Source organism: Enterobacter sp. RCC_40, from assembly GCF_041360735.1.
Classification (GTDB): domain Bacteria; phylum Pseudomonadota; class Gammaproteobacteria; order Enterobacterales; family Enterobacteriaceae; genus Enterobacter; species Enterobacter ludwigii.
The window spans coordinates 452,584-509,060 of sequence record NZ_JBFUPR010000002.1; the positions used below are offsets into that span (position 1 = coordinate 452,584).

At 56.2% G+C, this 56,477-nt stretch carries 59 protein-coding genes (2 of these 59 only partly in view); 25 read left to right on the top strand and 34 right to left on the bottom strand.

Annotation, left to right across the window (positions count from 1 at the left end; genetic code table 11):
* On the top strand, positions 1–121 hold the end of the coding sequence (gene entF / locus AB6731_RS10255; RefSeq protein ID WP_371006327.1) for an enterobactin non-ribosomal peptide synthetase EntF. The gene continues 3,737 nt to the left of window position 1, outside the view; 121 of the gene's 3,858 nt are visible here — the last part of the coding sequence; the start codon falls outside the window, past its left edge; the stop codon is at positions 119–121.
* 47 nt (positions 122–168) lie between these two features.
* Here the strand turns inward: entF and fepC are convergent, their stop codons facing one another.
* The 3 genes from fepC to fepD are packed head-to-tail and all read right to left on the bottom strand — an operon-like array spanning position 169 to position 2,959.
* A complete protein-coding gene (gene fepC, locus AB6731_RS10260; RefSeq protein ID WP_014169065.1) occupies positions 169–969 on the bottom strand; it encodes an iron-enterobactin ABC transporter ATP-binding protein in 801 nt (266 codons plus the stop codon).
* Complete coding sequence (gene fepG, locus AB6731_RS10265; protein WP_025204701.1) at positions 966–1,955, bottom strand: iron-enterobactin ABC transporter permease; 990 nt, start codon at positions 1,953–1,955, stop codon at positions 966–968. Before fepG ends, fepC begins: the two co-directional genes overlap by 4 nt.
* Entirely contained in the window at positions 1,955–2,959 is a 1,005-nt protein-coding gene (gene fepD, locus AB6731_RS10270; protein WP_371006328.1) for a Fe(3+)-siderophore ABC transporter permease, read from the bottom strand. Before fepD ends, fepG begins: the two co-directional genes overlap by 1 nt.
* Before the next feature lie 108 nt (positions 2,960–3,067).
* Here fepD and entS point away from each other — a divergent pair, with 108 nt between their 5' ends.
* Positions 3,068–4,315, top strand: coding sequence for an enterobactin transporter EntS (gene entS, locus AB6731_RS10275; RefSeq protein ID WP_014169068.1), 1,248 nt, complete (start codon positions 3,068–3,070; stop codon positions 4,313–4,315).
* 44 nt (positions 4,316–4,359) lie between these two features.
* On the opposite strand, the gene fepB is transcribed toward entS, so the two are convergent.
* Entirely contained in the window at positions 4,360–5,319 is a 960-nt protein-coding gene (gene fepB, locus AB6731_RS10280) for a Fe2+-enterobactin ABC transporter substrate-binding protein (RefSeq protein ID WP_181239701.1), read from the bottom strand.
* 187 nt (positions 5,320–5,506) lie between these two features.
* Between fepB and entC the strand changes: the two genes are divergently transcribed.
* From entC to entH, 5 genes are read left to right on the top strand one after another with little or no spacing between them, the layout of a single operon-like run.
* Positions 5,507–6,682, top strand: coding sequence for an isochorismate synthase EntC (entC, locus tag AB6731_RS10285; RefSeq protein ID WP_181239700.1), 1,176 nt, complete (start codon positions 5,507–5,509; stop codon positions 6,680–6,682).
* Between the two features lie 9 nt (positions 6,683–6,691).
* The gene (gene entE / locus AB6731_RS10290) at positions 6,692–8,302 is read left to right on the top strand and encodes a (2,3-dihydroxybenzoyl)adenylate synthase EntE (protein WP_181239699.1); all 1,611 of its coding nucleotides are present in this window, start codon (positions 6,692–6,694) and stop codon (positions 8,300–8,302) included.
* Between the two features lie 10 nt (positions 8,303–8,312).
* Entirely contained in the window at positions 8,313–9,167 is an 855-nt protein-coding gene (locus AB6731_RS10295; protein WP_014169072.1) for an isochorismatase, read from the top strand.
* Entirely contained in the window at positions 9,167–9,922 is a 756-nt protein-coding gene (gene entA / locus AB6731_RS10300) for a 2,3-dihydro-2,3-dihydroxybenzoate dehydrogenase EntA (protein WP_181239698.1), read from the top strand. The genes AB6731_RS10295 and entA overlap by 1 nt, the downstream gene beginning before the upstream one ends.
* On the top strand, positions 9,923–10,336 hold the full coding sequence (gene entH / locus AB6731_RS10305) for a proofreading thioesterase EntH (RefSeq protein ID WP_014169074.1): 414 nt from the start codon (positions 9,923–9,925) through the stop codon (positions 10,334–10,336).
* Positions 10,337–10,383: 47 nt separating this feature from the next.
* Here entH and AB6731_RS10310 read toward each other — a convergent pair whose 3' ends face one another.
* The 3 genes from AB6731_RS10310 to AB6731_RS10320 are packed head-to-tail and all read right to left on the bottom strand — an operon-like array spanning position 10,384 to position 12,693.
* Complete coding sequence (locus AB6731_RS10310) at positions 10,384–11,496, bottom strand: M20 family metallopeptidase (RefSeq protein WP_047357089.1); 1,113 nt, start codon at positions 11,494–11,496, stop codon at positions 10,384–10,386.
* Between the two features lie 13 nt (positions 11,497–11,509).
* Entirely contained in the window at positions 11,510–11,974 is a 465-nt protein-coding gene (locus AB6731_RS10315) for a YjiG family protein (protein WP_014169076.1), read from the bottom strand.
* Entirely contained in the window at positions 11,971–12,693 is a 723-nt protein-coding gene (locus tag AB6731_RS10320; protein WP_020885022.1) for a nucleoside recognition domain-containing protein, read from the bottom strand. Before AB6731_RS10320 ends, AB6731_RS10315 begins: the two co-directional genes overlap by 4 nt.
* A gap of 281 nt (positions 12,694–12,974) precedes the next feature.
* Between AB6731_RS10320 and cstA the strand changes: the two genes are divergently transcribed.
* Together cstA and AB6731_RS10330 are read left to right on the top strand one after the other, a co-directional pair.
* Positions 12,975–15,080 (top strand): pyruvate/proton symporter CstA, encoded by a 2,106-nt coding sequence (cstA, locus tag AB6731_RS10325; RefSeq protein WP_014169078.1) that lies wholly within the window; start codon positions 12,975–12,977, stop codon positions 15,078–15,080.
* Between the two features lie 58 nt (positions 15,081–15,138).
* Positions 15,139–15,336, top strand: a complete 198-nt coding sequence (locus tag AB6731_RS10330) for a YbdD/YjiX family protein (RefSeq protein ID WP_014169079.1) — start codon at positions 15,139–15,141, stop codon at positions 15,334–15,336.
* Positions 15,337–15,389: 53 nt separating this feature from the next.
* Here the strand turns inward: AB6731_RS10330 and AB6731_RS10335 are convergent, their stop codons facing one another.
* Together AB6731_RS10335 and AB6731_RS10340 are read right to left on the bottom strand one after the other, a co-directional pair.
* Entirely contained in the window at positions 15,390–16,133 is a 744-nt protein-coding gene (locus AB6731_RS10335) for an SDR family NAD(P)-dependent oxidoreductase (RefSeq protein WP_032681438.1), read from the bottom strand.
* 57 nt (positions 16,134–16,190) lie between these two features.
* Positions 16,191–17,279: an oxidoreductase gene (locus AB6731_RS10340; RefSeq protein ID WP_371006329.1), complete on the bottom strand. Its 1,089-nt coding sequence runs from the start codon at positions 17,277–17,279 to the stop codon at positions 16,191–16,193.
* A gap of 160 nt (positions 17,280–17,439) precedes the next feature.
* On the opposite strand from AB6731_RS10340, the gene AB6731_RS10345 reads away from it, so the two are divergent.
* Genes AB6731_RS10345 through AB6731_RS10360 form a run of 4 tightly spaced genes read left to right on the top strand, consistent with a single transcriptional unit; the run spans position 17,440 to position 22,267 of the window.
* On the top strand, positions 17,440–18,942 hold the full coding sequence (locus tag AB6731_RS10345; protein WP_371006331.1) for a sugar ABC transporter ATP-binding protein: 1,503 nt from the start codon (positions 17,440–17,442) through the stop codon (positions 18,940–18,942).
* On the top strand, positions 18,939–19,934 hold the full coding sequence (locus AB6731_RS10350; protein WP_063925316.1) for an ABC transporter permease: 996 nt from the start codon (positions 18,939–18,941) through the stop codon (positions 19,932–19,934). Before AB6731_RS10345 ends, AB6731_RS10350 begins: the two co-directional genes overlap by 4 nt.
* A gap of 30 nt (positions 19,935–19,964) precedes the next feature.
* Entirely contained in the window at positions 19,965–21,029 is a 1,065-nt protein-coding gene (locus tag AB6731_RS10355; protein ID WP_163304600.1) for a sugar ABC transporter substrate-binding protein, read from the top strand.
* Positions 21,026–22,267, top strand: coding sequence for an LVIVD repeat-containing protein (locus tag AB6731_RS10360; RefSeq protein WP_014169085.1), 1,242 nt, complete (start codon positions 21,026–21,028; stop codon positions 22,265–22,267). Before AB6731_RS10355 ends, AB6731_RS10360 begins: the two co-directional genes overlap by 4 nt.
* Positions 22,268–22,321: 54 nt before the next feature.
* Here the strand turns inward: AB6731_RS10360 and mtnK are convergent, their stop codons facing one another.
* Entirely contained in the window at positions 22,322–23,521 is a 1,200-nt protein-coding gene (mtnK, locus tag AB6731_RS10365) for an S-methyl-5-thioribose kinase (RefSeq protein WP_371006332.1), read from the bottom strand.
* Between the two features lie 105 nt (positions 23,522–23,626).
* Here mtnK and mtnA point away from each other — a divergent pair, with 105 nt between their 5' ends.
* The gene (gene mtnA, locus AB6731_RS10370; protein ID WP_221716558.1) at positions 23,627–24,643 is read left to right on the top strand and encodes an S-methyl-5-thioribose-1-phosphate isomerase; all 1,017 of its coding nucleotides are present in this window, start codon (positions 23,627–23,629) and stop codon (positions 24,641–24,643) included.
* Between the two features lie 43 nt (positions 24,644–24,686).
* The gene (locus tag AB6731_RS10375; RefSeq protein ID WP_014169088.1) at positions 24,687–25,157 is read left to right on the top strand and encodes an SRPBCC family protein; all 471 of its coding nucleotides are present in this window, start codon (positions 24,687–24,689) and stop codon (positions 25,155–25,157) included.
* 41 nt (positions 25,158–25,198) lie between these two features.
* On the opposite strand, the gene AB6731_RS10380 is transcribed toward AB6731_RS10375, so the two are convergent.
* From AB6731_RS10380 to AB6731_RS10390, 3 genes are read right to left on the bottom strand one after another with little or no spacing between them, the layout of a single operon-like run.
* Positions 25,199–25,741, bottom strand: a complete 543-nt coding sequence (locus AB6731_RS10380; protein WP_014169089.1) for an acireductone dioxygenase — start codon at positions 25,739–25,741, stop codon at positions 25,199–25,201.
* A complete protein-coding gene (gene mtnC, locus AB6731_RS10385) occupies positions 25,738–26,427 on the bottom strand; it encodes an acireductone synthase (protein WP_032677670.1) in 690 nt (229 codons plus the stop codon). Before mtnC ends, AB6731_RS10380 begins: the two co-directional genes overlap by 4 nt.
* The gene (locus tag AB6731_RS10390) at positions 26,424–27,038 is read right to left on the bottom strand and encodes a methylthioribulose 1-phosphate dehydratase (RefSeq protein WP_020885012.1); all 615 of its coding nucleotides are present in this window, start codon (positions 27,036–27,038) and stop codon (positions 26,424–26,426) included. The genes mtnC and AB6731_RS10390 overlap by 4 nt, the downstream gene beginning before the upstream one ends.
* A gap of 123 nt (positions 27,039–27,161) precedes the next feature.
* Between AB6731_RS10390 and AB6731_RS10395 the strand changes: the two genes are divergently transcribed.
* Positions 27,162–28,322 (top strand): pyridoxal phosphate-dependent aminotransferase, encoded by a 1,161-nt coding sequence (locus AB6731_RS10395; protein ID WP_025204683.1) that lies wholly within the window; start codon positions 27,162–27,164, stop codon positions 28,320–28,322.
* Positions 28,323–28,476: 154 nt separating this feature from the next.
* Here AB6731_RS10395 and AB6731_RS10400 read toward each other — a convergent pair whose 3' ends face one another.
* Positions 28,477–29,376 (bottom strand): LysR family transcriptional regulator, encoded by a 900-nt coding sequence (locus AB6731_RS10400; RefSeq protein WP_032677673.1) that lies wholly within the window; start codon positions 29,374–29,376, stop codon positions 28,477–28,479.
* Between the two features lie 639 nt (positions 29,377–30,015).
* On the opposite strand from AB6731_RS10400, the gene ahpC reads away from it, so the two are divergent.
* Together ahpC and ahpF are read left to right on the top strand one after the other, a co-directional pair.
* The gene (gene ahpC, locus AB6731_RS10405) at positions 30,016–30,579 is read left to right on the top strand and encodes an alkyl hydroperoxide reductase subunit C (RefSeq protein WP_008501015.1); all 564 of its coding nucleotides are present in this window, start codon (positions 30,016–30,018) and stop codon (positions 30,577–30,579) included.
* A gap of 175 nt (positions 30,580–30,754) precedes the next feature.
* On the top strand, positions 30,755–32,320 hold the full coding sequence (gene ahpF, locus AB6731_RS10410) for an alkyl hydroperoxide reductase subunit F (RefSeq protein ID WP_371006333.1): 1,566 nt from the start codon (positions 30,755–30,757) through the stop codon (positions 32,318–32,320).
* 59 nt (positions 32,321–32,379) lie between these two features.
* On the opposite strand, the gene uspG is transcribed toward ahpF, so the two are convergent.
* Complete coding sequence (gene uspG / locus AB6731_RS10415) at positions 32,380–32,808, bottom strand: universal stress protein UspG (protein WP_020885008.1); 429 nt, start codon at positions 32,806–32,808, stop codon at positions 32,380–32,382.
* Positions 32,809–32,988: 180 nt separating this feature from the next.
* On the opposite strand from uspG, the gene AB6731_RS10420 reads away from it, so the two are divergent.
* Complete coding sequence (locus AB6731_RS10420; protein WP_086532802.1) at positions 32,989–34,227, top strand: zinc-dependent alcohol dehydrogenase; 1,239 nt, start codon at positions 32,989–32,991, stop codon at positions 34,225–34,227.
* Positions 34,228–34,236: 9 nt separating this feature from the next.
* Here the strand turns inward: AB6731_RS10420 and yldA are convergent, their stop codons facing one another.
* Together yldA and rnk are read right to left on the bottom strand one after the other, a co-directional pair.
* Positions 34,237–34,326, bottom strand: a complete 90-nt coding sequence (gene yldA, locus AB6731_RS10425) for a small membrane protein YldA (RefSeq protein WP_271661446.1) — start codon at positions 34,324–34,326, stop codon at positions 34,237–34,239.
* Between the two features lie 137 nt (positions 34,327–34,463).
* On the bottom strand, positions 34,464–34,874 hold the full coding sequence (gene rnk / locus AB6731_RS10430) for a nucleoside diphosphate kinase regulator (protein WP_014169101.1): 411 nt from the start codon (positions 34,872–34,874) through the stop codon (positions 34,464–34,466).
* Between the two features lie 254 nt (positions 34,875–35,128).
* On the opposite strand from rnk, the gene AB6731_RS10435 reads away from it, so the two are divergent.
* Together AB6731_RS10435 and AB6731_RS10440 are read left to right on the top strand one after the other, a co-directional pair.
* Positions 35,129–35,959 (top strand): alpha/beta fold hydrolase, encoded by an 831-nt coding sequence (locus AB6731_RS10435; protein WP_020885006.1) that lies wholly within the window; start codon positions 35,129–35,131, stop codon positions 35,957–35,959.
* 89 nt (positions 35,960–36,048) lie between these two features.
* Positions 36,049–36,666 (top strand): flavin reductase family protein, encoded by a 618-nt coding sequence (locus AB6731_RS10440; RefSeq protein WP_371006334.1) that lies wholly within the window; start codon positions 36,049–36,051, stop codon positions 36,664–36,666.
* Here AB6731_RS10440 and rna read toward each other — a convergent pair.
* Together rna and dcuC are read right to left on the bottom strand one after the other, a co-directional pair.
* Positions 36,660–37,469, bottom strand: a complete 810-nt coding sequence (gene rna / locus AB6731_RS10445; RefSeq protein ID WP_020885004.1) for a ribonuclease I — start codon at positions 37,467–37,469, stop codon at positions 36,660–36,662. The genes AB6731_RS10440 and rna overlap by 7 nt on opposite strands.
* A 94-nt stretch (positions 37,470–37,563) precedes the next feature.
* On the bottom strand, positions 37,564–38,931 hold the full coding sequence (gene dcuC, locus AB6731_RS10450; RefSeq protein WP_020885003.1) for an anaerobic C4-dicarboxylate transporter DcuC: 1,368 nt from the start codon (positions 38,929–38,931) through the stop codon (positions 37,564–37,566).
* 495 nt (positions 38,932–39,426) lie between these two features.
* Here dcuC and pagP point away from each other — a divergent pair, with 495 nt between their 5' ends.
* Both pagP and cspE read left to right on the top strand, forming a co-directional pair.
* Complete coding sequence (pagP, locus tag AB6731_RS10455; protein WP_155964414.1) at positions 39,427–40,044, top strand: lipid IV(A) palmitoyltransferase PagP; 618 nt, start codon at positions 39,427–39,429, stop codon at positions 40,042–40,044.
* A 191-nt stretch (positions 40,045–40,235) separates the two neighbouring features.
* Positions 40,236–40,445, top strand: coding sequence for a transcription antiterminator/RNA stability regulator CspE (gene cspE, locus AB6731_RS10460; protein WP_002439184.1), 210 nt, complete (start codon positions 40,236–40,238; stop codon positions 40,443–40,445).
* A 220-nt stretch (positions 40,446–40,665) separates the two neighbouring features.
* Here the strand turns inward: cspE and crcB are convergent, their stop codons facing one another.
* Positions 40,666–41,049, bottom strand: coding sequence for a fluoride efflux transporter CrcB (crcB, locus tag AB6731_RS10465; RefSeq protein ID WP_151712014.1), 384 nt, complete (start codon positions 41,047–41,049; stop codon positions 40,666–40,668).
* A 67-nt stretch (positions 41,050–41,116) separates the two neighbouring features.
* On the opposite strand from crcB, the gene AB6731_RS10470 reads away from it, so the two are divergent.
* Positions 41,117–41,905 carry a deaminated glutathione amidase gene (locus tag AB6731_RS10470; protein ID WP_371006337.1) on the top strand — a complete coding sequence of 263 codons (789 nt, stop codon included), beginning with the start codon at positions 41,117–41,119 and terminating at the stop codon, positions 41,903–41,905.
* Positions 41,906–42,031: 126 nt separating this feature from the next.
* Positions 42,032–42,235: a twin-arginine translocase subunit TatE gene (tatE, locus tag AB6731_RS10475; protein WP_014169112.1), complete on the top strand. Its 204-nt coding sequence runs from the start codon at positions 42,032–42,034 to the stop codon at positions 42,233–42,235.
* A gap of 81 nt (positions 42,236–42,316) precedes the next feature.
* On the opposite strand, the gene lipA is transcribed toward tatE, so the two are convergent.
* From lipA to leuS, 14 genes are all read right to left on the bottom strand, one after another.
* Entirely contained in the window at positions 42,317–43,282 is a 966-nt protein-coding gene (gene lipA / locus AB6731_RS10480; protein WP_025204675.1) for a lipoyl synthase, read from the bottom strand.
* A gap of 207 nt (positions 43,283–43,489) precedes the next feature.
* Positions 43,490–44,443, bottom strand: coding sequence for a YbeF family transcriptional regulator (locus AB6731_RS10485; protein WP_020885001.1), 954 nt, complete (start codon positions 44,441–44,443; stop codon positions 43,490–43,492).
* Positions 44,444–44,734: 291 nt separating this feature from the next.
* Positions 44,735–45,376 (bottom strand): lipoyl(octanoyl) transferase LipB, encoded by a 642-nt coding sequence (gene lipB, locus AB6731_RS10490; RefSeq protein ID WP_020885000.1) that lies wholly within the window; start codon positions 45,374–45,376, stop codon positions 44,735–44,737.
* A 95-nt stretch (positions 45,377–45,471) separates the two neighbouring features.
* Positions 45,472–45,735, bottom strand: a complete 264-nt coding sequence (ybeD, locus tag AB6731_RS10495) for a DUF493 family protein YbeD (RefSeq protein WP_003858718.1) — start codon at positions 45,733–45,735, stop codon at positions 45,472–45,474.
* 105 nt (positions 45,736–45,840) lie between these two features.
* Positions 45,841–47,052 (bottom strand): D-alanyl-D-alanine carboxypeptidase DacA, encoded by a 1,212-nt coding sequence (dacA, locus tag AB6731_RS10500; protein ID WP_014169116.1) that lies wholly within the window; start codon positions 47,050–47,052, stop codon positions 45,841–45,843.
* 139 nt (positions 47,053–47,191) lie between these two features.
* The gene (gene rlpA / locus AB6731_RS10505; protein WP_250368697.1) at positions 47,192–48,304 is read right to left on the bottom strand and encodes an endolytic peptidoglycan transglycosylase RlpA; all 1,113 of its coding nucleotides are present in this window, start codon (positions 48,302–48,304) and stop codon (positions 47,192–47,194) included.
* Between the two features lie 16 nt (positions 48,305–48,320).
* Complete coding sequence (gene mrdB, locus AB6731_RS10510; RefSeq protein ID WP_014169118.1) at positions 48,321–49,433, bottom strand: peptidoglycan glycosyltransferase MrdB; 1,113 nt, start codon at positions 49,431–49,433, stop codon at positions 48,321–48,323.
* A 2-nt stretch (positions 49,434–49,435) separates the two neighbouring features.
* Entirely contained in the window at positions 49,436–51,337 is a 1,902-nt protein-coding gene (mrdA, locus tag AB6731_RS10515) for a peptidoglycan DD-transpeptidase MrdA (protein ID WP_014169119.1), read from the bottom strand.
* Between the two features lie 28 nt (positions 51,338–51,365).
* Positions 51,366–51,833, bottom strand: coding sequence for a 23S rRNA (pseudouridine(1915)-N(3))-methyltransferase RlmH (gene rlmH / locus AB6731_RS10520; RefSeq protein ID WP_003858701.1), 468 nt, complete (start codon positions 51,831–51,833; stop codon positions 51,366–51,368).
* 3 nt (positions 51,834–51,836) lie between these two features.
* Positions 51,837–52,154 carry a ribosome silencing factor gene (gene rsfS, locus AB6731_RS10525; protein ID WP_047743933.1) on the bottom strand — a complete coding sequence of 106 codons (318 nt, stop codon included), beginning with the start codon at positions 52,152–52,154 and terminating at the stop codon, positions 51,837–51,839.
* Positions 52,155–52,424: 270 nt separating this feature from the next.
* Positions 52,425–53,090: a nicotinate-nucleotide adenylyltransferase gene (nadD, locus tag AB6731_RS10530; protein WP_272755998.1), complete on the bottom strand. Its 666-nt coding sequence runs from the start codon at positions 53,088–53,090 to the stop codon at positions 52,425–52,427.
* Complete coding sequence (holA, locus tag AB6731_RS10535; protein ID WP_040016926.1) at positions 53,083–54,114, bottom strand: DNA polymerase III subunit delta; 1,032 nt, start codon at positions 54,112–54,114, stop codon at positions 53,083–53,085. The genes nadD and holA overlap by 8 nt, the downstream gene beginning before the upstream one ends.
* A complete protein-coding gene (gene lptE / locus AB6731_RS10540) occupies positions 54,114–54,683 on the bottom strand; it encodes an LPS assembly lipoprotein LptE (protein ID WP_121340095.1) in 570 nt (189 codons plus the stop codon). Before lptE ends, holA begins: the two co-directional genes overlap by 1 nt.
* A gap of 14 nt (positions 54,684–54,697) precedes the next feature.
* Positions 54,698–56,477, bottom strand: partial view of a leucine--tRNA ligase gene (gene leuS, locus AB6731_RS10545; RefSeq protein WP_020884994.1) — the 3' portion only. 803 nt of this gene lie beyond the right edge of the window; only the last 1,780 of its 2,583 coding nucleotides appear in the window; its start codon lies beyond the right edge, outside the window — the gene reads right to left on this strand; the stop codon is at positions 54,698–54,700.

Sequence of the window (56,477 nt, forward strand, 5' to 3'; positions counted from 1 at the left end):
GGCCTGGGCGCCGTGGGTGGGGGAACTGGAGGTTTACAGCCAGGATTGCGCCCACGTGGATATCATTTCACCGCAGGCGTTTGAGACGATAGGACCGGTGCTGAAGGCGATATTGGGGTAGCGGTTTCCCCTCACTCTCACCCTCTTTTCCAGGAGAGGGTGAGGGCATCAGACTGCACGCTTGCCCAACGGCACCACCAGCGGCGTACCGGCCACGGGATCGTCGATAATCATGCAGCGCATGCCGTAGATCTGCGCGATCAGATCCGGCGTCACAATCTCTTTTGGCGCACCCTGCGCCACAATTTCGCCGTCGCGCAACGCAATCAAATGTGTGGCATAGCGGCATGCCTGATTTAAATCATGCAGCACGGCCGCCAGCGTATAGCCCTGCGTGCGGTTCAACTCGCTCAACAACTCCAGCAGATCGATCTGATGGCTGATATCCAGCCACGTGGTTGGCTCGTCCAGCAGCATGATGGCGGTTTCCTGCGCCAGCACCATCGCAATCCACGCCCGCTGGCGCTGCCCGCCGGAGAGCGTATCCACGCTTTGCCGGGCCAGATCGGTAATGCCCGTCGCCTGCATCGCCCGCTTCACCGCCTCATCATCCTCTTTACGCCAGCGAGTAAACAGCGGCTGATGCGGATAGCGCCCGCGTGAGACCAGTTCCTGCACCGTGATATCCCCAGGCGTGGTGGCGTTTTGCGCCAGCAGGCCGATACGGCGCGCCACCTCTTTGCTGGCAAAGCGCTGGATCTGCTCGCCGTCGAGATACACGCAGCCCTCAACCGGCGTCATCAGGCGGCTGAGGGTGCGCAGCAGGGTCGATTTACCGCAGCCGTTCGGGCCGATAATCGCCGTAAAATGGCCGTCCGGGATAGCCACCGTCAGGTCACGGGCAATGATTTTTTTGCCATAGCCGAGGGTTAAGTGTTCGCCGCGTAAGCGGGTTGTGCTGTTTGTCATTTCTTGCGTGACTCCTGAACTAACAAGACGATGAGGTAAATCCCGCCGAGGCTGACGGTCACGACGCCTACCGGAAGTTGATAAGGCATAAATAACCGCTGGGCGCAGAGGTCGGCGGCCAGCAGTAACGCTGCGCCACACAGCGCCGCCTGGGTTAATCCCCAGCGCGCCGTGCCGCTGATGCGCCGGGCAATGTGCGGTGCAACCAGCGCGATAAACGAGATCGGCCCGGCGATGGCGGTGGCGGCAGCGGTCAGTAACACTGCCACCAGCATCAGCATCAGGCGCGAGCGCTCAACGCCCACACCCAGCGCGCAGGCGCTGTCATCACCCATCTCCAGCAGGCGCATCCGGCGTACCAGCAACACCGCGCCAATAAACATCACCAGGATCAGCGGGGCAGCGGGCCAGGTTTTGCCCCACGTCAGGCCATTGAGTGAACCGGCATACCACAACCCGGCAGAGAGCGCGGTGTCGAGCGAAGCCTGCAGCAATAGCCAGGTGTTGAAAGCCATTAACATGGCGCGAATGCCGATACCGATAATGATCAGGCGGAAGGTGTCGATACCGTTGCGCCAGGCCAGCGCCCAGATAATGAGCGCGGTGACTATCCCGCCGGTCATCGCGGTGAACGTGATGGCCGTCAGGTGCTGACCAAACAGCACCATCGCCACCAGCACGCCGCTCCAGGCGCCGGTGTTCAGCCCCATTACGTCCGGACTGCCAAGCGGGTTGCGCATCAACGACTGAAAAATGGCACCGCTGACGCCGAGCGCCGCGCCCACCAGAATCGCCATCGCCACGCGCGGCAGTCGCCACTCGGTGACCACCAGGGTGACATTGCGCGGCGCACTGCCAAGCAGCGCGTTAAAAACCTGCGCGAAATCGAGCGTGACCGCGCCGCTGCGCAGGCTCCAGACCGCCAGCATCAGAATGACGACGGCCAGCAACGACACGCTGGTGACTAAACGTCGGGACGGGGCCATCATGCGCCACCTCCGCGTTTACGTCGCACGAGGAAGATCAGCACCGGTGCACCGATAAACGCGCTTACCACCGAGACGCGCAGTTCACCAGGCACCAGCAGGCGACCCACAACATCCGCCAACAGCAGCAGGGCAGGGGTAGCAAGCAGCGTGACCGGCAGCGACCAACGGTGATCGGCACCCACCAGCCAGCGTGCCATGTGGGGCATCATCAGGCCGATAAACGCTATTGGGCCGACTACCGCAGTTGCGCTGCCGCACAGTACGGTGATCGCGATAAGACCCGTTAGCTGCGTGCGCGCCACGCGGTTGCCGAGCGCGGTTGCGGTATCGCTCCCGAGGCTCAGGCTGTTGAGCGCCCGGCTTAAACACAGCGCGACGGCGGCGGCGATGACGACCGGGATCACCACCACTTTTAAGGTTGCCAGGGTGCGGATATCCAGCGAACCGGCCTGCCAGAAGCGCAGCTGGTCGTAAACATCCGGGTTAAGCAGGGCGATGCCGTTGGATAACCCTTCCAGCACGGCGGCGAGCGCCACGCCCGCCAGCGTCAGGCGTACCGGACTCAGCTGTCCGCCACCCTGGCTACCGGTAAACGCCACCACCAGCGACGCCGCCAGCGCGCCGCAGAAGGCCATCACCAGTTGTTCAGACGGAGAGGTAAAACCGAAGAGCGCCGCGCCAAGCACAATCGCAAAGCTGGCACCGCTGTTTACCCCAAGAATGCCGGGGTCGGCCAGCGGGTTACGGGTGAGCGTTTGCATTAAGGCACCGGCAAGACCCAGCGCCCCCCCGGCCAGCAGTCCGGCAAGGGTACGGGGAAGGCGGGCATCGAGCACGATGGTGCAGTCGGCGCTCTGACAGCTGCCAGTGAGCGCATCGACAATAACGGACGCGGGCAGCGGCTTCGCGCCGACCAGCAAACTGAGTGCAATCGCAAGGATTAACAGTAGCAATAACACGGGCACGGCAACGGCGCGCACCGCGGAAGAGGAAAACGACATAGCAACATCCATGATTTGATAATGATAGTGATTATCGTTATCTATCTTATTTGGCTATGTTAGCATGTGCGCCAATGGAATTGGTAGAAATACACTCAAGGCCTTGTCATGAATCAAAAATCCTGGCTGCTCAACCTCAGCCTGCTGAAGACGCACCCCGCATACCGCGCTGTCTTTATCGCCCGTTTTATCTCCATCCTCTCCCTCGGCCTGCTTGGCGTTGCCGTGCCGGTGCAGATCCAGTCCATGACCCACTCCAGCTGGCTGGTGGGGCTTTCGGTCACCTTAACCGGTGGGGCAATGTTTATCGGCCTGATGGTGGGCGGCGTGCTAGCGGACCGGTATGAGCGTAAAAAACTGATCCTGCTGGCACGCGGCACGTGCGGCGTAGGCTTTATCGGGCTGTGCCTGAACGCCATGTTGCCGGAGCCGTCACTGATTGCCATTTACGCCCTCGGTCTGTGGGACGGTTTTTTTGCGTCACTCGGCGTCACGGCGCTGCTGGCAGCCACGCCCGCGCTGGTCGGGCGCGAAAACCTGATGCAGGCGGGGGCAATCACCATGCTGACCGTGCGCCTCGGGTCGGTAATTTCACCGATGGTCGGTGGCCTGCTGCTGGCGACCGGCAACGTGGCGTGGAACTATGGGCTGGCGGCAGCGGGCACCTTTATCACTACGCTCACGCTCCTGCGTTTGCCGCGCCTGCCGCCTCCGCCACAGCCGCGCGAACATCCGCTGACATCACTGATGGCCGCGATCCGTTTTCTGTTCAGCAATCCGTTGATAGGTGGCATTGCGCTGCTCGGCGGTCTGCTGACGATGGCCAGCGCCGTACGCGTGCTTTACCCGGCGCTGGCGGGCGTGTGGCAGATGAGCGCGTCGGAAATCGGCGTGCTGTACGCGGCTATTCCGCTCGGCGCGGCATGCGGCGCGTTGACCAGCGGTAACCTGGCGCAGAGTGCGCGTCCCGGGCTGATCATGCTGTTGGCTACCCTGGCGTCGTTTATTGCGATTGGTTTCTTCAGCCTGATGCCGGTATGGGCGCTGGGCGTAATGTGCCTGGTGATTTTTGGCTGGTTAAGCGCCATCAGTTCATTGCTGCAGTACACCCTGATCCAGACCCAGACGCCGGAAGGGATGCTGGGGCGTATCAACGGTTTGTGGACCGCACAGAACGTGACGGGCGATGCCATTGGCGCGGCTATCCTCGGCGGGCTGGGGGCGATAATGACCCCGGTGGCTTCAGCGAGCAGCAGCGGCTTTGTCCTGGCTATGCTGGGGGTGATATTGCTGGTGGTCCTGGTTGAGCTGCGTCGGTTCAGGCAGGAGGTTGTGTTGAACGACAGTGCGGCCTGACGCGTTCACACCGGCCCTCTCACCGAGAGGGCCGGGTTAGCCTCTTACCTGAACTGTGCGTCTAAACGCTGCAGTACCCGCATTGCACTGTAATAATCCAGGCGGAACGTCTCTGTTCCCAGTGCCCAGACGCGCTTGTTCTGCACGGCTGGAAGTTGCGCCAGCAGCGGATTGGCGTAAATCGCATCCACATCTTTCTGATCACCGGCAAACAGGAACAGCCCTTCGCCGTTCAGCCCGGTTGCCAGATTTTCCCCGCCTAACTGAATAATATCGTGACGTTGACCCTGGCTTTTTGAGGTGTGCAATCCGGCAGGCAGTTCAGCCAGCGTAAAGCCCAGTTGCTGTAATAACTGGCCCTGAGCGGATTCCGTCGTCCACAGGTTTGCCGAGTGTGCGGCGGCGGTGTAGACGATGGCGTTCACCGGCTGCGGCGGTAATGTCATCTGCTGTTTCACCTGGGCAAGCTGCTTATCAAACGCGGCGATGCGCTCGGCGGCCTGTTTTTCCTGACCCGTGATTGTGCCGAGCTGTTTTAGCAGCGCCTGCCAGCTTTTGTCGTCGTAGTTAATAACAAGCGTCGGCGCGATAGCTGAAAGCTGGTCATACAACGCCAGCGCCGAATCCCCGCCGGTGGCGCTGATCAAAATCAGGTCTGGCATCTGGGCGGCCACCGCTTCGGCGCTCGGCTCGCCAATGTACAGACGCGCAAGCTGACGCTGTTTCGCAATATCGCCCCACTGGCGCAGGAATCCCTGCGCATCCGCCACGCGGTTGTTGGGCGTGGTGGCGCCGCTGGCAATAACCGGCGCGTCAATCGCCAGCAGGGAGCCGGTCAGGGTCACGCTGGTGGAGACGATGCGCGTCGGTTTGTGCTCAAGCGTATGCACGCCGCGGCTGTCTGTCACCTGACGCGGCCAGTCGGCGGCAAGCGCTGAGGTAAGTCCTAAAACAAAAAGTCCGATGAAAAGCAGGGGATTACGGCAGACGGCAAGACATTTCACAACGTGGCATCCTGTTTCTGTTGAGGTTAATGCTTCTCATTTTCATGTCTGCGACGACGGGATGCAAGCGTTACCCGAAGAAGATGTTTGCTCTGCGGTTGACAGCGACGCGAGGTGAGATTAGGTTAGCGAGCGTAAATATAAATGATAATCATTATTACTGCCTTTATCATTTTAGGAGGATGAAATGGATACGTCCCTGGCTGAGGAAGTTCAGCACACCGCCAGCACGCTGCAATCAGACAGCTTTTTCTTTATGTCGCCTTACCGCAGTTTTACCACGTCCGGCTGTTTTTCCCGCTTCTCTGAATCCGCCGTCGGGGGTGACGATCCGGCAGGACAGTTTCAGCAGAAATTAGCCCAGGTTTTCCGCAACGCAAAAGCCAGCGGCATTGCCCATCCTGTGATGGTGGGTGCCATTCCGTTTGATACCCGCAAGCCGTCGTCTCTGTTTATTCCGCAACGCTGGCAGACCTTTTCTCGCCCGGCGCGTCAGCAGTCCGCCCGCTATGTTGCCGGCTCACAGGCGCTGAAGGTGGAAAAACGCACCGAGATCCCGCCGCAGCCGGTATTTGAAGAGATGGTCGCCCGCGCGGCTGCCCTCACCGCCACGCCGCAGGTGAACAAAGTGGTGCTGTCGCGCCTGATTGATATCGTCACCGACAAACCGATTGATAGCGGTGCGCTCATGGAGCGGCTGATCGCCCAGAACCCGGCCAGCTACAACTTCCACGTACCGCTGGAAGACGGTGGCGTGCTGCTCGGCGCAAGCCCGGAACTGCTGCTGCGTAAAGAAGGGGCGCATTTTAGCTCTCTGCCGCTGGCAGGCTCCGCGCGTCGTCAGCCGGATGACGTGCTGGATCGCGAGGCGGGCAACAAGCTGCTGGCGTCCGAAAAAGATCGTCACGAGCATGACCTGGTGACCCAGGCGATGAAAGCCATTCTCAAACCGCGCAGCCATCACCTCAGCATGCCGTCCTCCCCACAGTTGATCACCACCCCCACGCTCTGGCATCTGGCCACGCCGGTGGAAGGTGAGGCGCGTGAAAACGAAAACGCGCTGACGCTGGCCTGCCTGCTGCACCCGACGCCAGCCCTGAGCGGTTTCCCGCATCAGGCTGCTAAGGCGTTGATCGCCGGGCTGGAGCCCTTCGATCGCGAGCTGTTCGGCGGCATCGTCGGCTGGTGTGACAGTGAAGGCAATGGCGAATGGGTGGTCACCATCCGCTGCGCTCGTCTGCAGCAGAATACCGTTCGCCTGTTTGCCGGCGCGGGCATTGTCCCGGCCTCTTCACCCGTGGGCGAGTGGCGTGAAACCGGCGTAAAACTCTCCACCATGCTCAATGTTTTTGGTTTGCACTAAGGAACACTCATGACCCTTCCCTTTACCCGTTGGCCCGAGGATTTTGCCCGGCGCTACCGTGAAAAAGGCTACTGGCAGGATCTGCCGCTGACCCACATCCTGACAGATCAGGCGAATAACGATGCGGTGGCGATCGTCGACGGTGACCGTCGCATAACGTACCGCGAGTTTAACCAGGCCGTGAATAACCTGGCATCGCGGCTGCAGGCGTTGGGGCTTCATCGCGGTGAAACGGCGCTGGTGCAGCTTGGCAACGTGTGCGAGTTTTACATAACCTTTTTCGCCCTGCTGCAGGTGGGCGTGGCGCCGGTCAATGCGCTCTTTAGCCATCAGCGCTCGGAGCTGAACGCCTACGCCGCGCAGATCAAACCTGCACTGCTGATAGCCGATCGCGAGCACGCCCTGTTTGCAGGGGATGACTTCCTCAATACTTTTGTCGATGAGCACCGTTCGGTGCGCGTCGTGCTGCTGCGCGGCGACAAGGGTGAACATGCGCTGGACGCGGCGATTGCGCATCCGGCAGAAAATTTCATTCCGAACCCGACTCCTGCCGACGAAGTGGCGTTCTTCCAGCTCTCGGGCGGGAGTACCGGCACGCCGAAGCTGATCCCGCGTACGCATAACGACTATGACTACAGCATCCGTCGCAGCAATGCGATCTGCGGGATTACCGCGGACACGCGTTATCTGAATGCGCTGCCAGCGGCCCATAACTACGCCATGAGCTCGCCCGGCTCGTTAGGCGTCTTTACGGCGGGGGGCTGCGTGGTACTGGCAAACGATCCGAGCGCCACAATCTGCTTCCCGCTGATAGAAAAACATCAGATCACGGTTACCTCGCTGGTGCCCCCGGCGGTCAGCCTGTGGCTGCAGGCGATTGCCGACGGTGCAGGGAATGCCCCGCTCTCATCGCTGACGCTGCTGCAGGTCGGTGGGGCGCGCCTGTCCGCGACGCTCGCGGCGCGTATTCCGGCAGAAATTGGCTGCCAGCTGCAGCAGGTGTTTGGTATGGCGGAAGGGCTGGTGAACTACACCGCGCTCGATGATACGCCGGAACGCATTATCAATACGCAGGGGCGCCCGATGTGCCCGGATGACGAAGTGTGGGTGGCGGACGAGCACGGTAATCCGCTCCCGCGCGGTGAAGTCGGGCGTCTGATGACCCGCGGGCCGTATACCTTCCGCGGCTATTTCAACAGTCCGGAGCACAACGCCAGCGCCTTTGATGCAGACGGCTTTTACTGCTCCGGCGATCTGATCGCCATTGACGAACAGGGCTACATCACCGTTCAGGGACGGGAGAAAGATCAGATCAACCGTGGCGGCGAAAAGATTGCCGCAGAAGAGATTGAAAACCTGCTGCTGCGCCACGACGCGGTGATCCACGCGGCCCTGGTGAGCATGGAGGACAGCCTGCTGGGTGAAAAGAGCTGCGCGTATCTGGTGGTGAAAGAGCCACTGCGTGCGGTGGAGGTGCGCCGCTTCCTGCGTGAGCAGGGCGTTGCAGAATTTAAACTGCCGGACCGCGTGGAGAGCGTTGATGCGCTTCCGTTAACGCCCGTCGGCAAAGTCGATAAGAAACAGTTGCGCCTGTGGCTCGCTGAACGCGCCCGGGGCTAAGGAACAGAGTATGGCCATTCCACAATTAACCGCTTATGCGCTGCCGACGGCCGCAGATCTGCCAGACAACAAAGTGAACTGGGCGTTTGAGCCAGAACGTGCCGCGCTGTTGATCCATGATATGCAGGAGTATTTCCTGAACTTCTGGGGCGAAAACAGCCCGATGATGGCCCAGGTGGTCGCGAATATCGCCAGACTTCGCGATTACTGCAAGCAACACAATATTCCGGTTTACTACACCGCGCAGCCGAAAGCGCAAAGCGATGAAGACCGCGCCCTGCTGAACGATATGTGGGGACCGGGGCTGACCCGCTCACCAGAGCAGCAGCGCATTGTGTCTCAGCTGACGCCGGATGAAGCCGATACGGTACTGGTGAAGTGGCGCTACAGCGCGTTCCACCGCTCGCCGCTGGAGTTGATGCTGAAAGAGACGGGGCGCAACCAGCTGCTGATCACCGGGGTTTACGCCCATATTGGCTGCATGACGACCGCTACAGACGCCTTTATGCGGGATATCAAACCGTTCTTTATCGCCGATGCGCTGGCCGATTTTACCCGCGATGAGCACCTGATGTCCCTGAACTACGTCGCAGGGCGCGCCGGCCGGGTGGTCATGACGGACGACCTGCTGCCGTCCATTCCGGCCACGAAAGCGGCGCTGCGTGACATCATCCTGCCGCTGCTGGATGAATCAGATGAGCCGATGGATGACGAAAACCTGATCGACTACGGTCTGGACTCGGTGCGCATGATGGCGCTGGCCGCCCGCTGGCGCAAAGTGCACGGCGATATCGACTTTGTGATGCTGGCGAAAAATCCCACCCTCGACGCCTGGTGGGCGCTGCTCTCCCGCGAGGTGAAGTGATGGCGGGGTTCGATTTTACCGGCAAAACCGTCTGGGTAACGGGCGCGGGTAAGGGCATCGGTTACGCGACGGCGCGGGCGTTTGTTGAAGCGGGCGCGCAGGTCACCGGATTCGACCTGGCCTTCCCGCAGGAAGCGTATCCCTTTGCCACCGAAACGCTGGACATCGCGGATGCCGCACAGGTTCGCGAGGTATGCGGGCGTGCGCTGGCAAGGGTTGAGCGTCTGGACGTGCTGGTGAACGCGGCGGGAATTCTGCGTATGGGCGCGACCGACCAGATTGCGCAGGAGGACTGGCAGCAGACCTTCGCGGTTAATGTCGGCGGGGCATTTAACCTGTTCCAGCAGACGATGGGCCAGTTCCGTCGCCAGCAAAGCGGGGCGATTGTCACCGTGGCGTCTGACGCGGCCCACACGCCGCGTATCGGAATGAGCGCCTACGGTGCGTCGAAAGCGGCGCTAAAAAGCCTGGCGCTGACCGTCGGGCTTGAGCTGGCGGGCAGTGGCGTGCGCTGTAATCTGGTGTCGCCCGGGTCAACGGATACCGATATGCAGCGCACCCTGTGGAAAAGCGACGATGCTGAGCAGCAGCGTATTCGCGGCTTTGGCGAGCAGTTCAAGCTCGGTATTCCGCTGGGCAAAATCGCCCGTCCGCAGGAGATTGCCAGCACGGTGCTGTTCCTCGCCTCCGATGCTGCCAGCCATATCACGTTGCAGGATATCGTGGTGGACGGCGGCTCCACGCTGGGGGCGTAGATGATCTGGAAACGTCACTTATCGCGTGAAGAAATGAACGCCACCAGTCTGAACTCCATGGTGGCGCATCTGGGCATCGTCTATACCCGCATCGGTGACGATACGCTTGAGGCCGAAATGCCCGTGGATGCGCGTACCCATCAGCCGTTCGGTCTGCTGCACGGCGGGGCGTCGGCGGCGCTGGCGGAAACGCTGGGGTCGATGGCCGGGTTTCTGATGACCCGCGACGGACAAAGCGTGGTGGGAACGGAACTGAACGCAACGCACCATCGCGCGGTATCGCATGGGAAGGTGCGCGGAGTGTGTCAGCCGTTGCATCTTGGGCGAACCAGCCAGAGCTGGGAGATTGTGGTGTTCGACGAGCAGGGACGGCGGTGCTGTACCTGCCGGTTGAGTACCCAAATTTTGGGCTAGCGTTGCACGGTCAACATCCCTCTCCCCGCTGGGGAGAGGGATAAGGCTTACAGCATCGAAATCACCCGCTTCAACAAGCGTATTCTCGGCGCAATCGACGCTTTATCCAGCCACTCCGCCGGGCTGTGGAACCCGGCACCGATCGGCCCCAGCCCGTCCAGGGTCGGAATGCCCAGCGCGGCGGTGTGGTTGGCATCACTGCCACCACCGACCGCCTGCCAGGTAATGGCTATTCCTTCCGCCTGACCTGCCGCTTCAACCTGCTGCATCAGCGCCTGCGTGGCTTTACTCGCTGCCATCGCCGGTTTGTGGTTCACGCGCGTCAGCGAGGTCGTGACGCCCTCTAAAAAGCCTTTTTCACACAATGCCTCCAGCGCCTGGTTCACCCGGCTGTACTCATCGTTTTCCCAGAAACGCACGTCCAGCTCGGCAGCGGCTTTATCGGCCACCACGTTTGCCGCACTGCCGCCGTGGATCACCCCAACGTTGAGCGTGGTGCCACGTTCCTGGTCGGTCAGGGCATTAATGGCAATAATGCTGTTTGCCAGGGCGGTTATCGCCGAGCGGCCTTTCTCCGGTTCGTTACCCGCGTGTGCCGCCACGCCGCTGAACGTCAGGTGATAGCCCGCCATCCCTTTGCGAGCCTTCACCAGCGAACCGTCGGCGCGCGCGGCTTCGCATACCAGCACGCAGCGGGCGCGTTTTGCCAGTTCGCCAATCCATTCGTGTGAATAGACGGAACCGGTCTCCTCGTCGGGATTCATGGCGATCGCAATGGCCAGACGATCGTGGTCGGCTGCGTCCAGCTCACGCATCGCCCACAAGATATTCAGCAAGCCGCTTTTCATATCCGATACGCCAGGGCCATAAAGACGGGTGGCGTCCTCGCTCAGCGGACGCTCGGCGACGGTGCCGGGGGCAAATACCGTATCAAGATGGCCGACCAGCAGAACGTCGAACTGTGCCGCCTGTGGCTTATTACTGACGAATACGCCCGGGCCAACCTTGTCGCCCAGATTGACCCGTTCGGTGTGCCAGCCTTCGCGCTGCCAGAGCGTTTCAATAATGCCAGCCACGGTTTCGACGCCTGCTACAGTACGGGTGCCGCAGTCCACGTTCACCAGGGTTTTCAGCTCTTCAATATAATGGTCAAGATTCATAATAACGTCCTGTTCAGAGAATAATGCGCATCAGCAGCATGGCTAAGAAGGCGTTGATGACCGAAATGGCAATCATCAGCGGAATACGTTTAGCGCGGGTGCCGATCACACCCAGAATGCGGCCGAGATACTGCACCTGTGAGCCCATCAGATAGATAGCAGGTGCCAGAATCGCCAGGTGCTCGCCGGTAATAATGCCTTTATCAAACAGGCCGATCGCCACGCCGATCCCACCGCCCATCGACATCCAGCCGCCAATCAGCACGGCAGCCGCTTCACCCGGCAGGCCAAACAGGCCCATCAGCGGGGAGAAGATCATCCCCAGCCCTTTCAGTGCCCCGGTAATTTCCAGCGCCTTGATGATGATAAAAGCCATGACCACGTTGGGCAGGGTGCTGCCGGTGGCAATACTCCAGCCCTTGCGTGCGCCTTCGACAAACACATCGGTAATCACGGGATGAGATTGTGGGGCACTCATACGGTCTCTCCTTGTGTCGGTTGTTGCTCAGGGGCATCTTTGCCGATGACGGTCAGGATCAGGCGCAGCAGATTCGCGCCGACAATCTTCATGATGAACATCACGGCGATGCAGGCACCAATGGAGGTTGGTACCGCGGCCGTCCCGTCAACGGCGACCAGGGTAAAGAGGATGGCACCAGAGGAGAAAAAGTTGGTGATCATCGCCCCGGCGGAGAACTGGAACATGGCGAAAACGTCTTTCTCTTTTTCGCTAATCTGCCCTTCATCGGACAGGTTGCGGGTGAGGGATGCACCCACATCGGTGCTCTGCAGGCTGCCAATCAGCGCCAGCCCGGTGGTACCGGGAATGCCCAGCAGCGGGCGCAGCAGCGGCGTTAACAGCTTACGTGCCGCACGCAGCGCACCATAGTGCTCCAGCACGTTGATCATCCCGAGGGCAAACATCACGGCTGGAATTAAACCGAGCGCAAAGAGAAACCCGTCCATTGCGCCACTGCCGCCGGTACCGCGAAAGGCGCTGGTGGCGGTGGTCAGGGTGCCGTCTTCAAGGCTGGCCTTGCTGACCACCTTGCCAAACGCACCGTTGAGGGTGGTGAAATCAAACACGCCGTACCACTCTTTTCCGCCCAGCAGGCCAGAGAAGAAAACGGCTGCGAATGCCAGCGCAACGTACGCGCCGGGCCCGACCTTGAGATCCTGAGGTACTGAACTGTTCATATCCTTTTCCTTGTATGCACGCGATTGCGCAGGGTCATTCTGGCGAGGTTTTGAGCAAAAAAAATGATACAAATCATTTCGTAAGGCGGTGTCGGGACGAAAAAGGCAAAAGTGTGACCCGTGGCGGCAGGGGTGTTTCAGCGGAAGGTGATCGGCTTAACAATGTGGTGTAAATGTCTGGTTTGACCACGCATTATTGCGTTTCAAAGTTGTTAAATTTTGAGCGTTGTTCTAGAAACAAAATGTAACATCTCACTGTTTCACAACAACGGACAACAACTATGAACAACTCAGGGAAATACCTTACGTGGGCAGGGCTCTCCGTTGTGGGAGCATTTGCCCTGGGCTATATCGCCCTCAACCGGGGGGAACAGATCAACGCGCTGTGGATCGTTGTCGCCTCGGTCTGTATTTATCTGATCGCGTACCGTTTTTATGGCCGCTATATCGCGAAGACGGTGTTAGGGGTCGACGGCACGCGCATGACGCCTGCGGTTCGTCATAACGACGGTCTGGACTATGTGCCTACCGACAAGAAAGTGCTGTTCGGTCACCATTTTGCGGCGATTGCCGGCGCGGGCCCGCTGGTGGGGCCAGTCCTGGCGGCGCAGATGGGTTACCTGCCGGGGATGATCTGGATCCTCGCGGGCGTCGTGTTGGCCGGTGCGGTGCAGGACTTTATGGTGCTGTTCGTCTCCACCCGCCGCGACGGACGTTCGCTTGGTGAGCTGGTGAAAGAGGAGATGGGAGCCACGGCCGGGGTGATCGCCCTGATCGCGACCTTTATGATCATGGTGATCATCCTCGCGGTGCTGGCGATGATCGTGGTGAAAGCGCTGACCCACAGTCCGTGGGGAACCTATACCGTGGCCTTTACCATTCCGCTGGCGCTGTTTATGGGGATCTACATTCGCTACCTGCGTCCGGGACGCATTGGTGAAGTGTCGGTCATCGGCCTGGTCTTTCTGGTGTTTGCCATTATCTCCGGCGGCTGGGTGGCTGAGAGCCCGACGTGGGCGCCGTTCTTCGATTTCACCGGCGTACAGCTGACGTGGATGCTGGTAGGGTACGGATTTGTGGCGGCGGTGCTGCCGGTGTGGCTGCTGCTGGCCCCGCGCGATTACCTCTCCACCTTCCTGAAAATTGGCACGATTGTGGGGCTGGCAATCGGCATTTTGATTATGCGCCCGACGCTGACCATGCCTGCGCTGACCAAATTTATTGATGGCACCGGCCCGGTCTGGACCGGCAACCTGTTCCCGTTCCTGTTTATCACCATCGCCTGTGGCGCGGTGTCTGGTTTCCACGCGCTGATTGCCTCCGGTACCACGCCGAAAATGCTCGCCAATGAGAATCAGGCCTGCCTGATTGGCTACGGCGGCATGCTGATGGAATCGTTCGTGGCGATAATGGCGCTGGTCTCGGCCTGTATTATCGACCCGGGCGTTTACTTCGCGATGAACAGCCCAATGGCGCTGCTGGCACCGGCCGGCACCGTTGACGTGGTGGCCTCTGCCGCGCAGGTGGTAAGCGGCTGGGGCTTTGCCATTACCCCAGACACGTTGACCCATATCGCCAGTGAAGTGGGCGAGCAGTCAATTATTTCCCGTGCGGGGGGCGCGCCAACGCTGGCGGTGGGCATGGCGTATATTCTGCACGGCGCGCTGGGCGGGCTGATGGACGTGTCGTTCTGGTATCACTTCGCCATTCTGTTTGAAGCGCTGTTTATTCTGACGGCGGTGGATGCGGGAACGCGTGCGGCACGCTTTATGCTGCAGGATCTGCTGGGGGTGATCTCACCGAACCTGAAACGTACCGATTCATTACCGGCGAACCTGCTGGCAACGGCGCTGTGCGTACTGGCGTGGGGATATTTCCTCCATCAGGGCGTCGTCGATCCGCTGGGAGGGATTAACACCCTGTGGCCGCTGTTTGGTATTGCCAACCAGATGCTGGCGGGCATGGCGCTGATGCTCTGTGCGGTAGTGCTGTTCAAAATGAAGCGTCAGCGTTATGCGTGGGTGGCGTTACTGCCAACCGCATGGCTGCTGATTTGTACCCTGACGGCAGGCTGGCAGAAAGCCTTCAGCCCGGACAACAAGGTGGGCTTCCTGGCTATCGCCAACAAGTTCCAGGCGATGATCGACAGCGGTAAGATCCCGGCGCAATATACGGAATCACAGCTGTCGCAGCTGGTGTTTAACAACCGTCTGGACGCCGGGCTGACCATCTTCTTTATGGTGGTGGTTGTGGTGCTGGCGTTGTATTCTCTGAAGACTGCACTGGCGGCGCTGAAAGAAGACAAGCCGACGGCAAAAGAGACACCGTATGAGCCAATGCCTGAGAACCTGGAAGAGATTGTGACCCAGGCGAAAGGGGCGCATTAATCGCTCAACCTCACCCTCTCCCCGCCGGGGAGAGGGGATAAAAGACGAGACATCCACTATGTTCGACACCCTCTCCAAAGCAGGAAAATACCTGGGCCAGGCCGCCAAAATGATGATCGGCGTTCCGGATTACGACAACTACGTCGAGCATATGCGCGTCAACCACCCTGACCAGACGCCAATGACCTATGAAGCTTTCTTCCGCGACCGCCAGGACGCCCGTTACGGCGGCAAGGGCGGCGCGAAGTGCTGTTAACCCTCTTTCGGTAAACAAAGGCTAATCTGCTTTTGTTTACATTCAACATGCGATCAGGCGTTTAACCCGCCATCGACATCCAGTCCCGTGCCGGATATTTGTCCGGCGGCAGGACTGGCCAGGAAGGTGACCGCGGCGGCGATGTCTTCCGGCTGGCCGTAATGTCCCACCGCAATCATCTGGCGCTGAGATTCAGCCTGTTCTCCATCCTCCGGGTTCATATCGCTGTTTGTCGGGCCAGGATGCACAAGGTTCACGGTAATGCCGCGCGGGCCGAGATCGCGAGCCAGACCCCGGGTAAGGGAGTTGAGTGCAGATTTGGTCATCGAATAGACGGCAATACCGGGCATCGCCACACGGTTTGCCAGACAACTGCCGATGTTGATAATGCGCCCGCCGTCAGACATATGCACCAGCGCTTCCTGAATGGCGATCACCACGCCCCGGATATTGACGTTAATCAGGGCGTCAATATCCGCCAGCGTCATGGACTCCAGCGGACCGCCGCGTGCGATCCCGGCGTTGTTGACCAGAATATCCAGCCCGCCCAGGGAGCGTGCCGCATGGGTAACCGCATCCTGAATGGCCTGTGCGCTGGCGCTGTCGGCCTGAATCGCCTCGCTGTGGCGCCCAAGCGCCTTTATCTCTTCGGCGACCGCCTGGGCTTTGTCGGCGGATTTTTCATACGTAATAACCACATCGGCACCGGCGCGTGCCAGTGAAAGTGCGATGGCACGACCCAACCCACGGCTGGCGCCGGTAACCAGCGCCTTCTTACCTGTTAAATCGATCTGCATGATGACCTCGTTGCGAGAGTGATGAGAATCATCATTAGGTATAGTCGGTCGGAACGATTAACGGCTGAAGGATTCCACTTTCTCAAACGCGGCGCGCAGAACCGCAGGGGTGAGCGCGACCGGCAAATAGTGGATAGATTCCACCGGGCGCAGCGTATGGGCAATGACCTTGTCCAGCTCGTCGCGGTTGTTGATATCCACCTCCAGTTCGCGAAGCGTGGTGGGCAGGGTAAAGCGCTGATAGGCCGCCACCAGCTCGGCCAGCACGTCATCCTGGCCGAGCAGCGCACTTTGCACCAGGATGCCATAGGCCACTTTGGTACCGTGCAGGTATTTTTCCGTTTGCGGCAAAACGGTTAAACCGTTGTGCACCGCATGCGCGGCCGCCACGCGGGTATAGCGCTCGCCCAGACCGCCCACCATTCCGCCCCCGGCAATAATGGCATCCACAACGTCCCTGAACGCCTGCGTCGCTTCGCCACGCTGCTGGTCGGCCAGCGCCTCTTCGCTACGGGAAAGCAGCACGTCGCGGATCGCCAGCGCGCCGTTGATACCCAGGCGTACGGTCAGGGGCAGGTTTTCGGGTTGAGGGGCCAGGACCACCGCTTCATACCACTTCGCCAGCGTATCGCCGATGCCTGCCAGCAGGTACTCCGCTGGGGCATTGAGGATAATGTGCGGTTCCACCAGCACCAGGAAGTTAGCATCGTCGAACACCTCAAACTGCAGCGCCTGACCGGCATCGTTATACCAGACGGAGAGCGGCGTCCAGGCGGCGCAGGTGGCGGCGATGGTGGGAATAGCCACCACCGGCACGCCGAGACGGCGCGCCACCGCTTTGGCGGTATCAAGCAGTGCGCCACCGCCGACACCAATCACCACGCTGGCGTTATTGCCAGACGCCGTCACCAGATCGGTGACGTCACGTTCGCTGCAGTGCCCTTTAAAGCGCAGATGTTTCGCCCCCGGTGTGTGAAAGCTTTCCGGCAGGAAAGGGCGCGCGCCTTCAATGGCGCGTTCGCCATAAATCCACACCGCGCGGGAGAGCTGTTCCGGCGTAAAGAATTCATTCAGGTGCGCAAGGCTTCCCGGATGCGAGAAATAGTTCGCCGGGCCTGGCACGACGCGGATATCGGTGTTGCTCATGTGTTGTCCTTTTTTTAGCAAGCGCTAACCCGATGTTATGTCTGGACATCCGGATGGCTAATAATATTTCGCTTTATCTTATGCCTTTTCCGTCGTTGTCAGTCAACCGGAGCTGTGAAAAATTCGATAAATCACAATATGAAAGAAGGATTTAACGCGGATGGTTTCCAGTCGCCTTGAGATGCGCGGTATCAGCCTGGCCTTTTCCGGCTTTCAGGCGTTGTCGCGCGTGGATTTGACGTTAATGGGCGGCTCCGTGCATGCGCTGACCGGCGCAAACGGCGCGGGGAAATCGACGCTGATGGCGGTGCTGTGCGGCACTTACGATCGCTACGAAGGTGAGATCTGCATTAATAACCAGCCGGTGACGATCCGCGAGCCGCTTGATGCCAAACGGCTGGGTATCCACCTGGTGCAGCAGGAAGTGGACGTCGCGCTGATACCAGGGCTGAGCATTGCCGAAAACATCATGCTCGATCAGCTCGCACAGCCGGGGCATCGCTATCGCTGGCGCGCAATCCGCCAGCAGGCGAAACAGGCGCTGGCGCAGCTGGGTATCGCTCTGGATGTGCGACGCATCGTCGACACCTGCACGCTGGCAGAAAAGCAGCAGATTTTGCTGGCGCGGGCGCTCTCACACCACTGCCGTTTTCTGATTCTGGATGAACCGACCGCGCCGCTGGATAGCCATGAAAGCGAACGGCTTTTCGCCGTAGTGAGACGTCTGCAAAAGCAGGGGATTGGCGTGGTGTTTATCTCTCACCGTATTCACGAACTGAACGCTATTTGCGACACCTTAACCGTGCTGCGCGACGGCAAGCTGATTGAATCCGGCCCGATGGCGAACCTCAGCGGTGACGCAATCGTTGAGAAGATGCTTGGCCATGAGCTTAACGATATCTATCCGCCGGCCCGTCCTGCGCACAGTGACGAGACGTTACTGCGCGTGGAAGGGCTGCACGATAACGCGCTGTTGAAAGATATCTCCCTGCACCTGCGAAAAGGCGAAATTCTGGGCATTGCCGGGCTGGCGGGAGCGGGCAAAACGGAACTCTGCAAGGCGCTGTTTGGGGCCAGCAAAAGCCGTGTAGCGCGTGGTGAGCTAAATCATCAGCCCTGGCAGCCGCGCGATCCGGCGGATTCGGTATTGCGCGGTCTGGCGCTGGTACCGGAGGAGCGGCGCAAAGAGGGCATTTTTATTGATGAACCGGTGAGCATGAACCTGGCGGTCACCGCGGATAACAGCTTCTCGCGCTGGAGCCTGTTCAGCCACCGTCAGGCGTGGCGCTGGGCGGAAGAGGTGATTGCCCGCGTCGGCGTGCGTGCGCGTGGGCCGGGGCAGGTGCTGCGTCGTCTGTCGGGGGGCAACCAGCAGAAGATTGCCATCGGCAAGTGGCTGCGCAACGACGCCAGCGTGTTGATTTTCGATGAGCCGACCAAAGGCGTCGATGTCAAAGCGAAAACCGATCTGTTCCAGTTAATTGACGGCCTGGCGCGCGAGGGCAAAGGGGTGATTTACGCCTCCGGTGAATTCGCTGAACTGGTGGGGCTGTGCGATCGCATTTGCGTGCTGTGGGACGGACGTATCGTGGCGGAAATCGCCGGGGCCGAGGCCCACGAAGAGACACTACTTTATTATTCAACCGGAGGAACGGCGTCGTGAGCAAGGCCCTTTCAGTAACGGCGGCGGCGTCTGGCCGTCAGCAAATTTTTGATTTTCTCTACAAGTGGGGCATGTTGCTGACCGTGGTGGCGCTGGTGGTCATCTTTGGCCTGGCGTCGGACAACTTCCTCGATCCGAACAACATTATCAATATCCTGCGCTCCATTGCCATCGTGACGGTGATTGCTATCGGGGTGTCAATTTCGCTGACCATCGGCGGGTTTGACCTGTCGGTTGGTTCAACGGCATCGCTGGCTAACGCGCTGGTGGTGTCACTGTTCGTCTGGTACGGCTTCGGCACCACCGAATCGATACTGATTACCCTGGCGCTCTGTACCCTGGTTGGCCTGTTTAACGCGTTTCTGATTGTCATCCTGCGGATCCCGGACATGCTTGCCACGCTTGCCAGCCTGTTTGTTATCCAGGGCGTGGCGATGACCTACAGCTACGGCGGGTCAATTACCGAAAACATGGTGCTGCCGAGCGGCGACATGGCTGAAGGGACCATTCCGGCGGCATTCAGCCTGCTGGGACAGGTGCCGACTATCGTGATCATCATGCTGGTGGTGACGATCCTCGCACAGCTGGGGCTGTCACTGACCACCCACGGACGACGCATGTATGCCATCGGCGGTAATCCGGAGGCGGCGCGTCTCTCTGGTATTCGCACCACGCGCTACAAGGTGGCGGCCTACGTGATTGCCTCTCTGCTCGCCGGACTAGGCGGCATTTTACTGGCCTCGCGGATTGGCTCGTCACAGGTGAATGCGGGCGGCGGCTATCTGATGGATGCGGTTGCGGCGGCGTGGATTGGCTTCTCGCTCGCCGGGTCCGGAAAACCGAACGCGCTGGGTACGCTCGTCGGGGCAGTCATTCTTGGCGTGCTGTCGAACGGTCTGGTGATGCTTTCCGTACCCTATTACGCGATGGACATTATAAAAGGGCTGGTGCTCGCCGTGGCGCTGGCGATTACCTACATACAAAAACGCTAACGATTGATCACAACACAACGGGAAAACAGAATGAAAAAAATCACCCTCTCTCTGGTGGCATTAGGGTTACTGACGTCGCTGCCAGGCCTTGCGGCAACCCCCGCACCGCTTCCGCCCGCCATTGCAAATCATGACGGCCCTATCCGCATTGCGGTGATCCGTAACCTCGGCTCTGACGACAACACCACGCAGTTTGTCGCCGGTGCCATTCAGGAAGGCAAAAAGCTCGGCTTTAAGGTCAGCACCTTTTTGAGCAATGGCGACGATGCCAAATTCCAGGACTTCGTCAATCAGGCGATCAGCCAGAAATATGACGGGATTATCCTCTCTCAGGGGCGCGACCCCTATGCGACCGCGCTGGTGAAAAAAGCCGTCGATGCCGGTATTAAAGTGTCGGTGTTTGATACCGCCGTTCAGGGCGACATTCCCGGGGTGACCGTGACCCAGCAGGATGATGCTTCCCTGACCCATCTCTCCTTCGGCCAGCTGGCGAAAGATTTCAACGGCAAAGCCAACATCGTGAAGCTGTGGGTTGCCGGTTTCCCGCCGATGGAACGTCGTCAGGCAGCCTATAAAGCGCTGCAGAAGCAGTATCCGGACATTAAAGAGCTGGAGTCTATCGGTGCCGTTTCGTCTGACGTGCAGGGAGATACCGCGAATAAAGTGGGCGCTATTCTGGCGAAATACCCGAAAGGCAAAATTGACGCCATCTGGGGAACCTGGGATGCCTTCAGCCAGGGGGCCTACAAAGCCCTGAAAGAGAACGGCCGCACCGAAATCAAACTCTACAGCATCGATATCTCAAACCAGGATCTTCAGCTGATGCGCGAGCCAGGTAGCCCGTGGAAAGTGAGCGTGGCGGTGGATCCGAAGCTGATTGGTGCAACCAACATACGTCTGATTGCCAACAAGATTGCCGGTGAAACCACACCCGCCACGTATGATTTCAAAGCGGCGGCGATCCCGCAGGCGCTGCTGACCGCACAGCCAGGCGCGGTGAACGTGGCGTCGCTGGGGAAAATCATTCCAGGCTGGGGTCAGACCGAAGATTTTATCGCCCCGTGGTTTGCGACGCTTGAAGCGAAACATCAATGAGTGTGCTTCCCACGCCTGAATACAGCCGCAATATGCGGCTGATTGGCCATAGCGATCAGGGCGGTCGCCCGGACGGCGTGCAGCTGATGGTGCATCGCGGTTTCGCGTACATCGGGCATATGGTCTCGCAGGGCTTTTCCATTGTGGACGTGCGCGACCCTAAACATCCCAAACCGGCAGGCTATATGCCCGCGCCGCCCGGCACCTGGAACGTTCATCTTCAGGCGCACGACGATCTCCTGCTGGTCATTAACGCGCGAGACTTGTTCGCGGATGCCCGTTTCGCTGACGAAAAGGTCTACTACACCCGTCAGGTAGGAGAAACCGTACGCGACGTGCAGGACAAAGGCTGGAGCGCCGGGTTGCGGGTGTTTGATATCTCCACCCCTGACAAACCGCGTGAGATCGGCTTTTTATCCCTGAGCGGCATCGGCATTCACCGTATCTGGTACGTCGGCGGGCGCTGGGCGTATGTTTCGGCGCTGATTGACGGCTTTACCGACTATATTTTCCTGACGATCGACCTGGCCGACCCGCAAAAGCCTGAGGTGGCCGGGCGCTGGTGGCTGCCGGGGATGAACCAGGCCGACGGTGAGCAACCCAATTGGCCGGAAGGCAAACGCTACGCGCTGCACCACGCGATTATCGCCGGGGATACCGCTTACGGGAGCTGGCGCGACGGGGGACTGACGCTGCTGGACGTGAAGGATCGCACGCAGCCGAAGCTGATTAGCCATCGCAACTGGAGCCCGCCGTTTGGAGGTGGCACGCACACCGCGCTGCCATTGCCGGATCGTGACCTGCTGGTGGTGCTGGATGAAGCGGTACTGGATAACCAGGAGGACGGTGAGAAGTTCATCTGGCTGTTTGATATTCGCGAGCCGTCGAACCCGGTAAGTATTTCCACATTCCCGCAGCCGCAGGAGCGGGATTATGTGGCGAAAGGGGCGCATTTTGGTCCACACAACCTGCACGAGAACCGGCCGGGAAGCTTTGTCAGCTCAACGCTGATTTTTGCGACCTGGCAGAATGCGGGCGTGCGCGCGTTTGATATTTCCAATCCTTACCGTCCGGTTGAAACCGGTGCGCTGGTGCCGGCGGCGCCTGAGAGGATGATGGATACGCGGCCGAATCGACCGCAGGTAATCCAGTCATGCGATGTGTTTGTCGATGCGCAGGGCATTATCTACAGCACGGATTATAACGGTGGATTGTCGGTGATTGAGTATCTGGGGTAACGGCGCGCTGGTGTCTTTCTGACGGCCCTCTTCATCGGGAGAGGGCCGAGGCGTTTAACTGTACTGACGCACCCGCGCCACCAGATCTTCGGCGGTGTCGATACGGTCGGCAATCACAATCAGCGCCTTGCCAAGCGTAATCGCGTGGCGCAGGCATTCGTGGCGCATTGCTTCATCCTGAATGGTCTCGATATCCGCCACGTGCGACAGACCGACACTGCGGCGAATCAGCTCCGTGCCGCAGAATCCGATCGCGTCTTTCCATACCTTTTTCAGGAATTCAGAGGCGTAGCCCGGTGCAGCAAGTGCCGCATCGCGCGTTTTCTCACTGGCCAGGATCTGGAAGCGCTCCGCGAAGGTGTTCCACAGCGTCTGAATGTCGGCCAGACGCTGTTCACGGGCCGCGGCGGCATCGCGAATACCCAGATGCCCCGGCAGGCCGCAGAAATTGAGCAGCAGGTTGCCGATGGCGGTGCCGACGTCAAAACCGATGGGGCCGAAGTAGCCGAACTCTGCGTCGATGGCTTTCAGACTGCCGTCTGCCACGAAAATCGAGCCACTATGAATATCGCCATGCAGCAGGGCTTCAGCGTGTGAGAAGAAGCGGTGCTTCAGCGAGGCCACGGCAATTTTTAACTGAGCGTCATCGTGCAGGGCGGCAACGTCTTTTTCCAGTTCAGCAGGGTAGTTGTTACGTTCGTGGACCTGATACGGATCGTTGAAGAACAGATCTTCGGTGATCTCGCACATCTCCGGATTAAGGAATTTCGCGACCTGCGCTTTCTTTTCATGCGGGTGCAGGTAAAAGTCGCTGGTATGGAACAGCGTGTGCGCGAGGTATTCACCCAACTGACGCGCCGCCTGCGGGTAGTAGGTGTTTTTGATCAGCTCCCCGCGCCAGATGGCATGGCTGGAGAGATCTTCCATCACCATCACCGCCAGTTCGGGGTCGAAGTGGTGGATTTTCACCGTGTGCTGCGGGCTGTGCTGGTAGTGTTCGACCAGCGTTTGCGCCTCCAGGCGGGCGCGATCCAGGGTCAGTGGCCAGGATTCGCCGACGCAGCGCACATACGGCAGCGCCTGCTTAACAACGATGCGGCTTACGCCCTCGGTATCGTAAATTTTGAACACCAGATTGAGGTTACCGTCGCCCACTTCCTGCGCCTCCACCAGCGATGAGGGATCATCAAGGCCGCCGAACTGCTTTGCATACTCCACGGCATCCTGGGCGGTAAAGGTACGGTATTGCGACATTGCCTGTTCCTCACTGGTTTAGCTAATAAAGACATTTAGACGTCTATACATCTGGATTTCATCCTGACACAATGTGCTACAACAACGCAACAGGGAATTAACGACATGCAGACATTACAGACGACCAGCCTGCGAGTGGCGGAGAATCAGTTATTTATTCTCGATCAGCAGGCGCTTCCTCAGGAGAAACGCTGGCTTGACGCCTCGACGGTAGAGGCGCTGGTCGGCCATATTCACGCCCTGCGCGTACGCGGGGCACCGCTGATTGGTCTCTCTGCAAGCCTGCTGCTGGCCCTTCTGGCGGAAAACGGCAAAAGCCGTGATGAACTGGCTGTGGCGCTGGAGACCCTGCGGGCATCCCGCCCGACGGCGGTGAACCTGATGAACAACCTCGACCGCATGAAGCTGGCTCTCTGGCAGGAGGATTTTGTGCCTGCGCTGGCGGCGGAAGCGCTGCGTCTGATTGATGAAGACAAGCAGCTGTGCGAGGCCATCGCGAATGCCGGCAGTACGCTGGTGAAACCCGGCAGCCGTCTGTTGACCCACTGCAATACCGGCGGGCTGGCGACGGCAGGGGTTGGCACCGCGCTCGGCGTGATTGCCCGCGCGCATCAGGAAGGACGCGTCAGCACCGTCTGGGTGGATGAAACCCGCCCCCTGTTGCAGGGTGGAAGACTGACCGCATGGGAACTCGGTGAGTTGGGCGTGCCGTATCAGCTGATCGCCGATTCCATGGCCGCCAGCCTGATGGCAAAAGGGCTGGTTGACGCGGTGTGGGTGGGCGCAGACCGTATTGCGGCCAACGGCGACGTGGCGAATAAAATTGGCACCTATTCTCTGGCGGTTCTGGCAACGTTCCACGGTATTCCGTTCTATGTCGCCGCCCCGCATACCACGCTTGACCCGGCGTGCCCGAACGGTGAGGCAATCCCCATTGAACAACGTGCGGCCAGCGAAGTGACGGGCGTGGCCGGGAGCTTTGGCGCGGTGCAGTGGGCTCCTGAAAACGCGCAGGTCTACAACCCGGCCTTTGACGTCACGCCAGCGGCATTGATAAGCGGTTGGGTGCTGGATACGGGCATCGTCACGCCGGAAGAGGTGGCAAAAGGGAAATTCGCCTGAGGACGACTATCCTTTAAGGGGGTCCCTTTAGGAGGACAGTCACGTGACGCTTGATCCTGATACAGACTTAAAACTGGAACGCGTGGTGGATGCCCCGCGCGATCTGCTGTGGCTCTGCTGGACGACACCCGAGCACATCAAAAACTTCTTCATTCCGGTTCCGCACAAAGTGACCGAGTGTGACCTTGACCTGCGCGTTGGCGGGCGGTTTAACACGGTGTTTGAGGTAGACGGGCAACGGATGGATAACCGGGGTGTGTTTCTCGAAATCGATCCCGGCAGGAAGCTGGTCTTTACCGACGGTTATACGGAAGGCTGGAAGCCCGCTGAAAAGCCGTTTATGACGGCCATTCTACTGCTGGATGATGTGGGGGAGGGCAAAACGCGTTATACCGCCATTGCTCGCCATCCAACGGCGGAAATCCGCGAGCAGCATGAACAGATGGGCTTCCACGAAGGGTGGGGCATTGTGCTGGACCAGCTGGTGGCGTATACGAAGGGATTGAAACATTGACGTTTTTTCGCCCCCTCTCCCTGGAGGGAGAGGGGGAAAAATCATGCCAGACGCGGATACGCATCCGCAATCGCATCGCCGGTGAACTGCGCAATCCACCCCTCGGGGTTATCAAAAATACGAATGGCGGTAAAGTTCGGCTCTGAGCCCATATCAAACCAGTGCGGCGTTCCGGCAGGCACGGAAATCAGGTCGTTTTTCTCACACAATACCTGACACACCTCGTCGCCAATGTGCAGGCAAAACAGCCCCGCACCCTCAACAAAGAAACGCACTTCATCTTCCCCGTGGGTATGCTCGTTCAGGAACTTAGCGCGCAGCGCCTCTTTTTGAGGGTTGTCGGCACGCAGGCTGATGACATCCCAGCTCTGATAACCTTTCTCTGCCACTAACGTGTCGATCGCATGCTGATAAGCCGCGATAACCGCATCGGGGGCAGGATCGCGGCCTAAGTCGCGGTCTGCGGCCCAGCGTTCAAAACGAACCCCTCTGGCGTTGAGCTGTTGGGCGATGTCGGCAGCGTCGGTGCTGTGCCAGCGAGGTTGACTGGGGTCTTTATCGGAATAAATGGTCAATGCGCTCATGAAGGGATCTGCTCCGGGTTAATCTCGTCGAACTGGTGTACCTGATGGTGATGGCTTGCACCGTCATCATCGCCGCGAATCAGTTGCAGGGTGCGAAAACCTGCCTGCTCAGCGGCGTCCAGCTCCTGATGTATATCCGACAGGAACAGGATCTGCGACGGGGGGATACCCGTTTGTGCCGCAATGTTCTGGTAAGACTGGACGTCGCGCTTGGCACCGATGTGGGTATCAAAATAGCCGCTGAACAGATGAGTAATATCACCTTCGTCGCTGTAGCCAAATAACAGTTTCTGCGCCGCGACGGAGCCTGAGGAATAAACATAGAGATCAATACCCTGCGCTTTCCATTTTTCCAGCGCAGGCAGTACGTCCGGGTAGAGGTGGCCGGTAAAATCGCCGTTAACGTAGCCGTCGTGCCAGATGATCCCCTGTAGCGCCTTCAACGCGGTTGACTTGCGGTCTTCATCCATAAACGTAAAAAGTATGTCGATAAGGTCGCTTACGCTGGCGTGCGGGTGGTTAATTTCATCACGCAGGTTGTCCAGAATCGATTTGACCGGCTCGGCGTACTGCTGCGCGGACACAAAGGCCGCCAGACGCTCACGCGCGTAGGGGAACAAAACATCATGGACAAAACGGATATCGCTGGTGGTCCCTTCAATATCCGTCACAATCGCGCGAATCATACTCTCTCCCAGTGTCGTAAACGCATTTCGCATTCAAATAAGAATTCCAGTCCTTCCAGATGACGGCGGGCCTCGGCCACATCGCGTCCCCAGCAGGTTAAGCCATGACCGCGCAGAAGAAAACCATAATTAAACGGGTGCGCCTGAGCGTATTCGGCAATGCGCACGGCGAGTGCGTCGATATCCTGGTCGTTATCAAACACCGGGATGGCGACCGTATCCAGATGCGTGCTCTGCCCGGAGAGGGATTTTTGCATCTCAAAGCCGGTGATCTTCAGTTCGGGCTCTTTGACCAGCCGCGACAAGACCGTGGCATTGACGGTATGGACGTGCAGAACCGCGTTGGCTTCGGGAAACAGACGATAGATGAGCGTGTGAAGCCCGGTTTCAGCCGACGGCGTGCGGCCAGACGGTGCACGGTTGGTCGCAATCTCCACCTGCAGAAAATCGTCGGTGGTCAGGCTGCCTTTATCTTTACCGGATTCACTGAGCCAGCACAGATGCGCATCCTGACGCACGGACATGTTGCCGCCGGTCGCGGGAGCCCAGCCTTTTGCGCCGATCCAGCGGCAGGCGTCGACCAGGTGTGTGAGTTGCAGGTTGTCGGTCATCTTCCTTTTTCCCTCTCGGTCAGGAATATTCATATTGTTTAGACGTCTAAGCGTCTTGATTGCCAAAGACTAACATCGTGTTATAGTGTCAGCAACATAAGTATTACATGCAGGCACAACACAATGAGCAATAACGCATTGATTCCTCAGAGTAAACTTCCCAGTCTTGGTACCACCATCTTTACGCAAATGAGCGCACTGGCCCAGCAGCACAACGCCATTAATCTCTCGCAAGGGTTCCCTGATTTTGATGGCCCGCGTTATTTGCAGGAACGTCTGGCGTACCACGTTGCGCAGGGGGCGAACCAGTATGCACCGATGACGGGCGTGCAGGCTCTGCGGGACGCCATTGCAGACAAAACGGCTGAGCTGTATGGCTATAAGCCAGACGCTACCAGCGACATCACGGTGACGGCAGGGGCGACCGAAGCGTTGTATGCCGCAATTACCGCGCTGGTGCGCACGGGTGATGAGGTGATCTGCTTTGACCCGAGTTATGACAGCTACGCGCCGGCGGTTGAACTCTCCGGCGGCGTGGTGAAACGCATCGCGCTACAGCCACCGCATTTCCGTCCGGACTGGCAGGCGTTTGCTGCCTTGCTGAGCGACAAAACCCGTCTGGTTATTATCAATACTCCGCACAACCCGTCGGCGACCGCATGGCAGAAAGCCGATTTCGCAAAGCTTTGGCAGGCGATTGCCGGGCGTGAAATTTACGTGCTGAGCGATGAAGTGTATGAGCACATCTGTTTTGCGCAGGAAGGGCATGCCAGCGTGCTGGCCCATCCGCAGCTTCGCGAGCGTGCCGTGGCGGTATCGTCATTTGGTAAAACCTATCACATGACCGGCTGGAAGGTGGGGTACTGCGTGGCTCCTGCGGCCATCAGCGCTGAGTTGCGTAAAGTGCATCAGTACCTGACGTTTGCCGTAAACACGCCAGCCCAGCTGGCCCTGGCTGATATGCTGCGCGCCGAACCGGAGCACTACCGCGACCTGCCGGCATTCTACCGTCAGCGTCGGGATCTGTTTGTGAATGCGCTAAGCCAGAGCCGTCTGGAGATTTTACCCTGCGAAGGGACCTACTTCCTGCTGGCGGACTACAGCGCGATTTCGGATCGGGATGACGTGAGTTTTTGCCAGTGGCTGACAAAAGAGGTGGGCGTTGCTGCCATTCCGCTGTCCGTATTTTGCGCCGACCCGTTCCCGCATAAGCTGATCCGGCTCTGTTTTGCGAAACAGGAATCGACGCTTCTCGCGGCGGCGGAGCGGCTGAATACACTCTGAGCGTGTCATCCCTCTTGCGTTAGAATAACGGCGGTCTGCCCATAATAAGTGAGAGGAATATCAGTCAAAATAACGCGAAAGCGCGTTATAAAATATAAGTCAGGATTATGTATTAACAAAGAGAACGGGCTGTGAGCGACACAGCCCGTCGCTGTTATTTTTCTGTTACTTCGTTAATAAATTTCGCGAATGCCGTACTGTTCAATGCCGAACGATTATAAATCATAAAAATGTCAAGCGAGGGAAGGGTGAACGGTGCAGTGATTTTTTTGAGTCTTAGCACTTCACTGTATTTATCAAATAAAATTTCGGGTACGTAACCAATTAAATGAGAGGCACTTATCATCGAAATAATAGTAAATACAGAGTCACAGCGAAAACCGATTGTCTTTTCCGCATGCACTTTTTCTGCCATCGATTGATAGGTTTTAACGCCCGGCTCATCACTGAGGAATATCGTAAACTTCTCTTCCTGAAGCTCTTCCATGGTGGCCACCTCTTTCATCCGCGGATGATCCTGGCTGCAGACCAGCAGGACGGAATAAGATGCATATGGCACACAAATCATTGAACGGTTGCTAACCGGGGCCATTGAGAAAATTAAGTCTGCCTTACGGTATGCCAGCAGATCTTCTGCGGAGTCAGCAGAGAGCAGCATGTCATGCAGTTCAATCTCGTAATTGTGCTCTCGCATCAATAATTTAAGCGGGCCCAGCAGGTTTTCTGTGGTCAGGATTTGCGGGCTGTACACCACAAAATTCTTTTTTAGCGTTGAGCCATGCATGATGTTAATCGTCTGCTCAAGCTGGTTGAGGTTTTGCTCAAGATGATGGTGCAGGTTCACGCCTACCGTGGTGGGCGTAATCCCTTTCCCGGAACGAATGAACAGGGGATCGTTGAGCTGATTACGCAACCTTTGCAGCGACTGGCTGACCGCCGAGGGCGTAATATAGAGCGTTTCTGCTGCTTTGCTGATGCTTAAGTGCTGATAAATACACTCGAAAATTACCAGCAGATTAAGATCAAATTTTTTCAGATCGTAGAGATTAGCCATGTTTCATCCTGAGTGGACTGCGTTGCGTTAACACATCACTGATAACTATAGAAGGAAGTTAATCATTTACCATCCATGCAATTAACTTACTTAATTAGAGTTGTATGTTGACTTAATATATCACGATGGCAGATTTATAAAATAGAGCTTCAATGAATATTAAGATATTTTTATCTCTAAAACTGCGAGGCTGTTTGCATTAAAATAGTCTCAATTATATATAGACAAATAATTATCATTCATTTTTATTAATCCTCGCCGGCGCGTCTTACGTTCTGCGCGATAAACCGTGTTCGATGAAACCTATCACAGCCATAGATACGATTGGCGCTCATGTGCATTGCCCTCGCGCTGTGCGGGTGTTGTAATCAAGGCGCTGTTACGGCCTTGATATGAGGTATGTAGAGCGCAACGCAACGCCAGCAATTGCTGGCACTGAAAGTTCCTGTGGAAAGTTCAGGTATCAGGGCCGCCCACCAGGGCGGCCTTTTTACTTTTGGCTTTTCGTTAATTCAGTTCATCACGTTGTCTTGTTCGGGTTGTTAGGTATGGCTGATTGATTTGATAAAGCAAACGCATTAGCCCACCCGGCGAAAGTTGGTTACCTTACATCTCAACGAAAACACGGAGGAAGTACAGATGTCTTTGATTAATACCAAAATTAAACCTTTCAAAAACCAGGCGTTCAAAAACGGTGAATTCATCGAAGTGACCGAGAAAGATACCGAAGGCCGCTGGAGCGTCTTCTTCTTCTATCCGGCTGACTTCACCTTCGTTTGCCCCACCGAACTGGGTGACGTTGCAGACCATTACGACGAACTGCAGAAGCTGGGCGTAGACGTTTACTCTGTTTCTACCGACACCCACTTCACCCACAAAGCATGGCACAGCAGCTCTGAAACCATCGCGAAAATCAAATACGCGATGATCGGCGACCCGACTGGCGCCCTGACCCGTAACTTCGACAACATGCGTGAAGATGAAGGCCTGGCTGACCGTGCTACCTTCGTTGTTGACCCGCAGGGCATTATCCAGGCAATCGAAGTTACCGCTGAAGGTATCGGCCGTGATGCTTCTGACCTGCTGCGTAAAGTGAAAGCGGCACAGTACGTTGCTTCTCACCCAGGTGAAGTTTGCCCGGCGAAATGGAAAGAAGGCGAAGCGACTCTGGCACCGTCTTTAGACCTGGTTGGCAAAATCTAAGTTTCCCGCCGTCTTTCGCGCAGAGCATCGCCTGCTCTGACGCGACAGGCTCCGGAAATGACAGTCGTAATGGGCGCGCCCGCGCCCATTTTATTCCAGCACCATGATGCAAGTTGCATTCAGGCCGCCCGAATAAGGCAGCTTGCATGATGACGTTTTTAGAGAGGGAAGAACAATGCTCGACACCAATATGAAAACCCAGCTCAAGGCCTACCTTGAGAAACTGACCAAACCTGTTGAGCTGATTGCCACGCTGGACGACAGCGCTAAATCGGCAGAGATCAAGGAACTGCTGGCAGAGATCGCCGAACTGTCACCGAACGTGACCTTCAAAGAAGATAACGGTCTGGCGGTGCGCAAGCCCTCCTTCCTGATCACCAATCCGGGTTCTGACCAGGGGCCGCGTTTTGCCGGTTCTCCACTGGGCCACGAATTTACCTCGCTGGTGCTGGCACTGCTGTGGACTGGTGGTCATCCGTCAAAAGAGGCGCAGGCGCTGCTCGAGCAGATCCGCGATATTGACGGCGATTTTGAGTTTGAAACCTATTACTCACTCTCCTGCCATAACTGCCCGGACGTGGTGCAGGCGCTGAACCTGATGTCGGTGCTGAACCCGCGCATTAAGCACACGGCGATTGACGGCGGTACGTTCCAGAACGAAATCACCGATCGTAACGTCATGGGCGTTCCGGCGGTCTTTATGAACGGTCAGGAGTTTGGCCAGGGCCGTATGACGCTGACCGAAATCGTTGCCAAAGTGGACACGGGTGCCGAAAAACGTGCGGCAGAAGCGCTGAACAAACGTGACGCGTATGATGTTCTGATTGTCGGCTCCGGCCCGGCGGGCGCGGCGGCGGCGGTTTACTCCGCCCGTAAAGGCATTCGTACCGGCCTGATGGGCGAACGCTTCGGTGGCCAGGTGCTCGACACCGTGGATATCGAAAACTACATCTCTGTGCCGAAGACCGAAGGCCAGAAACTGGCTGGCGCACTGAAGGCGCACGTCAGCGATTATGAAGTGGATGTGATCGACAGCCAGAGCGCCAGCAAGCTGGTTCCGGCCGCGGTTGAAGGGGGGTTACACCAGATTGAAACCGCCTCCGGCGCGGTGCTGAAAGCGCGCAGCATTATCATTGCCACCGGCGCCAAATGGCGCAACATGAACGTCCCAGGTGAAGATCATTATCGCACCAAAGGCGTCACCTACTGCCCGCACTGCGACGGCCCGCTGTTTAAAGGTAAACGCGTGGCGGTGATCGGCGGCGGTAACTCCGGTGTGGAAGCGGCGATTGACCTGGCGGGTATCGTTGAACACGTCACCCTGCTGGAGTTCGCCCCAGAGATGAAAGCGGACCAGGTGCTGCAGGACAAAGTGCGTAGCCTGAAAAACGTCGATATCGTGCTGAATGCGCAGACCACGGAAGTGAAAGGTGACGGCAGCAAAGTGACCGGTCTGGAATACCGCGACCGCGTGAGCGGTGACGTGCATAGCGTGGCGCTGGCGGGGATCTTCGTACAGATTGGTCTGTTGCCAAACACCACCTGGCTGGACGGCGCGATTGAGCGCAACCGCATGGGCGAAATTATTATCGATGCGAAATGCGAAACCAGCGTGAAAGGGGTGTTCGCGGCAGGGGACTGCACCACGGTTCCGTACAAACAGATCATCATTGCCACCGGTGAAGGGGCGAAAGCGTCTCTGAGCTCGTTCGATTATCTGATTCGCACCAAAACGGCATAAAAAGAAAGCAAGACTACACCTGCAACAGCAAGAGGCCACCGAAAGGTGGCCTCTTTTTTTTACCTGACGACCATCACTGGAATGTGGGTGTGGCGGATCACGCTCGACGCGTTAGAGCCCAGCAGGTGGGTGGTAATGGAAGGATTACGGGAACCGATCACCACGACGTCTGCTTTCAGTTCATTGGCCAGTTCATTAACGGCATCCCGCACGCTACCGAACCTGACGTGAGTTTTGATACGTGAAGGGTCGATGCTGAAATGCCCGACCATGGTTTGTAGACGATTTTCAGCTTCGTGCTGAAGATGCTCTTCGAAGCGACGTACATCGGCGGCAAAGCGGTGCAGACTCAGGCTGGCTGAACCCGGTAACACGTGTAAAAGATGGATGATCCCGTCCTGCTGCGCCAGGAACTCCGCGTGGCGTACGGCCTTGTCGCTCAGCTCCATCTCGAAAACATCAACCGGCATAATGATTGTCTGATACATACCCGTTTCTCCTTGTTTATAAACGCTGAATTCATTCAACCACAAAATATGAATGGTTTCTGTAAGCGCGGCGCCACTTTTTGATCTCGCCAGGAAAAATCTCAAAAGATCCGTCATCACGGGCAAGTCTTCTGGGGTAGCTACCCTTTATACACTGTCCTGGATCCTTTCGGAGGTTGCATGAAAGCACTCACGTATCACGGCCCACATCATGTTCGCGTCGAGAATGTCCCCGATCCCATCATTGAACAGCCAGACGATATTATTCTGCGGGTTACGGCTACGGCGATTTGCGGGTCCGATCTGCATCTCTATCGCGGCAAAATCCCGAAGGTGCAACACGGCGATATTTTTGGTCATGAATTTATGGGGGAAATCGTTGAGTGCGGCAGGGAGGTGAAGAATTTACAGAAGGGCGATCGCGTGGTTATCCCGTTTGTGATTGCCTGCGGTGACTGTTTCTTCTGCCGTCTGCAGCAATACGCGGCCTGCGAGACGACCAACGCCGGGCAGGGCGCCGCGCTGAACAAAAAGCAGATTCCCGCGCCAGCCGCGCTGTTTGGCTATAGCCATCTCTACGGCGGCGTGCCGGGAGGCCAGGCGGAATATGTTCGCGTACCGAAGGGGAACGTTGGGCCGTTCAAGGTGCCGCCGCTGTTGTCCGATGACAAAGCGCTGTTCCTGTCAGATATTTTACCCACCGCCTGGCAGGCGGCAAAAAATGCGCAGATCGAAAAAGGATCGAGCGTGGCCGTGTTCGGCGCCGGGCCGGTGGGGTTGCTGACCATTGCCTGCGCGCGACTGCTCGGGGCGGAACAGATCTTCGTTATCGACCACCACCCGTATCGCCTGCAATTCGCTCAGGCGCGCTACGGCGCAATCCCTGTCAACTTTGATGATGATAACGATGCCGCCGAAAAAATCATTGAGCAAACTGCCGGCCAGCGTGGTGTCGATGCGGTGATTGATGCCGTCGGGTTCGAAGCCAAAGGCAGCACCACGGAAACAATCCTCAGCAACCTTAAAATTGAAGGCAGCAGCGGCAAAGCGCTGCGTCAGTGTATCGCGGCTGTCCGGCGCGGCGGCGTTGTCAGCGTCCCTGGCGTTTACGCCGGGTTTATTCACGGCTTCCTGTTTGGCGATGCCTTCGATAAAGGGCTGAGTTTCAGGATGGGGCAGACACACGTCCACGCCTGGCTGGGCGAGTTGCTGCCGCTTATCGAAAAAGGGCTGCTTACGCCGGAGGAGATTGTGACCCACTATCTGCCGCTGGCGGATGCGGAACGCGCCTACAAGATTTTCGAAAAACGGGAGGAGGAGTGCCGCAAGGTCATTCTGGTGCCGGGGGCGGAAACGCCTGATGCGGCGGCACAGCAGGTGAAAGGCCTGGTCAATGCTTTCCCGGGTGGGGTGGTGTGAGATTATCGCTTACCTATGACGCTCAAGATAAAGCACCGCCATGACGATGATCGCCAGAATAATGAGAAAAATAAGTGTGATAACCACTATCTCACTCATGACCGTCCCCGCGGCACCCAAACAGATTAAGCGTGGGTTAAGGGGTTTTCGGGCGATATAGGATAATCGGGTGAATTTGCGGAAAGAGGATGCGGGTGCATCCTCTGTGCAACGCGGGAGCGTTTGTTCAGATGGGGTTAACGCAGGTAGTCGCCCGCGGCTTCTGGCTGGTAGAGCAGCTCCAGCACTTCCAGATGCGCCGCGGCACCGCCTGGCAACGCCCAGTTGATGGTGTCTCCCGTACGCAGACCAAGAAGCGCGGCACCCACAGGGGCAAGGACCGAAAGCTGTGCACTGCTGTCGGTCATCTGCGCCGGGTAGACCAGCGTTCGGGTCAGCTCTTCACCGGTGGCCAGGTTACGGAATTTAACCCGGCTGTTCATGGTGACCACGTCGTGAGGCATGGATTCAGGCGTGCACATCTGCGCCCGGTCAAGCTCTTCATTCAGGGCGTCAGCCACCGGAAGCGAAGCGAATTCTGCTTTTTCCAGCAGTCTGTCAATACGTTCTGCGTCAAGCTCATTGATGATGATGGTGGGTCTGGACATTTTTTACTCCATGTCGTTAATGCTGCGTGTAACGCAGAAACCAATCCAAAAGAAAACCCTCGCCGTCTGGCAGCGAGGGTTTAACTCTTCTGATGATACTGGCTGAGCGCACAACTTTGAAGTGATACAGGTCACATTCATGGGTCATATGAATTTTCGGTGAAAAACGTGCTCCCTTGCCAATTTGCATTATTCTTTTTAAGCGCCCCCTGCGGGCGACTATCCGCATTCAGTGTTTCTTCTCAGGAGATCTCATGAGCGATTACGACAAAATTACGTTGAAAGACGGCAGTTATTTATATTTTAAAGACTGGGGAAGCGGGCAACCCGTGGTGTTTAGCCACGGCTGGCCGCTGACGGCGGATGCCTTTGAAGACCAAATGTTATACCTGGGGTCAAAAGGATTTCGCGTAATTGCACATGACCGCCGCGGACATGGCCGCTCAGCGCAGCCGTGGGATGGACACAATATGGATCAGTACGCCGACGACCTGGCTGAGCTGACGGCGCGTCTGAATCTGAAAGACGCTGTTCACGTGGGGCATTCAACCGGCGGTGGCGAAGTGGCGCGCTATATTGGTCGCCACGGTACGGATCGCGTGGCGAAAGCGGTACTTATTGGTGCCGTGACACCGATTATGATCAAAACCGATTTCAACCCGAACGGTGTGCCGAAAGAGGTGTTTGATGGTATTCGGGAAGGCGTGATTAACGATCGCGCAGCTTTCTTCTATGCGCTGACCGAGGCGTTTTATGGCTATAACCGCCCGGGGGCAAAAGAGTCCAAAGCGGTGCGGGAGAGCTTCGTTGAGCAGGGGCTTCAGGGGTCGATCAAGGCGCTGTATGACTGCGTAAAAGCGTTTTCTGAAACCGATCTGCGTGAAGATCTGAAAAAGATGACTATCCCGACGCTGGTGATCCACGGCGATGACGACCAGATAGTCCCGATCGAGACCTGTGGTCGGGTGGCTGCAGAGATCCTGCCGAACGCTGAGCTGAAGGTCTATGCCGGGGGTTCTCACGGCATATGCACCACGCATAAGCACCAGATCAACGACGATTTGCTGAAATTTATTCAGTCTTAATTCCTGGCGGATTGCGTTACGCTGAGTGTCCTGATCCAGGGTACTGAGCGAAACGCAATTCGTGTCTGCCCCACCATTAAGAGAGCACTATGTATTTCTATCAACCTTCTCTGGGACACGGCCTGCCGCATGACCCACTGAACGCGATTATTGGCCCACGCCCGATTGGCTGGATCTCCTCGTGCGACAACGCCGGTCAGCTGAATCTCGCGCCGTATAGCTTCTTTAACTGCTTTAACTATCGTCCGCCTATCATCGGTTTTTCCAGCAACGGCTGGAAAGACAGCGTGCGTAATATTACCGAAACCGGCGAGTTTGTCTGGAACCTGGCGACGCGCGATCTGGCTGAAGCGATGAATGCGACCTCGGCTATGCTTCCCCACGATGAAAATGAATTTACCTTTGCGGGATTAACGCCAGCGGCCAGCCAGCTGGTGAACGCCCCGCGGGTGGCAGAAAGCCCGGTTAACTTTGAGTGTCGCCTGTCGCAGTGTATTCAGCTTACCGGGGCCGACGGCACACCGGTTGATACCTGGCTGGTGCTCGGCGAAGTGGTGGGTATTCACATCGCCGAAACGTTGCTGGAAGAGGGGATTTATCAGACGGCGAAAGCGCAGCCCATCCTGCGTGCGGGTGGGCCGACGGCTTACTATGGCATCAGTGACGAGCTCCGGTTTGACATGACCCGACCAATCGTCAATCAGTGACCGGCTTTATCAATGACGAATTGTTTTCCGCAGTTACCCGGGTGTGGCTGCGGAGCAAATGAGGTCGCAGAAAGCGGGTTATTAATGGTGTCTGCCTTAAGTGAGATCTGCATTTCGGTCAGGTAGGACGGGTTGCCATTACAGGTAAGTTTGAACGCTTTGACATTCTCCTTGCCCCAGCCCTTGGCCACGGCGCTGTCAAAATCGCTGCGGCTTACGGTTTTTCCATAGTTATCGGCGAGGAACTTGCCGACCGCGCTGTTTTTTATCTCCTGATTCATGCGCACCATCGTGCCGAAATACGCGTCAGGATCAAAACCAAAGCACACGCCGTGTTTGGCATATTCGTAGCGTTCCAGGCAGGAGTTACCGCCAGCACCTGGCATAACGCTGTTCAGCTTCGCAGCACCTGAAAGCGACAGTCCGGTTTCGGCTGCAGCGCATTTGCGGCTGGCCTTCACCTCCGGCATGTTCGGGATTGGACGGGTCGCGCAGCCAAAACGCATCCAGCGGCGTTCATCCACCCCCCGAGCGGCAACAGATTTTGGCAGCCCCGGCCATAATCCGTGCACGGTCAGAAAATCGGTTTTGTTATCACTCTCTTTTTGTAAACGGCACTCTTCGGGCTCGTTGCGGTTACGGTCGGCCATGCTCTGGCAGAACCCGGTTTGCCAGGAAAGAGCCAGAACGTAGCGATCGAAATCGCCATACTGCGTTGCCTTGAGTGGGTCGGCCTGTGCGGAGAATACACAGAGTGCCAGCGCGATTGCGCCAGACGGAATAACGATATCCTTCCTGAACATGTGATTTCCTGATCGAATGAGCATGAATAATTTCTGGAAATTATTAAAGCACAAAAAGCGCCCGCAGGCGCTTTCTGGATATCAGGAATTTAGCTTAAGCTGCGCCGGGTACCAGCACCTGCGTGGCAATAATCACGATAATCAGCCCTACAATCACGGGGACGGAGGTGCGTTTGATCACTTCGAAAGGCGAGATTTTTGCCATCCCGGCAACGGCTACAACCACACCCGATACCGGCGAAATGGTGCGACCGAGGTTAGACGCCTGCAGCATGGGGATGGAGAGATAGGCCGGGTTAATGCCTGAGGAGTGAGCCAGTTTCGGGATCATCTCAACAAAGGCGTAGAACGGCGCGTTACCTGAACCGGTGGTCATGGCGGCGAGCATGGTCAGCACTACCAGAACCAGCATCAGGATAATACTGGCCGAGCCGAACGAGGTGGCGATGGAAATCAGGCTCTGAATAAAGCCGATGGTGCTCAGACCCTGGGCGAAGACGCCTGCTGCAACCAGCAGCATAACGACCCCTGCAAACGCATCCGCCATACCGCGATAGGCCACTTCCAGACCCGAGAAGACTTTCTGCGTGTTAAACCCACGCACAAACTCCAGCAGGGCGGCCAGCAGCATGCAGATCACCAGAATGGTGATGATGTGCAGCTGCGGGCCCCATTTACCGTCAAAAATAAGCACGCCAATAATAGGTGTGAACGGCAGAATGGCATAAAACGCCGGCGCGGTGGTGGTGATTTCACTCACGTCCAGCATCTCGTGGCTGATGTTCTCTTTCTTATCGAGATAGCGCTGCCAGAAGAAGTGCGCGATGCCCATGCCGACAATGGCGACGATAGAAATGGGCAGCGTGGTTTTGAACGCAAAGTCGATAAGCGACATCTCAGCGGCTTTGGCTGCGAGCACGACATCACCGGAGGTGGGGGAAAGAATAATGGCGGCCGGCGAGGCGCAAATCGCGGCGGCTGCGCCGCGGCTGATACCGACGTTAACCATAATCGGGAACAGGGTGGCCATTAACAGTACGCCAAGACCGGTTGCGGACGACACGGCAAGGGACATCAGGCAGGCAAGGAAATAGGCCGCGACCATCAGCAGATACGGGGAGTTAATGTACTGCAGCGGTTTGGACGCCAGTTTAACCACCATATCATTCGCGCCGATATGGGTCATGTACGCCGCAAAACCGCACAGCATCATGATCATCATACCCAGGTCGCCACCGCGGCTCATGAGCAGGATTTTAATGTATTCAACAATGTCAGTGGCGGTGTAGCCCGTACTGTCTGCGCTGGCCGGTAACACCTGATGGCCCATGATGGCGCTGATAATGAGCAGGGTTAGCCCGCCGACAAATAACACCCCTGTGGCCGAGTAACCTTTAATGATGTAGCGCGCTACACCGACAATGACGACGACTCCGATAAGGAGCTCGATAAACGTAAGCATGGTTTCCCCTGTATCCTTGCTGCCCGAGAGCACAAATAATCAATAAAAAAGAAGGATGAAATGTGCCGAATTAATGTTCTGTCCTTGCTGATTAAAATCAATAAACAGACTACTAAAGAAGATATTAACGGTATTTTTGCCATCGCCCCGGCATTTATCTCATGCGCATATTGACCGGTAGAGATATCACTATATGTCAATTAAATGATAATGGGTTGTTAAATATTTTGTGGGTTTAAATTCGCCGCAGAAAGAAAAGGCAAAAACCCTTTGGGAACTGGGTTTTTAATGGCTGCCGGCAGCCCTCCAGGACGGGCCCTGGAGACCGTCATTGCTGGCGTTGGTTGGATTGTCCAGCGTATTAAAGCCTAATAAAGGCTTACTTTTATTGTGCTTATTATGGCGTGAAGGTATGTTCCTCTCAGAATATTCCCAGGAAGACGCTGATTAATTAGGAATAACGCTGATGCTGTTAAGCTTTGATTAAACTATTTTATGGTAAACTTTGCCTCGAATACTAAGAATGGTAATTGCATTGTGATTGTACGTAATAAATTTTCCCTCATTTTGTTGTTTATTTTTGGGCAGTTAGCATTGTCGTCTGTTGCACACGCCGAGAGCAATGCAACCGATAAAGGCTGGTTCTCCACCTTCACTGATAATGTGTCGCAGACCTGGACTGCGCCAGAGCATTATGACCTGTATGTTCCGGCAATAACGTGGCATGCGCGTTTTGCCTATGACAAAGAAAAGACTGACAAATATAACGAGCGCCCGTGGGGGGCTGGTTTTGGTCAGTCGCGTTGGGACGAAAAAGGGAACTGGCATGGCATCTATCTGATGGCCTTTAAAGATTCCTTTAACAAATGGGAACCGATCGGGGGTTATGGCTGGGAGAAAACCTGGCGTCCGTTAGCCGATGAAAACTTCCATGTGGGGCTGGGCTACACCGCCGGTGTGACCGCACGCGACAACTGGAACTACATTCCGATTCCGGTGCTGCTGCCTCTGGCCTCTATCGGCTATGGTCCGGCAACGTTCCAGATGACCTATATCCCGGGGACATACAACAACGGTAACGTTTACTTCGCCTGGATGCGTTTTCAGTTTTAACTGAAAAAACGTCACGTGGTGGTGAAAAAAATGTGCAGCCGTTGATTCCGTTGAGATAAAAAACCGTCAGCAGAAATTAACGCGACTTTAGTCACTTTTTATCAAAGAACCGCTGGACAAAAGGTCCCACAATTGATGTACTGGTACCCGACACAGCATTTGTGTCGTTTTTTAATGTAAAGGTAATTTTGATGTCTAAGATTAAAGGTAACGTTAAGTGGTTTAATGAGTCCAAAGGATTCGGTTTCATTACTCCTGAAGATGGCAGCAAAGACGTGTTCGTACACTTCTCTGCAATCCAGTCTAATGGTTTCAAAACTCTGGCTGAAGGTCAGCGTGTAGAGTTCGAAATCACTAACGGTGCCAAAGGCCCTTCTGCTGCTAACGTAATCGCTCTGTAATTCAGACGCGTCAGCAAGAATTTCAAAACCCGCTCACTGAGCGGGTTTTTTTTCGCGTGGAATCAGCTAAGCAGATACATTTTGAGGAAGCTGGCAACGATCAGCACGCTCAACAACACCACACCTGCGCTCATCAGGTTCTGTTTCATTCTGTCACCCTCGTTCAGTATTGCGTTCAGAGTGACAGAGAAAAATTAAGCCAACATTAACGCAGCGTCTGTTAGTGCGTCGTGGCGGAAGAAAATAGCCAGAATGCGATCCCCGTCATCGCAAAGGAGCCGAGCATATTAATCGCAATGTTCATGAACGCCCAGCCGACACGCCCTTCCTGAAACAGGAAAACCACTTCCGCCGAGAACGTGGAGAAGGTGGTTAAACCGCCGCAAAAGCCGGTGGTAATCAATAGCTTCCACACGGGATCGATATGCGTCATACGGTTAAACCAGGCCAGCCCCACGCCAATAATGAAAGCACCTATCAGGTTAGCCGCCAGCGTACCCATTGGAATAGCCTGATGCAGGGGATTAAAACGCATACTCAAGAACCACCGCGCAACGCTACCCGTACCCCCACCAATAAAAACGGCTAAAAGTAGTTGTAACACTGTAAATACCTGCTATTTGATGTGTAAGAGTGGCGAGTTTAACGCGGTTTTTGCTGAGGGGACAAATATGTATGTTGCGGTAGGACAGTTTGCGGTTACGCCTGACTGGCAAGAGAATGCAGATAAATGTGTCTCTCTGATGAGGCAGGCCCGCCTGAAAGAAGCTTCCTTGCTGGTGCTGCCGGAGGCGCTGCTGGCAAGAGATGACAACGACCCGGACCTGTCGGTGAAGTCTGCCCAGCCCCTGGACGGCGGATTTTTACAGCACCTGCTGGCGGAAAGTGCGGGCAATGGTTTGACCACCCTCTTTACGGTGCATGTCCCCTCGACGGCAGGACGAGCGGTAAATACGCTCGTGGCCATCCGTGACGGCGCGATCGTTGCGCGCTATGCCAAACTCCATCTTTATGATGCCTTCAGCATTCAGGAATCGCGGCGGGTGGATCCGGGAGACAGCATCCCACCGCTGCTTGATGTCGATGGCTTTAAGATTGGGTTGATGACCTGCTACGACCTGCGTTTTCCTGAGCTGGCACTTACGCTCGCGTTAAAGGGGGCTGACGTGCTGGTTGTGCCTGCCGCGTGGGTCAAGGGGCCGCTTAAAGAGCATCACTGGGCAACGCTCCTTGCAGCGCGTGCGCTGGATACAACCTGTTATGTTGTGGCCTCGGGGGAGTGCGGCAATAAGAACATTGGGCAGAGCAGGGTGGTGGATCCGCTGGGGGTTACGATAGCCGCTGCGGCGGAGGCCCCGGCTTTGCTGATGACAGAGTTACAGCGGGAGAGGATTACGCTTACACGGCAGCAATTACCGGTTCTTCGCAACCGTCGGTTTGCGCCACCGCAATTATTGTGATGTTTTTTTCAACAATGCTTGATTCACCTTGTTACAGATTGCTATTGTGTGCACGCGTCAAATGACCGTTAATACAATCAGGTTTTTGGCGCTGAATGCAGCCTGGTTTATGTAAAGAAGGTATCTATGGGTGAGATTAGTATTACCAAACTGCTGGTGGTTGCCGCACTGGTCGTCCTGCTGTTTGGTACCAAGAAGTTACGCACGCTGGGTGGTGACCTGGGTGCCGCCATCAAAGGCTTTAAGAAAGCAATGAACGACGATGATGCGGCTGCGAAGAAAAGCGCCGAGGGTGACATCCCGGCAGAGAAGCTTTCTCACAAAGAGTAACGGCAATGCCTAAGTGCTTGCGAAAAAAAACCGGCTCAAGAGGCCGGTTTTTTTGTATTACTGTAAGTGAATATTACAGTCTTATTTCACTTCTTCGCCTTTTGCCTGCATATCGGCATGGTAAGAGGAGCGAACAAATGGGCCGCAGGCTGCGTGGGTAAAGCCCATCGCCAGCGCTTCGGCTTTCATCTCATCAAACTCATCCGGGCTCACGTAGCGCTGCACGGGCAGGTGGTGGCGGCTTGGCTGCAGATACTGTCCCAGCGTCAGCATGGTCACACCGTGGCGGCGCAGATCGCGCATCACTTCGATGATCTCAGCATTCGTTTCACCGAGACCAACCATCAGGCCTGACTTGGTGGGAATATGGGGATGCGCTTCTTTAAAACGCTCCAGCAGCTTCAGAGACCAGTTATAGTCCGCACCAGGACGTACCTGACGGTAGAGACGTGGCACGTTCTCCAGGTTGTGGTTAAACACGTCTGGTGGCGTCGCGGTCAGGATGTCCAGCGCGCGATCCATACGGCCGCGGAAGTCTGGAACCAGCGTCTCAATTTTGATGTTCGGGCTTTTCTCACGAATAGCGGTAATGCAGTCAGCGAAGTGCTGAGCACCGCCATCACGCAGATCGTCACGGTCAACGGAGGTAATAACGACATAACGCAGCGCCATATCGGCGATGGTCTGTGCCAGTTTCTGAGGTTCGTTAGCGTCGGGCGCTACCGGGCGGCCATGAGCCACATCGCAGAACGGGCAGCGGCGGGTACAGATGGCACCCAGAATCATAAACGTCGCGGTACCGTGATTGAAACATTCAGCAAGGTTCGGGCAAGAGGCTTCTTCACAGACGGAGTGAAGGCCGTTCTTGCGCATCGCCGCTTTGATCCCCTGGATACGCGAAGAGTCAGCCGGAAGTTTAATTTTCATCCATTCCGGTTTTCTTAACAGCGCTTCGCGCTCTGTAGCCACGTTTTTAACCGGGATAAGGGCCATTTTATCGGCATCGCGGTATTTAACACCGCGTTCCATCACAATGGGTTTACTCATAGCGTGCGTGTTCCAGTTGCGAATATCGAAGGAAAGCGTTTCTATTCAAGGGAATGTTGTATTTATCAACTATTTTTGAACGAACGACAGGCAGTATATCATTGAAACGGTCGGTAAAGCAGCCTGCCAGGTCGCCAATTTGTAAAATAGTTGTTGTTTTGTGCGTTTTGCCCGGCAGGGGGCAGGGGCTTGTGCTGTATCAACCTGTCAGAAAGCCTGGCGGATGACGCGGATAACGTTTTCCAGTACCGGATCGCGCAAGCTGAGTTTGTTGTAATGCAGTGAAATCTCGATAGATTCCGCATTGAGCTGGTTGAGAGGAATGCTCTCCAGCGGCCAACATTTACGCAGCAAGGTATACAGGCGCGAAGGCATGATGCAGAGCATATCGCTGCTGCCAATCAGGGAGGCAGTGGTGAACATATTGTAACTACTGAAGCTGATCTGGCGTTCGGGGAATATCTCATCGATTCGCTGACGCAGCGCATGGTTGGACTGTCCTTCGGTCATGAAAGACGAATGATCGTAGTTGCGCAGATTTTCAATGGTCAACGGCCCGCTCAGGGCGGGATGCTGCTGGCGGCACACCAGCACCAGGTTATCCGCATACAGGACATGTTGTCCGAGCGCTCGGGCGCTAAAGCTGCCGCTTTCTATAATCAGGTCGGTCTGAAACTGAGCAAGCTGAATATCAGGCTCGTTGAGCGGCACATTTCGCAGCAGGAGCTGGGGAACATGCTCTTTTATCGCCTGAAAAATAGCGGGCATCACCAGCACGCCGACAGACGGGGTGCAGCCGATAGTGATGGTTCTCTGTTTGTCATAGCTGCCGGTTAAATCCAGCGCACCCAGAATCGACTCCAGCCCCTGGCTGATGTACTCATGCAGATGGGTGGCGTAGGCCGTCGGCGTAACCCCCTGGCCCTTACGAATAAATAACGGGTCGGGAAATATAGCGCGCAGTTTTTGAATTGACTGGCTTATTGCTGAAGGCGTGAGATTAAGAATTTTCGCAGCATTAACGATACCCTTATGGACATATACTGCCTCAAAAATAGTCAACAAATTGAGATCAATATTACGTAAAGTCCGAAAAATTTGTGGCTTGTCCTCACCACCTGGGTCATTCAGTCGTTTGGCTGGTAAATTATTATACTCCACGCTTTCACTCCGTATACATTCACATTATGAATGATAGTTGAATTTATTTATTATGCTTGTAGAGATTCGTAAAGTGTTGGTTTTGTTTCACTTGTTTATCAAAAACAAACAGTTGTGTGATTATCACGCAAGTTACTTACGCCCTGTATGCAGTTCTGGCTGGAGGCTAAATAATATGTAGCGGTAATATTTGGGCGCTTCGAAAATATAGAATAAGCGGATTATTGTAAAGCGTAAAAGCGGTAAATAAACAGTGGCCCGTCAAATAATCGAGCCATGATGCATGATATATTAAGCAGTGATATATTCGTAAGATGGATTGTTAAGTAGGGCTAAAACGTTCTTCAAAAGCACAGGACGAATATTCTCTGGCGTTGCGCTTTCAACCCACTGGCGCATTTGCGTCATCTCCATTCCGGCGTAGCCGCAGGGGTTTATGCGCTGGAAAGGGGTAAGATCCATATTAATATTCAGTGCCAGCCCGTGGAAGGAGCAGCCTTTGCGGATACGCAGCCCCAGTGAGCAAATCTTACTTTCTCCCACATAGACGCCCGGCGCATCGGCACGCGGATGGGCTTCAATACCGTATTCCGCCAGCGTGTTAACCACGGTTTGTTCCAGCAGGGTAACCAGTTCGCGAACGCCGAGCTTTCTGCGCTTCAGGTTCAGCAGAACGTACATCACCTGCTGCCCGGGCCCATGGTACGTGACCTGCCCACCGCGATCGCTTTGGATTACCGGGATATCACCCGTCATCAATAAATGTTCCGCTTTTCCCGCCTGTCCCTGTGTAAATACCGGCAGGTGTTCGACCAGCCAGATCTCATCAGGGGTGGTGTCATCGCGTGAATCGGTGAAATCATGCATGGCCTGGGAGACAGGCTCGTAAGGTTGCAGCCCGAGATGACGGACAAGAATTTTATCCTGATACAAAAGGACGTCTCCGAAGACGAGGGACAAAAGGTGAGGGAGAGTATATCACAAGCGGGGAGGCGGGTTACCCGGCAAACCGGGTAACCGCAGAGGGACTACAGCACCATACGAACAATTTCGATATTGCCGAGCTCTTCGTACAGCGTCTCAACCTGCTCAATGTGGGTTGCGGTAATGGTAATGGATACCGAGTGGTAGTTGCCCTTGCTGCTTGGTTTTACTGACGGAGAGTAGTCACCCGGCGCATGGCGCTGTACCACTTCAACCACCTGATCAACCAGCTCAGGTTTCGCCAGACCCATTACTTTGTAGGTAAACGGGGTAGGGAATTCAAGCAGTTCGTTAAGTTTGGTTTTCATGTCAGCTCCGGCGTAACGTCAAAAAGAATAACTCCCACGACAGGTGGGAGTTATCAGGATATCTAGTATATGGGGATCAAAATCACACTTTCAAGTGTTCAATTTTTAGCCAAACCAGTGATGGAACATCAATTTAATGTAATCAATGATTTTGCCGAAGAAATTGCCTTCCGGGATTTCTTGCAGAACAACCAGCGGACGCTGATCGATGGTTTTACCATCCAGCTGGAAGTTGATGGTGCCCACCACCTGGTTTTTCTGCAGTGGCGCGTGCAGCTCAGTGGTGTTCAGCACGTAGCTGGCTTTCAGATCTTTCATGCGACCACGAGGAATGGTCAGGTACAGATCTTTATCCACGCCAAGGGAAGCACGGTCGTTATCACCGAACCAGACTGGCTCAGAAGCAAACTCTTTACCGGCTTTCAACGGGTTCACGGTTTCGAAGAAACGGAAGCCCCAGGTCAGCAGTTTCTTGCTTTCCGTCTCACGACCTTTGAAGGTACGACCGCCCATCACGGCAGAGATCAGACGCATCTGACCTTCGGTGGCAGAAGCAACCAGGTTGTAGCCAGCTTTATCGGTATGGCCAGTTTTGATGCCGTCAACGTTCAGGCTGTTATCCCACAGCAGGCCGTTACGGTTGGTCTGACGGATACCGTTGAAGGTGAACTCTTTCTCTTTATAGATGGAGTATTCGTTCGGCACGTCACGGATCAGCGCCTGACCAATCAACGCCATATCACGTGCGGAGCTGTACTGACCATCTGCGTCCAGACCATGTACGGTCTGGAAATGGCTGTTCTTCAGACCCAGCGCGGTGACGTAGCTGTTCATCAGACCGACGAAGGCATCCTGGCTTCCTGCGGCGAAATCGGCCATTGCCACGCACGCATCGTTACCGGATTGCAGGTTAATACCACGGATCAGCTGAGAAACAGGAACCTGCATGCCCGGTTTCAGGAACATCAATGATGAACCTTTAAATACCGGGTTGCCGGTTGCCCACGCATCGTTACCGATGGTGACCAGATCCGTTTCTTTGAACTTCCCTGCTTTCATGGCCTGGCCGATAACGTAGCTGGTCATCATTTTGGTCAGGCTGGCCGGATCGCGGCGGGCGTCGGCATTCTGTTCAGCCAGCACTTTGCCAGAGTTGTAGTCGATCAGGATATACGATTCCGCGTCGATTTGCGGAACGCCAGGGATCATGGTCTTGATATTCAGGTCATCGGCGTGAGCTGCAGAGAGAGCAGTTGCGCAAAGGGCCGTGGTCAGCGCCATGCGCTGCACAAAACGAGCAGAAAAAGTGGTCTTCATGGTCAGAACAACGACATCCGTGATGGAATTAAAAAAAGTGCCTTACTATAGCAAATGCTATTCAGGCAGGCATCCGACTTTAAGCATGAGTTTGTGAATGTGTTTTACACAAATTGACACTTTGGATGCCGCCAGTTCATTATTTCGCAACAGCGATAAATGATTGTAGTTGGGCTTCATTTTGCAGGCGCTGCTGCAGAGACGCTGCCTGCGATTTGCTGGCAAACGGCCCCATCTGAATACGCCATACTGCGCCGTTTTGCGCAACGCGTCCCGGAACACCAAACTGCTGGCTCAGACGCTGTTGATACTGCTGCGCACGGGCCTGATCGCTTACCGCCCCAACCTGAACCACAAAGCCGCCACTGGCCGCCGCTGGAGCCGCAACCGGTGTGCTTTGCGCCGTCGCCGGAGCCGTTACGGGCGCAGGCTCTGTGGCAGGAGCGGCAACAGGAGCCGGTGCTGGCGTTGGTTCGCTGCCTTCCAGCACGCCGGTGGCTAACGTTGTCGGCGCGCCCAGGAAGCCGCTACTCTTTACCGGCGCACCCGTCGTGTCTTCGCTCTGCAGCGTATCATTGCTGATTGGGCGCACTTCTCCTGCTGGCTGAGAAGGCTCTGCCGGAGAAGAGACGCTTCCCATGCCGCCGTCCAGGTTCGGGCGGTCGGGAAGGGCGTAAGTCTGTTTCGCCACCGTCGTACACGCGGTACCTGGCCCGGAGAGGGTGCCATCCTGCGCCACGATAATCGGGTCAATACGGACTTTGGTATTGTTCGAGGTGTTCAGGCGGTCTGCAGCCGCGCGTGACAGGGAGATCACCCGGTCGTTACCGTAGGGACCACGATCGTTAATGCGTACCACGATCATACGACCATTCGCCAGGTTGGTGATACGGGCGTAGCTCGGGACAGGCAGGGTCGGGTGAGCCGCCGTCAGTTGCATCGGATCGAACGCTTCGCCGGTCGCCGTCAGGTTGCTGCCTGGCTCGGCATCATAAATGGCGGCAAAGCCAGCCTGGCTAAAGCGGGAGGGATCCTGAATAATTTTGTAGCTTTTGCCGTCGCGCTCGTAATCCTGATTCGCGCTGGCATTGAGCGGTTCATAAACGGGATCGGCACCGCTGATTTCAACGATCGGGCCATTACAAACCGCAGGCTGCGGCGGCGCGACGGTTGCCTGTTGCTGACCATCATCACTTGTGCAGGCCGCAAGTAAACTTGCCGCAATGCAGATCCCCAGCCACTGCTTACGCATTCCGATCCCCTTATTTTTATACGCTTTTTGACAACATTTTTCTGTGGGTATGGATCGACATCACGATACCAAACCCGGCCATCAACACGATCAGTGCCGAGCCTCCGTAGCTCACCAGCGGGAGCGGGACGCCAACAACCGGCAGAATACCACTCACCATACCAATATTTACGAAGACATAAACGAATAAAATCAGCATCAACCCGCCTGCCATCACGCGGCCAAAGGTGGTTTGCGCACGCGCGGCGATCCACAGCCCTCGCATAATCAACAGCACATACAGCGCCAGCAGAATCAGGATGCCAACCAGGCCCAGCTCTTCCGCCAGAACCGCAAAGATAAAGTCGGTGTGGCGTTCCGGTAAGAACTCCAGCTGGGACTGGGTGCCGTGCAGCCAGCCTTTACCGCGCAGGCCGCCGGAACCGATCGCAATCTTGGACTGAATAATATGATAGCCCGCACCCAGCGGATCGGTTTCCGGATCGAGCAGCATCATGACGCGTTGTCGCTGGTAATCATGCATCAGGAAGAACCAGAGAATCGGGATGAACGCTGCCACCAGCACGACTGCAATGCCAATCAGACGCCAGCTTAAACCCGACAGGAACAGGACAAACAGGCCGGAGAGGGCGATAAGAATCGAGGTGCCGAGGTCAGGCTGCGCCGCAACCAGCAGCGTCGGCAGGAAAATCAGCACCAGCGCAATGGCGGTATTTTTCAGTGAAGGCGGGCAGACGTCACGGTTAATAAAACGCGCCACCATCAAGGGAACCGCTATTTTGGCTATTTCAGAGGGCTGGAAGCGGACAACGCCCAGATCCAGCCAGCGCTGCGCGCCTTTAGAGATGGCCCCAAAGGCATCTACCGCAACCAGCAGCACAATACAGAATATGTACAGATACGGTGCCCAGCCTTCATAGACCCGCGGCGGGATCTGCGCCATGACCACCATAATGACCAGACCCATCGCGATCTGGCCGATTTTGCGCTCCATCATGCCGATGTCCTGGCCGCTGGCGCTCCAGATAACCAGGGCGCTGTAAACCAGCAGAGCCAGCAGGATCAGCAGCATGGCTGGGTCGATGTGGATTTTATCCCACAGCGATTTTTTATTTGGATTATCCGTCATGATTATTGGTCCTCCGCCGCAGCGGCGGCCGGGTTTTCAGCCGGCAGTTCGGTGTTGTTATCACCCAGCATAATGTGGTCGAGGATCTGGCGCATGATGGTCCCCACGGCCGGACCTGCGCCGCCGTTTTCCAGAATCATCGCCACCGCAACCTGCGGGTTATCATAAGGGGCAAAGGCCGTCATCAGCTTATGGTCACGCAGACGTTCAGCAATGCGGTGCGCGTTATAGGTTTCATTGGCTTTCAGACCGAAGACCTGCGCAGTACCGGATTTGGCGGCCACTTTATACGGTGTGCCGGCGAAATACTTATGTGCGGTCCCGTTCGGGCGGTTCGCCACGCCGTACATACCGTCTTTGGCAATTTCCCAGTAACCGGAATGAATGTCACCCACCGGGGCTTCATGCGGCTGGATCCACGGCACTTTTTTGCCGTCTTCAACCGTACTTTGCAGCAGGTGCGGAACTTTCACTACGCCATCGTTGATGAGGATCATCATCGCTTTGTTCATCTGAATCGGGGTCGCCGTCCAGTAGCCCTGACCGATACCCACCGGAATGGTATCACCCTGATACCACGGCTTCTTAAAGCGCTTCAGCTTCCACTCACGGGTTGGCATGTTACCGGAACGTTCTTCTGAAAGGTCAACGCCGGTGTAATGCCCATAGCCGAATTTGCTCATCCACTCTGACAGGCGGTCAATGCCCATGTCATACGCAACCTGGTAGAAGAAGGTATCCGCAGACTCTTCCAGCGATTTGGTAACGTTGAGGTGACCATGGCCCCATTTTTTCCAGTCGCGATAGCGTTTTTCAGAGCCTGGTAATTGCCACCAGCCCGGGTCAAACAGACTGGTATTGCGGTTGATGACGCCCGCGCTCAGCGCAGAGACCGCCACGTACGGTTTTACCGTTGACGCTGGCGGGTAAACCCCTTGTGTGGCGCGGTTCACCAGCGGCGTATTCGGGTCATTGAGCAGACCGGAATAGTCTTTGCTGGAGATACCATCGACAAAGAGGTTCGGGTCGTAGCTTGGCATGGACACCATCGCCAGAATGCCGCCGGAACGCGGATCGGTGACGACAACGGCAGCACGGCTGCCCGCCAGTAAGGTTTCAATATACTGCTGCAGCTTGAGGTCGAGCGTCAGGTAGACGTCATGCCCCGCCTGCGGTGGCACTTCTTTGAGCTGGCGAATGACGCGGCCACGGTTGTTAACTTCAACCTCTTCATAGCCGGTCTGCCCGTGTAGGACATCTTCGTAGTAGCGTTCGATCCCCAGCTTACCGATATCGTGCGTCGCCGCGTAGTTCGCCAGTTTGCCGTCTTTATCGAGGCGTTCAACGTCTTTATCGTTGATCTTGGAAACGTAACCAATGACATGCGTCAGCGCGGAACCGTAAGGGTAGTAGCGACGCTTGTAACCTTTCACTTCCACGCCGGGAAAACGATACTGGTTCACGGCAAAGCGGGCCACCTGGACTTCCGTCAGGTTCGTTTTAACCGGGATTGAGGTGAAACGGTGGGAGCGAGCACGCTCTTTTTTGAACGCGGCGATATCATCGTCGGTCAGATCGACAACGCCTTTTAGCGCTTCAAGCGTATCCTGCACATTATCGACTTTTTCCGGCATCATTTCGATTTGATAAATGGTGCGGTTTAACGCCAGCGGAGTGCCGTTACGGTCGTAGATAATGCCGCGGCTGGGCGCGATGGGCACCAGCTTGATACGGTTTTCGTTTGAACGCGTCTGATAATCGGTAAAGCGGACAATTTGCAGATTATAGAGGTTGGCGATCAGCACGCCGGTAAGCAGCAAAATCCCCGTAAAGGCGACCAGCGCCCGGCGCACAAACAGCGCGGACTCAGCCGTATAGTCGCGAAAAGAATTCTGTAGTTTCATCCGCTGCTTAATCTACCCTGGTCAGTCACTACTCGCGGTGATATGGGTGGTTGGTAGTAATGCTCCACGCGCGATACAGGCTTTCTGCCACCAGTACCCGAACGAGCGGGTGGGGAAGCGTCAGCGCGGAGAGAGACCAACTTTGTTCTGCCGCCGCTTTGCAGGCAGGAGATAACCCTTCAGGCCCGCCAATCAACAGACTGACGTCACGACCATCCTGCTTCCAGCGCTCCAGTTCGTGCGCCAGCTGCGGCGTATCCCAGGGTTTACCTGGAATATCGAGGGTGACGATGCGGTTTTTGCCTGCGGCAGCCAGCATCAGCTCTCCCTCTTTATCGAGAATACGTTTGATATCGGCGTTCTTGCCGCGTTTCCCGGCGGGAATTTCCACCAGTTCGAACGGCATGTCTTTTGGAAAACGACGCAGATATTCAGTAAAACCGGTTTGTACCCAGTCCGGCATTTTGGTGCCGACGGCGACCAGTTGCAACTTCACGCATTAACCCCAGAGTTTTTCCAGCTCATACAGGCGACGGCTCTCTTCCTGCATGACATGGACAATCACATCGCCGAGATCGACAACCACCCAGTCAGCGGTCGCTTCACCTTCAACGCCAAGCGGTAACAGGCCTGCTGCACGCGATTCCTGAACAACGTGGTCGGCAATCGAAACAACATGACGCGTTGAAGTACCGGTGCAGATAATCATGCAGTCGGTGATGGTGGATTTACCCTTAACGTCGATAGCGATGATGTCCTGACCTTTCAGGTCATCAATTTTGTCGATAACAAAATCCTGGAGTGCTTTACCCTGCAAGTTTTCCCCCTGGGGTGAATGAGATTGTATAACTATGAATTCGTGGCCAGACAGTATACCTGAACTGACGCCAGTGTCGGGACAAATGTCTCCGGCCGGGCTTTTGAAGGCGGGTATCATCCCACCCTCCGCCTGAGATTGCATCGCCATTTTTGTAAAACAATTTCTGTAAAGCAATGATCGGCGGGAAAGTCTGGCAGCGGAGGATAACAGTATGGCTTAACCTGTCAAGGCAGGATAATCATTACGCCGCTTTTTCATGCGCCCCCGCTATGCGTCTGCGCTTTTCTGATACAACCCATGCGCGTGAATGTAGTCCAGCACAGCTGATGGCAGCAGATCGTCACAGGCTAATCCCTGCTGCAGGCGCTCGCGAATGAGGGTCGCAGAAATATCGAACCACGGCGTCTCTGCCAGATAAATCTTCCCGGCAGGCTGGTTGTGCAACTCTTCAATATTGTCTGTGAGATGCGCCTCAAGCCACTGCTGGTACTGCTCTTCTCGCATGGTCAGCGGATAGCCCGGACGGCGACAGACAAGCAGGTGGCTGTTTTCCAGAATCGTTTCATACTGGTGCCAGGTGGGAAAATTGAGCAGGGAGTCCTGACCAATAATAAAGGCCAGCGGCGTGTCCGGCCCTTGCTCGGCTCGCCACTCCTGCAGCGTTTGCGACGTCCAGGACGGTGTGTCGCGGCGCAGTTCTCGCTCATCAAGGCTAAAAAGCGGTTTATCCGCGATGGCCAGAGTGAGCATCTCTTTTCTTTGCTCGCTGCTCGCCTCAGGTTGCGGACGGTGTGGCGGCACATTATTGGGCATGATGATTACGCGCTGAAGGCCGATCAGATTCGCCAGAATTTCAACCGGCTTCAGATGTCCGTAATGGACCGGATCGAAGGTGCCACCGTACAGGGCCTGTAAAGAATGCATACTATCCATCGATAAATACGTCTGCCAGCGCCTTATGGCAGAGCAGCAGAGAGAGACTTTCCAGCTCCGCCCAGACCGACTGACCATAATCTTGTTTCAACGTAAGCTCAGCGCGCATCAGAAGCTGCACGGCCTGACGCAGCTGTTCATGACTCAGGCGGTTGATGGCCTCGGTGGTCATCGCCCGACGGTTTTGCCACACCCGATGTTTATCAAACAGCGAACGTAATGGCGTATGTGCAGACTGACGCTTGAGCGTAATCAGCAGTAATAATTCACGCTGAAGGGTGCGCAGCAAAATAACCGGTTCGCTACCTTCCAGGCGCAGCTGTTGCAATATATGCAGGGCGCGTTTGCTTTTCGCTGCCAGCAGCGCATCCACCCAGTGGAAGGGCGTAAAGTGCGCGGCATCGTTAACGGCCTGCTCCACGCGTGGCAGTGTCAGCTTACCGTCTGGCCAGAGCAGGGAGAGCCTGTCCAGCGCCTGCGCCAGTGCCAGCAGGTTGCCTTCATAGCAGTAACAGAGGAGCTGGTTTGCGGCGTCGTCCAGCTGAAGATTGTTTTGCTTCGCTCTTGTCGCGACCCATTTTGGCAGATGGGCTTGCTCAGGCGTCTGACAGGTCACCATAACCGCATTGGCCGCGAGCTGGGTAAACCAGGCCGCGTTTTCCTGCGCTTTGGTGAGCTTGTTGCCGCGCACAATAAACAGCAGATCGCTGTGCAGCAGACTGACCAGTGTTGCCAGCTGTTCATTGATGGCCGCGTTAGGGCCATTTTCCGGCAGCAGGATCTGGATGGTCTGGCGCGATGCGAAGAGGCTCATCGCCTGGCAAAGCGAGAAGAGGGCATTCCAGTCGGTGTTGTTATCCAGTTGGACGGTGTGGTGTTCATCAAAGCCCTGAGCGGCCGCCGCCTGTCGGACGGCATCCAGGCTTTCCTGAAGTAATAACGGATCGTTTCCGAGAAGCAGATACGCCGCGCGCAGCCCTTCATTGAGCTGCGCGCGGAGTTGTTCAGGATACAGCCTGATCATCAGTTACCCATGGAGGCAGAAACAGGAGGCGTGTTGGCATCCGGTTTTTCGATGATGTCAGAACCCTGTTTCGTTGACGCGGCAACGCCCGGCAGTTTACGGATCAGCTGCTCTGCGGCCTTATCGTACATTTCGTTAATGATAATCTGCTGCTCGGCGTCTTTTGCCAGAGCCGTCTGCGGGTTATCGAAGAACGAACGGTACACTTTCGTGCTGATTGGGTAGATGTCTTTACCCGGGATCAGAACGGCGGCATTAACCGACAGGACCATCTGATACTCTGCGGTACGGCCGTCCTGGAAAATGGACGCCGTGTCTTTGGCTAAGGTTGAGCCCAGAACGCGCAGGGATGGAACATCCTGACGTAACGTCCCTTTCTCAATCAACTCAACATCGTTAAGCCGCAGCTGGTTTCGAATTGCCCGGCTGAGTGGACCATTCGGATCCGATGAGTCGAAAATCATCGTTTTCATTTCAGCAGGCACTGCCGTGGTATTGCGCAGATGCCAGCCACAACCAGCGGTGACAAGCACCGCCAGAGATAAGAGTATTGTTGCCAGTTGTCGCACGTTTCCTCCCGCGCTTAGCCAACGACCAGATTCAGCAATTTACCCGGTACGTAGATCACTTTACGTACGGTAACGCCCTCAAGATATTTCGCAACCAGATGTTCCTGGCCTGCGCGTTCGCGAACCTGTTCTTCGGTAGCATCGACCGCCACGGTAATTTTACCGCGAACTTTGCCGTTAACCTGGACCACAACCAGCGTGGTGTTTTCCACCATCGCGGATTCGTCAGCCACTGGCCACGGTGCGTTGTCGATATCGCCTTCGCCTTTCAGCTCCTGCCAGAGGGTGAAGCTGACGTGCGGGGTGAACGGGTTCAACATGCGAACGACGGCCAGCAGCGCTTCACGCATTAAGGCACGATCCTGCTCGCCGTCCTGCGGGGCTTTTGCCAGCTTGTTCATCAGTTCCATAATAGCCGCAATTGCGGTATTGAAGGTCTGACGACGACCAATATCATCGGTCACTTTTGCAATCGTTTTATGAACATCACGACGCAGCGCCTGCTGATCTTCAGTCAGTGCCGCGACGTTCACTGCCGGAGCATCACCCTGAGAGGTGTGCTCGTAAACCAGTTTCCAGACACGCTTCAGGAAGCGGTTAGCCCCTTCAACGCCCGATTCCTGCCATTCCAGGGTCATGTCAGCCGGAGAGGCAAACATCATAAACAGACGCACGGTATCTGCGCCGTAACGCTCAACCATCACCTGAGGGTCGATGCCGTTGTTTTTAGACTTCGACATCTTGCTCATGCCGGTATAAACCAGTTCATGACCTTCGGCGTCTTTCGCCTTCACGATACGACCTTTCTCGTCGCGCTCAACGATCGCGTCAACCGGAGACACCCAGTTACGCTCGCCGTTCGCCCCGACGTAGTAGAAGGCATCGGCCAGCACCATTCCCTGACACAGCAGCTGTTTTGCTGGTTCGTCAGAGTTGACCATGCCTGCGTCGCGCATCAGCTTGTGGAAGAAGCGGAAGTAGAGCAGGTGCATGATGGCGTGTTCAATACCACCGATGTAGATGTCCACAGGCAGCCAGTAGTTTGCTGCATCGGAATCCAGCATGCCTTCCTGATACTGCGGGCAGGTGTAACGCGCGTAGTACCATGACGATTCCATAAAGGTATCAAAGGTGTCAGTTTCACGCAGCGCTGGCTGGCCGTTAACGGTCGTTTTTGCCCACTCAGGATCGGCTTTGATTGGGCTGGTGATACCGTCCATGATCACATCTTCCGGCAGGATCACCGGGAGTTGATCTTCTGGCGTTGGCATCACGGTACCATCTTCCAGCGTCACCATTGGGATAGGTGCTCCCCAGTAGCGCTGGCGAGAGACACCCCAGTCGCGCAGGCGGTAGTTGACTTTACGCTCACCGACGCCCAGCGACGCTAACTTGTCGGCAATCGCGTTGAAGCCATCTTCAAAGCTCAGACCGCTGAATTCACCCGAGTTGAACAGGGTGCCTTTTTCGGTCAGGGCTTGTGCGGAGAGGTCTGGCTCAGAACCGTCAGCCGCGAGGATGACAGGTTTAATGGTCAGGCCATATTTGGTGGCAAATTCGTAGTCACGCTGATCGTGGCCTGGAACGGCCATGACGGCGCCCGTACCGTACTCCATCAGCACGAAGTTGGCTGCCCAGACAGGGATTGCTTCGCCCGTCAGGGGATGGATAGCCTTAAAGCCGGTATCAACGCCTTTCTTCTCCATCGTCGCCATGTCGGCTTCGGCCACTTTGGTGTTGCGGCACTCGTCGATGAAGGCCGCCAGTTCCGGGTTGTTTTCCGCGGCTTTCTGT

Excerpts from the sequence above, each read along its gene's own strand:
- AB6731_RS10320 (WP_020885022.1), bottom strand. The coding sequence starts at position 12,693 with ATGAACAGTTCAGTACCTCAGGATCTCAAGGTCGGGCCCGGCGCGTAC.
- rna (WP_020885004.1), bottom strand. The coding sequence starts at position 37,469 with ATGTTCAGGAAGGATATCGTTATTCCGTCTGGCGCAATCGCGCTGGCA.
- AB6731_RS10310 (WP_047357089.1), bottom strand. The coding sequence starts at position 11,496 with ATGAATCTTGACCATTATATTGAAGAGCTGAAAACCCTGGTGAACGTG.
- AB6731_RS10400 (WP_032677673.1), bottom strand. The coding sequence starts at position 29,376 with ATGGCTAATCTCTACGATCTGAAAAAATTTGATCTTAATCTGCTGGTA.
- cstA (WP_014169078.1), top strand. The coding sequence starts at position 12,975 with ATGAACAACTCAGGGAAATACCTTACGTGGGCAGGGCTCTCCGTTGTG.
- AB6731_RS10335 (WP_032681438.1), bottom strand. The coding sequence starts at position 16,133 with ATGCAGATCGATTTAACAGGTAAGAAGGCGCTGGTTACCGGCGCCAGC.
- AB6731_RS10360 (WP_014169085.1), top strand. The coding sequence starts at position 21,026 with ATGAGTGTGCTTCCCACGCCTGAATACAGCCGCAATATGCGGCTGATT.
- mtnC (WP_032677670.1), bottom strand. The coding sequence starts at position 26,427 with ATGATTCGCGCGATTGTGACGGATATTGAAGGGACCACCAGCGATATC.
- AB6731_RS10340 (WP_371006329.1), bottom strand. The coding sequence starts at position 17,279 with ATGAGCAACACCGATATCCGCGTCGTGCCAGGCCCGGCGAACTATTTC.
- rlpA (WP_250368697.1), bottom strand. The coding sequence starts at position 48,304 with ATGCGTAAGCAGTGGCTGGGGATCTGCATTGCGGCAAGTTTACTTGCG.
- pagP (WP_155964414.1), top strand. The coding sequence starts at position 39,427 with ATGGTAAACTTTGCCTCGAATACTAAGAATGGTAATTGCATTGTGATT.
- mrdA (WP_014169119.1), bottom strand. The coding sequence starts at position 51,337 with ATGAAACTACAGAATTCTTTTCGCGACTATACGGCTGAGTCCGCGCTG.
- fepC (WP_014169065.1), bottom strand. The coding sequence starts at position 969 with ATGACAAACAGCACAACCCGCTTACGCGGCGAACACTTAACCCTCGGC.
- AB6731_RS10395 (WP_025204683.1), top strand. The coding sequence starts at position 27,162 with ATGAGCAATAACGCATTGATTCCTCAGAGTAAACTTCCCAGTCTTGGT.
- cspE (WP_002439184.1), top strand. The coding sequence starts at position 40,236 with ATGTCTAAGATTAAAGGTAACGTTAAGTGGTTTAATGAGTCCAAAGGA.
- AB6731_RS10435 (WP_020885006.1), top strand. The coding sequence starts at position 35,129 with ATGAGCGATTACGACAAAATTACGTTGAAAGACGGCAGTTATTTATAT.
- AB6731_RS10380 (WP_014169089.1), bottom strand. The coding sequence starts at position 25,741 with ATGAGCGCATTGACCATTTATTCCGATAAAGACCCCAGTCAACCTCGC.
- mtnA (WP_221716558.1), top strand. The coding sequence starts at position 23,627 with ATGCAGACATTACAGACGACCAGCCTGCGAGTGGCGGAGAATCAGTTA.
- AB6731_RS10470 (WP_371006337.1), top strand. The coding sequence starts at position 41,117 with ATGTATGTTGCGGTAGGACAGTTTGCGGTTACGCCTGACTGGCAAGAG.
- fepG (WP_025204701.1), bottom strand. The coding sequence starts at position 1,955 with ATGGCCCCGTCCCGACGTTTAGTCACCAGCGTGTCGTTGCTGGCCGTC.
- entC (WP_181239700.1), top strand. The coding sequence starts at position 5,507 with ATGGATACGTCCCTGGCTGAGGAAGTTCAGCACACCGCCAGCACGCTG.
- ybeD (WP_003858718.1), bottom strand. The coding sequence starts at position 45,735 with ATGAAAACCAAACTTAACGAACTGCTTGAATTCCCTACCCCGTTTACC.
- entE (WP_181239699.1), top strand. The coding sequence starts at position 6,692 with ATGACCCTTCCCTTTACCCGTTGGCCCGAGGATTTTGCCCGGCGCTAC.
- mrdB (WP_014169118.1), bottom strand. The coding sequence starts at position 49,433 with ATGACGGATAATCCAAATAAAAAATCGCTGTGGGATAAAATCCACATC.
- dacA (WP_014169116.1), bottom strand. The coding sequence starts at position 47,052 with ATGAAGACCACTTTTTCTGCTCGTTTTGTGCAGCGCATGGCGCTGACC.
- mtnK (WP_371006332.1), bottom strand. The coding sequence starts at position 23,521 with ATGTCGCAATACCGTACCTTTACCGCCCAGGATGCCGTGGAGTATGCA.
- fepD (WP_371006328.1), bottom strand. The coding sequence starts at position 2,959 with ATGTCGTTTTCCTCTTCCGCGGTGCGCGCCGTTGCCGTGCCCGTGTTA.
- AB6731_RS10390 (WP_020885012.1), bottom strand. The coding sequence starts at position 27,038 with ATGACCGACAACCTGCAACTCACACACCTGGTCGACGCCTGCCGCTGG.
- ahpC (WP_008501015.1), top strand. The coding sequence starts at position 30,016 with ATGTCTTTGATTAATACCAAAATTAAACCTTTCAAAAACCAGGCGTTC.
- AB6731_RS10420 (WP_086532802.1), top strand. The coding sequence starts at position 32,989 with ATGAAAGCACTCACGTATCACGGCCCACATCATGTTCGCGTCGAGAAT.
- AB6731_RS10355 (WP_163304600.1), top strand. The coding sequence starts at position 19,965 with ATGAAAAAAATCACCCTCTCTCTGGTGGCATTAGGGTTACTGACGTCG.
- AB6731_RS10295 (WP_014169072.1), top strand. The coding sequence starts at position 8,313 with ATGGCCATTCCACAATTAACCGCTTATGCGCTGCCGACGGCCGCAGAT.
- uspG (WP_020885008.1), bottom strand. The coding sequence starts at position 32,808 with ATGTATCAGACAATCATTATGCCGGTTGATGTTTTCGAGATGGAGCTG.
- AB6731_RS10315 (WP_014169076.1), bottom strand. The coding sequence starts at position 11,974 with ATGAGTGCCCCACAATCTCATCCCGTGATTACCGATGTGTTTGTCGAA.
- dcuC (WP_020885003.1), bottom strand. The coding sequence starts at position 38,931 with ATGCTTACGTTTATCGAGCTCCTTATCGGAGTCGTCGTCATTGTCGGT.
- tatE (WP_014169112.1), top strand. The coding sequence starts at position 42,032 with ATGGGTGAGATTAGTATTACCAAACTGCTGGTGGTTGCCGCACTGGTC.
- ahpF (WP_371006333.1), top strand. The coding sequence starts at position 30,755 with ATGCTCGACACCAATATGAAAACCCAGCTCAAGGCCTACCTTGAGAAA.
- AB6731_RS10440 (WP_371006334.1), top strand. The coding sequence starts at position 36,049 with ATGTATTTCTATCAACCTTCTCTGGGACACGGCCTGCCGCATGACCCA.
- lipA (WP_025204675.1), bottom strand. The coding sequence starts at position 43,282 with ATGAGTAAACCCATTGTGATGGAACGCGGTGTTAAATACCGCGATGCC.
- holA (WP_040016926.1), bottom strand. The coding sequence starts at position 54,114 with ATGATCAGGCTGTATCCTGAACAACTCCGCGCGCAGCTCAATGAAGGG.
- entH (WP_014169074.1), top strand. The coding sequence starts at position 9,923 with ATGATCTGGAAACGTCACTTATCGCGTGAAGAAATGAACGCCACCAGT.
- nadD (WP_272755998.1), bottom strand. The coding sequence starts at position 53,090 with ATGGATAGTATGCATTCTTTACAGGCCCTGTACGGTGGCACCTTCGAT.
- AB6731_RS10330 (WP_014169079.1), top strand. The coding sequence starts at position 15,139 with ATGTTCGACACCCTCTCCAAAGCAGGAAAATACCTGGGCCAGGCCGCC.
- AB6731_RS10345 (WP_371006331.1), top strand. The coding sequence starts at position 17,440 with ATGGTTTCCAGTCGCCTTGAGATGCGCGGTATCAGCCTGGCCTTTTCC.
- rnk (WP_014169101.1), bottom strand. The coding sequence starts at position 34,874 with ATGTCCAGACCCACCATCATCATCAATGAGCTTGACGCAGAACGTATT.
- yldA (WP_271661446.1), bottom strand. The coding sequence starts at position 34,326 with ATGAGTGAGATAGTGGTTATCACACTTATTTTTCTCATTATTCTGGCG.
- entS (WP_014169068.1), top strand. The coding sequence starts at position 3,068 with ATGAATCAAAAATCCTGGCTGCTCAACCTCAGCCTGCTGAAGACGCAC.
- entA (WP_181239698.1), top strand. The coding sequence starts at position 9,167 with ATGGCGGGGTTCGATTTTACCGGCAAAACCGTCTGGGTAACGGGCGCG.